The organism is Parapedobacter defluvii, from assembly GCF_014642075.1.
In the GTDB taxonomy this organism is placed as follows: domain Bacteria; phylum Bacteroidota; class Bacteroidia; order Sphingobacteriales; family Sphingobacteriaceae; genus Parapedobacter; species Parapedobacter defluvii.
This window is the reverse complement of record NZ_BMIK01000013.1, coordinates 1-56,820: the sequence shown is the minus strand read 5'-3', so window position 1 is coordinate 56,820 and position 56,820 is coordinate 1. Positions and strand designations below refer to the sequence as shown.

The following is a 56,820-nucleotide window of genomic DNA, read 5'->3' as shown; positions in this document are numbered from 1 at the left end:
GAGCAAGTATAGAAAAAGAGGAGAAAGACAGGTTCAACCGGGTGGCTTATCAGATCTTGATGGAGTCGCTTCCTGATTTCGATGTCCCATTTTCGGACGATTGGCATCAATCACCTTATTTTATGGATTACCTGCTCTTTAAGGAATTGTTTCTGATAAAGCAAATGGCATTCGGCACTAAAGATTCGAAAGAAATAGCGGTCACCGAAGATGAGCTTTACCGGATACTGACCGAAAAATATGCCGGAAGGATTAAGGAGCGATTATTGCTGATGGGAGCCTCGTACCTCATCAGAAATGAACTCCCATCCGAAAATTATCTTCATGACATCAGTAGAGACATTACGACATGGCCTTATCGGGATCTGGCATTGAGCCTGTATGCCAACCGTGGGGTCGGCAAGCTCGCTTATGAATTTTCGCTGCCTGACTCTTCCGGAAATTTGGTGAACCTAGCCGATTTCCATGGCAAAGCCGTTGTCGTGGATTTCTGGTTTACCGGTTGCATACCATGCCGAAATCTAAAGAAAATGATGGAACCAATCATTTCGTATTATAAGAAGAAAGAAGTCGTGTTTATTACCATAAGCGTGGATAAGTCAATCGAATTTTGGAAAGAAAAGGGCATTAAATCCGGCCTGTATACACATAAAGGCGGAATTGATCTGATTACCAATGGCCAGGGGCAGAATGCTCCTATCGTAAAGCATTATAACCTGACCGGTTATCCAAGTTTACTGATCATCGACAAGAAGGGGAAGCTGATCAGTGCTTCCCCTCCAAGACCGAGTTCAAACGACAATATAGCCAAATTGAAATCGCTGATTGATTTGGCTATTGACGGTGGCTAGCAGTAATCTAACATTGTTCAATCGAAAAGATATTGGCCTTCGGGTGAACTGCCTTGGGCTGGGGTCAGGCCAAAATTATCGGCATCCTCGGCTGAAATGGTTTCGCCATGGTCGTCTTGGGATTCTAATACACAATCATTTGTACCAGCATCACATTTTTCATTGATTTCCAACGGCCCGTCAATCCTTCGATAGACTGGATTAGACGGGTTCGACATGTCCCAGCCGTAATACACGGGGGCGGAGCGCTTTTTTATAGCTTTAATTGTTTTTAATGTGGAAAGCTCTGTTTTCCCAACCTTGGTAAGCGATACCAACGTTGCAGCCTGTACCGTTTCCACTTGCTGATCAGGACTGACTTTTTCTTTTTGTTCCGTCTTTTCCTTGTCGGTGTTCGGAACATTCACCGTAATTGCGCTTGAAGTGGCGGTAACAAATAACGCTGCCACCATAACCGAAAGTAAATTTTTCATGGTTGAAAATTTATTGATGTTTAAAAAAATCATTCATCTAATTTGTGTGATCTCCTATATGCGTGCCGATACCGATGTTCCATCGGTTGTGTGGCTCCTTACTTTAAGCGAACCGACACACGCATCGCGTGAACAACGCATACCTGCGATTATGCGTAGCGATATGGAAATCCAGCCAACTAACCGGATTGCTGTTTTTTCTTGCATGTGTGTCTGTGCTACTCATGGTATTCTCCCAGACCTTTCGCTCTGCTTCTCCCATCGGATGTTTGGTCGCAAACCCGCATTGATTGACCCTTCGTGGTATATGCGTACCGTCGTCTTTGGTAGCAATGATAATCGGCCCTGGAGCCCGAAGGCATACACACATTGCGAACGCTGGTAAATCAGGTATGTCTCAGCGTGGCATTCAGCCGAAAGCGCGATAGTCACATAACCACTTGCCAGTAACGTAAGGAGGGTACGTAGTAGATAGGAGATGATGATATTGTCTTCTGCTGCCTTCATAAAAACAAAGATACCCTTCACAACAAGCCAAAATGGGCGCACAGCTCGCGACTATTTTTACTCTTCTTCTACATACCGCTTCTTCAACTTCTTCAAATGCCCAAGGCTCATGTGCAGGAGTTCGGCTTGGGTGCCGTTGGTTAGGGTAGTTGCGACATCTGGTAGCAATTCACGGAAAAGCGCATAGCGGTCGTAGTACCTATCCTCTTGATAAAGCGCCACAAGCTTGCGCAACCGGAGAATTTTGCGCTGTTTTAATACATGGAATAGCTCGCTGACTTCGAAAAATAGTGACTGCGCCTTCCGGGCATCTGCAATTGTAATCTGCAATGAGGTAGTGGCGCGCAACGCCACAAACTCTACACTGGCTTTCCGGTCGCTGAACGTGTGCTCCGTACCGGTAAAAAAGTCCATCGGCAATAGCAGTTCACGCAGGCTCCGCTTACCCGATCGGTTATACTGATAGCCGCCCACCGTGCCGTCAAGTACGATGCACAGGTAGGGAAAATAATCGTCGGGAACTTTAATTACCTCGCCGCGTCGGTACATCACCATCCGGTGATGGGTAGCTAGGTAAGCACGGGCGATATCACGGATGTCTGGGCAATAGTGCTTCCAAAAGTGGTAAAAATGATCAAACATGTCAATAAGAATAGACGATGGCGGCGGGCGGGCGGAACCGGCTGACAGGACTTGCGGTCGCATCACATTACAGGGCGGTATCCGGTAGACGTAGACTTGGCCGCCTCCGGTGTGCCATCCTGCCTATTCCCGTACTGGGCTGGCGGATCCGTCCAGAACGCACAGTAGTTGAAAACAATCATCAAAAGTGAGAAATGGTACAATCCGAGCAGCAATGCGATAGCCGCATGAAGCGAAATCGCACCGTAAAGAAATAGTGAATATGTGCGCCGCCACCAGATGCCAGCCGCGTACCCCAATTCAAGGATAATTACTGCCCAACCCCCTATGGCAAATGCGAAGGGATATTCGCCGAGGGTGGGTAAGGCCGTATCAAGGGGTAGCAGCGGAGGCATTGCGGGAACTCCCAGCGCTTTGTAGAGCGCAGCTCCGTTTCGCCAGGTGTGGCCAAGAGCTTTGCCGGCGCCACTGAAAAAGTAAATCAAACAAAGATGCAACTGCAATACACGCAGCCAGGGTCTTGCCCAGCTACTTGAAGGCCGCCGGGGTGCCAATAAGCAATAGAACAGGGCTACACTCCCCAGAAAATCGAACCCATAACTGTACAGGGGTTGCACGGTAAACAGGCTGCTATGTAGCAACAGTAACGCGGCCGCCACAATCCGGTGTAGCCGGCGTGCAAAAGCCAGTAGTATACACAGAATAGCATACAGGGTTACCGTGCCGTGCGTTAACACGGCATAAGGCCATGCCGTGACGGAATGGATTTCCTGAAGGATAGTGGGATACGATAGGCCAACCGCAGACTGGATTTCCATCACCAGTGAATGCGGCAGCACACCATCGGGTCCATACAGCGCATCAAAGTCGGGCCAAAGCTCCAGCACGGCGAAGAGGAGTACCGACCCGGTACCGATGCGCAGCAGTTGGAGGTAGTTGCCACCGACTGGCTTTTTGAAGAAAAAGTGTGTAAGCATAGCGGTTACGGTATTGAATAACCGGATGAAGAAAAAACCTCCCTCAGCCCGATACCGTCTGAAGGCCGCTGGAAACTCGGCGGCTGGATACGGTAAATATGGCACCGTACGCTGTCCGCTCCCGAACGCCGCCGGTATTGCTTGGCGAGTTCATCAACCAGTTGTTTCGCCATGCCGTGAGCAGCCGTGTCAGGTGCCACCGTGAGCCACTGAAAGAGGTCCAATGCCGACGAAAACCGCAGGATACCGGTACTTGTACGCAGCCCCGGATGGAACAGTGTATCGCAATGACCGCCTGATTTACGTTCCAGCATGGCAACATAGGGGCTGCCCACCTGCGGGGCGTAGAAGCCGTAGCCCATCCCGATGCCACTAAAGATACCGTAATGTGCGGCAACAGGATGGCTAAGCAACGCACGGAGCCTATGTTCTGTGGGTACCGGCAGCAGCCGCCAGCCGTATATCGTCCTTACGCCATCGGCAGTGGCCAGTATGTTGTGCCCTGCGATGACCAGCAGGTGAAAGGCCACGCCGATTAAGAAAAGCATGCGGCTGTTGGTTGTCATGACACTACGGTTTGATGATTGGCGGGCAGTGGCTTAGTTTGGAAAAAACAGCTTGAACCGGATGCCGTTGAAATCATCGTCGTCCTCTTTGGGTTGATCCTTACTGGCAACTGCAGCGGCATAGTCCGCCTTTGCGGGGTCATTGGCAATAGACTGCAGAAAGGGAGCGGAAGCGAGGATGGCCATACCTAGTACAGCCAATGCATGTGTTTGTGTTTTTCTTTTCATTTTCTGTGTTTTTTGCTAATATGAAGGCTTTTAAGACCGATTCCTACTGAATTTCGACGCCGCCAAGGGGGTGTTTCGACAACAAAGGCATTTCATTCGATAAAACGTTTTTGCTACTTTTACGTTTGTAAACCGATCTTCAAACCGATCGATCATCAATTAAGCTTATCAGGCCATGGCTTTTCAGATTATAATCATTGACGACGAACCGCTTTCTTTGGCCGATTCCAAGCGGGTTGTGGAAGGTTTGGGGCGAGCGGACATTACCGTACAAGTCTTTACGGGTGTGGCAAGAGCACTGGAATATGTAGACAAACAGCAAATGGTAGCACTGATCCTTTGCGATGTGGAAATGCCCGGCACGGATGGTTTTTCGGCCGTGACCCTATTGGGCGATAAGTGTCAGCGCTTCGTTTACCTGACGGGTCATGCCGAACATCTGGATGAGGCCAATGATACGGATGCCGATGCCTTTCTGCTTAAACCCCTTCGCGAACGTCAGCTCTTACGGCAAATTACGAAACTCAGCAAATCGTTAAGGGCTGAGTCAGACGGAGACATGTTGCGTTTCGTCAATGATGGCTCCAAACGGAGGCAATATGCCGTATCCATTCCGGATATCACACACGTGGAAGGGGCCAAAGACTACATCATCGTTCACACACCCGCCCGCTCATATGTGGTGCACCACACACTCAAAGGTTTTCTGAAGGAACCGGGGATAACCGGGCGCTTTATCCGCATTCACAAATCGATTATTGTCCGGGTTGAAAGCATCCGTGAACTAGGTGAGGGGATGGTCACACTGCATAACGGCGATTCGTTTGTCATTGGTCCGGCCTATGCCGAGCAGTTCAATGCATTTTGGAAGGCCCGAATGCTTGGAAAACATAAGCCGGATGAAGAATTTTAGCCGACATCTTCCTGGTTTTGTACTGCTGGTTATCGCCTACTGTACGTATACACGCTCGTCGCTCGTGGCGGGTTTGTTAAACAATCCAGACCTGCTTCTGCAAGTCGCCTTGGGTACGCTGCTTTTTTATGGAAATGTGTATGGATTGTTTCCGTGGGTCGGAAAGGTAGTTGGCTGGCGGCCTAAAACAATATGGATCGCCTTGGGCGCCGAGTGGCTGGTGATGTTAGTGCTCATCGCACTGGTCAGTCACTATTCCGGCGCACTGGAAATCCGCATCCGCTCGTTGCGGGGGCTGGTCTTTCAGGTGACCAATGTGTTTGCCGTCTTATTTCCGTTGGTACTCTGCCTGCTTTACAGTGTGCGCCACTATACCATGCACAAGATGGAGGTTGATCGGCAACGGGTGCTGAGCAATGTAGCCGAACTGGAAAAGCGATTGGCTGTACTCCAGCATAAGTGGGCACATATGCATTTGCCGGAACATTTTCTGCTCAATGCCCTTGCGTTGCTGCGCGAACTAAGCCTCACCGGCTCTTCCCGTTTGGGCGAAGCTTATGACCTCTTGCTGGATGTGCTGTACTATTGCCTGGCCACCCGGAACAAAAAGACGGTATCTGTGAAAAAGGAACTGAAAATGACGAAAAAGATCATTCGTATCACAGATTTGCGTTTTAATGGTTTAGTGCGGTTAGACATCCTTATGCACGGACCGCTCAGACGATCGCGCATCGTGCCGATGGGAATACTGACGCTGGTGGAAAATATTTTTGCGCATGGCGATTTCCTGAAGGAAAAGGCTGAGCTGCATGTCGATTACCGATATCCCTACCTGTTTATTACCACGCGCAACCGTCCCAACAACTCGCTCCGGCGAAAGCATACGGGATTTGGGCTGTCGAACCTCCGTCAGCGTCTTGAATATACGTTTTCGGAATCATTTCTGCTGGAATACGCAAGGGTAGACGGTTGGTGCGTTGTGTCACTTCTTATTTCAATGGATGGCCAACGGCCGGACCTGCCGCCGTTATCGACTTTTGATCCAGCGGAAACGTTTACGTAACTTCGTGTTGCGAAGGATCTAATCAGTTAATTTACCTTAGCCAAGCATCTCCCACGGGGCGCCCTGCGCCAGACTTGCTATGGAAGATGGGCTATTAAGCCTGTTTTACCCATGAAAAGCTACCTGAAAGTACTGATCAGCCAGCAACAGCAGTTGATCAGCCAACAAGACCACTTAATCGAAATCAATAGACAACTCCTTGCCGGCGTGATGGCGTTTAACCTGCCGGGCAGTAATGAAGCGGCTGAACCAGCCGAACCGGAACCCGACACCCTGTACAACCGCAAGGAAGCGGCAGATTTCTTATTGGTGGACCCGCGCACGGTAACACGCTACCGCAACAGCGGCAAACTCCGGTTTGTGTACAACGCCGATAACCGGATCCGATACCGCGAGGAGGACCTCAGCGACTGCTATTTCTGGAAATGGGGCAAAAGGCCATAGGCTGCATGCGCCCGCTGCCGGACGGCTCCCTAACCGCCGCGCATGGGGTAGCCATATGCCTGCGGTGAGCTGGCGTTCCGCTGGCGGTTCGCCGCACTGATATCGCAAGGAGACCGCACTGAAACAGCCAGCAGACTACTCCCTGATACGGCGCCTTTCGGCCAGGGGTGGCCGGCCCACGCTACGCACGTTTATGCCCGTATTCCGGTGTTTACCCCGGTGACATTCCTGTCACTCCAGCCATAGGTTGGTGACAACATCGTCCGAAAGCGGTGACAACGGGGTGACACACCTATGAGGCTGTAAAACAGTGAACTATGTTTGCCTCCGTCAGTCATCGTACCGGTACATCGAAACACTGGCAGGAGTATAAATTGAAGTAATAATTTAAAAAATTAAAAACAATGGCAAAATTCATTAACGGTGCCAACGGCACCTTTTCCGGAAAAGTGGGCAGCGTGATCGGCGCAAGCTGGCGCGGCATCCACTACCTGCGTGGCCTGGCGAAAAAGAGTACGGTGCCACCCACCGAAGCACAGGTGGCCCAGCGGCTCCGCTTTGCGCTGGTCACCAAATTTCTGTCGCCCCTGCAGGGCATCCTCTCGGTGGGCTTCCGCCACATCCGGCGGCTCACGGCAGCGCAGTTCAGCATGGCGGTGAAGCGCAACATCGAGCAGGCGGTTATCGGTGCAGCGCCGGATTTTGAGCTGGACTATCCGGCCGTCACGCTCAGTGACGGCGGCCTGTTCATCCCGCTCACCAGTTCGCTGGAAGTGGCAGAGGGATCGGTCACCCTTACCTGGGACCCTACGCCCAACCAGTTCGGGGGTGCCAGCAACGATGTGGCCTACATCGTGGTGCACAACGTGGAGCGGCAGCTGTTCATCACCACCGACACGCCCGCCACGCGGGAAGATGGCGAGGCGGTGGTGGACGTGCCGGCGCCCTTTGTGGGGCAAACCGGCCACGCGTGGATGTTCTTCGCCAGCCACGATGGCAGGAAGGTTTCAAAAACGGTCTACTTAGGGGAAGTTACCTTCCAATAGGCAGATCAATGGTATCACCGGTAAGGGGGCATGGCCCCCCTTACTTCTCTTATTCATGAGCAATATGGCTATTCTAACAGGAGGTACCCCGCACGGCAAGGTGGGAGGCCTCGTCTACTACACACGCAACGGCGTATCCTATGTGCGCTCGGCACCCAAGCCGCGCACCACCCCACCCAGTCCCGCGCAGCAGGCACAGCGGCTGCGGATGAAACTGGCCACGCAGTTCCTTGCACCGCTCGTGCCCGTGCTGGCCGATACGTTCAAGCCGGGCAACCGGAAGAAACTGTCAGGCCCCAACTGGGCAACCCGGCAGGTGCTCCAGGATGCGATTGCCGGCGATTACCCCGACCTGTATGTCAGTGCCGAACGGGTATTGGTTAGCTGCGGGCCATTGCCGCCGATGCGTTATCCGGAGCTTGCCTTCGGCGAAGGGGTATTCACGCTTAGCTGGATGACCGTCGACAGCATGCTTATCGATAATAATGTGCCTGCTTATCTGCTGGTGTACAACCAGACCCATCAGCGCCTGGTGTTGAGCGAGGGCACGGCCTGCAGGGGAGATGGGCAACTGGATATGCAGGTGGCAGCGGAGATGCTGAACGGTACGGTGCACTGCTACGGTTTCCTAATGGATCGCATACGCCGATCGGCCTCCGATAGCGTGTTCCTCGGAACGTTGGTGGATGCTGAGCTTGTGATGACTTCCGGTTTTGAAACCGACAACTGAGAATTAAAAATGGATAGAATAACAATCACCCGCGTGGCGCAGGGAAAGAACAGTACCCTCAGCCACCTCTATATCAACAGGCTCTTCGCCTGCTACCTGCTGGAAGACAGCATCCGTGTAGAGAAGGTTCAGGGCCTCACCTGCATTCCCGAAGGGGAGTATGGGCTCTCGCTCAATCACGGTGCGGGCATGAACGCCCGCTATGGGGTTAAGTATCCGCATATGCACCGGGGAATGATTGAAATAACCGAAATACCCAATTACCGGCTGGTATTCATCCACATTGGCAATTACCATACGCAGACCGCGGGCTGCCCGCTCACCGGTTCGTATTGGCAGCGGCTGGATGGTGATTATCAGGTGATGCACTCGGCGGCGGCATACCGCTATGTGTACCCACTCCTGGTGGAACAGATTGAAAAAGGGAATGATAGGGTGGTGGTGGAGAATGGGTTTCAGCCCTTTGCTCCACGACGGGATCCGGGGCGCTTCGCTTCCACATCCTAGGCCGTGTTTGCAAAGGGCATAAAAACCCGAGGGGGAAGGTGCAGTTTTAAATTCAGTGATCCACCCTGGAACTGGGATTTATTGCTCCCCCAGGCAACTTAGTAAGCCCATAAGAAACCTAGTGGCGTGAGCGTAGCGAGCGTTACAGTTTCGTTGGGCTTACTAAGTTCTATAAATATCTTTAAATAAATCTATTACGAAAATCGAACAAATGAAACAGCAAGAAAATACGGTCGGACTACCCGTAGCGGGAAAACCGGCCTTATACGATCGGATCAAAGAAGGGCTTGCCGTGGCCAGCCAATTAATCATCGCTTCGCCCCTCAAATTACCACCCCGGGTAGTGGCTGTGGCCAAATACGTAGCGCTTGCGCTAACCCTGGCCGAAGCGCTGGAAGGTACTTCAAAAAAGGAGGAGGGCAAATCCGATGAAAAATAGCCAACAAATCGGCATCGGTACGGGCAGTGGTACACTGCTCAGTGCCTTGGCCTTCCTTGGTGTGTATGACATTGCCAAGACCGTAGTGTTGGCTGCCATCGGCGCGGTGGTGAGCTTTGTGGTAAGCTGGTTGCTGCAGCGGTGGCTGCAAAAGCGGGGATGAAGGTGGCCCGGCAAAATCAGGGGGATGTCTAAAAGGTCAGGCATCCTCTTTTTAAGTTGGCCTTTAGTACTTCGAAGTTTCTAATTACAGCATCCTGAAGGAGGAAATCTTTTAAAAATGCTTGTTCATCGATGTCTTTGGTATACGCTCGGATTCGTGAAATACACTCCAAAATATGATGAAGATAAATGGAGGATAATTTTTCCATTAGGTAATACGGATCAAGTCTCGCTCAATAATAGGTCGTAAACGTTGATGCAACGAACTAGCAGTTACCAAATCCACTCTAATGCCTAGTTTCTTGGATAATTCGTTTTCAAGACCAATAAGATCTAATAGGTTGACTCGGTGATTGAAATCAATCAATATATCAAGATCGCTCCGAATCCCTTGCTGCCCTCGGGCATAAGAACCGAACACACCAACCAGCGATGGATTGAATTTCGCGGTGATTTCTTTGATGATCTGTTGTTTTCTTGAATCAATCATTGGTTCAAAAATATGAATTTCATCGGATCATTCAAAGTTTTTACCAGCATACACGGCAAATTAGTAGCCAACGGCGGACACGACCTTGTCCGGTGGTAAACCTTGCGGTAAGCTGACCGCCAACCACAGAAAACTTTACGAACTTCCGTTAATCTGTAACAACACAACGAGCCCACCAAAGAATGGTTTTTTTGATTTGTTTTGTTATAATTGTGAGAAATTGAAATCCGTATTATTTGACTTAATCCGATCGGGTTATGTGCCTTGCTAATATTGTATTTCATATTTCTTGCATCGCATGAAAAAATTGACCTTTAATTGGTTCAAATGGTACGACAGAAAAGTCCGGATCATCTGTCATATCGTATTTTGGTTTTTTTTCTCGCTGTTCTACTACCTGAACTACAATCGGCTAGCCGGACCAGACACATGGCTTTTTACGGTCAAGGACTGGGTCATTGTCTTTCCCTTATTCTACTTTACCGTACCTTTTCTTGTCAACAAAGGGATTCTCGGAGGAAAATACTACATCATTCCGATTTGGACCGTCTTCGCCTATGCCTGGTGGGCCACTGTAAATTATTTTACCTGTAAATTGAGTCTGCAACTGTACCCCAACCCGGACGAGCGGTGGCGGTATTACCTGGAGTTCGTGACAGAAAATGGCATCGCGGGAATGTTCAGGTTGCCTAATTTGGATGTTTTTGTTTTCGATTTCATCTTTATGGTTTACCTGCCAATCGGGCCCAAACTGATGAAGTCACTGATGGAAAGCGGATACAAAAATGCGCTATTGGAAAATGCGAACCTCTCACTGGAAGTGAAATTCCTCAAGTCTCAGATCACGCCGCATTTCCTGTTCAACACGCTGAATAATATCTACATCATGGCCAAGCGGTTCGACCAGGAAACACCCGAAATGATTTTAAAGCTCTCCGGTTTGATGCGGTACATTTTATACGAATCCGACAGTAATCGGATCGCCCTTTCCCGGGAAACGGCTTTCCTGTCAGACTATGTGCAATTGAACCGGCTCAAATACGGTGATGCCATCAAAATAGACTACGATGTCGAAAACGTGGACAAGCCCTATAAAATCGCCCCGCTTATCCTAGTCCCATTTGTGGAAAACGCATTCAAGCACGGGCCGGAAGTGCACCCGGATAATAACTGGATTCAAATCAAGGCCTGGATGGAAAACAATGTCTTTCATATGGAAATCTTGAACGCTGCAATTATACCGGAACCCGACGAAAACGGAGGGCGAATTTTCGGTGGTGTGGGGCTTGAAAACGCTACTAAGCGTCTCAAATACTATTATCCAGAAAAACATGAAATAACCACGTGGAGGGAAAACGGGAGTTACCACGTCAAACTCAAAATCGATCTGAAATGAACCAAAGCACAATTAGTTGCATCGTTGTCGAAGATGACCCATTGCCGAGAGCCGACATCGTAGGGCATATCCATAGAACACCGATTCTCAGGCTTGAGGGAGTTTTCAAGGATGCCATGTCCGCTTTTAACCACATCGGGCAGGGAAAGGGAATACAGCTCGTTTTTTCCGATATCCTGATGCCTGGGATTTCGGGGATGGAATTACTGAAGAGTCTGGCCAGTCCGCCGTTATTTATCTTTGTGACCGCATCCCATGAATATGCCGTGGAAAGCTTCGAATACAATGTAGCAGATTATTTGGTTAAACCCTACGATTACCCAAGGTTCCTGAAAGCTGTCGACAAAGCACGGTTGCAGCTTGGAAAAGCCGGTATTCAAGAGACGAAAAGCTTTATCACAGTGAAATCGGGATATAGCAACCTGATCGTAAAACATGACGACATATTTTTTATCAAAGCAGACCGGGTATATGTCGAGATAGAAACCCTGAATAAAACACACATCGTGCAGGAATCTCTGACCAATATGCTGGAAAAGCTGCCTCCGGATAGATTCATGCGCGTACATAGGTCGTACATTGTCAACCTGGATTATGTTGAGAAGTTGACACCCCGGGAGATCATCATGCAGGGAAGCATAGGTAATATTCCTTTGGGATCATCGTTTAAAGAAGCTGTCTTCCAAAAGCTGGGTATCGGGTAACCGGACGCTTATCGGAAAGCTGCTACCCTCGGTTCTGGAAGAACGGAGGGTGTTTTCTGATCCAAAAAGCGCTCGTATTTCTTGGAAACCGTCAGGTAATATTTGGCAAGCAAATGATAGACAACGAGCTCATTCTCCCGTTGGTTGCTGTAGAACATTCTGTTTAGGTTCATATGGGACAAACTGAACAACAGATTGGTCGTTTCATTGCGGCCCGATATTGACCAGTCTTTGCCAAAGGCAAGTTTTATACCATTGGCAAAGGATACGATCGAGCTCCGCAGGTCTCCATGAACCGGTGGATAGATCCCTCCCCTTTCCATATAGTCCGTAAGATTACTTTTCACCTCACGGTAACGGACGTCAAGTTTCCGTTTGAGTTCGTCCGGTTTGGCGTATTCCGTAAGCATGGCCGAACGCCAGGCGGATACCAAATCGAGTTTTCCCGGGTTGGAAATTGCGAATGCGTCCAGCAGCTGATCCACCCCTTTCATCGCAAGCATCCATCTTCCTTGTCCCATTTCCGGTTTAAGGAACATCGGAGCAATCCGCAGCACAAATTCGCTGTGTTGATGGAAAATCGCTTCGCAGAGTTCGATACTTTTACCTCCGTACCGTTCTACCTCCCGGATATAGGTGTCATACTGGATGCTATGGACGGTTCTGCTTTCGATCAATTTTCCGAACTTGTTGTTTAATAAGGTCATCAGTTTCGGAGCATTGCCGGCATCTTCAAGATGAAACCGCACCCGCAGGTGATGGTCCGTATCCCGGTAACGGATGAAATACCATTTTTTCAGCGGGATTTCTTTGGCAATACCGGCCAGAAAGGGGGAAAGGTGATTGGCAATAATCCGGTCAGTTTCCTTTTGACCGCAATACAGTTTCAGGTAAACCCACTCACTGCCTGGTGGGAAAACACGTTGTACGGAAGAATTGCAATGTATCTTCCGCTTTCGGGCCAGGGAAGAATTCCCGCGCAGAAAGAAAGGAATGATGATTTCGTTGTGGTAAGATCTTCCCCGTTCATCAACCACCGGTGAAAAAAATTCGGGATACAATGGCTCATAAAGCCGCACATTCCCTGCCTTCAATGCGTGGAGAAAGATACGTTCCGATAGCCCGTTGGTAAGCTTCAGCGGAATTTCATTGTCACCATCGGCAAGAACAACGTCCTCGGGTATCCCGTAACGATGCCGGACAGTGTCTATAGCCCGATTTTTGGCAAGATTCTTTATCTCCCTGTAAACATGTGACGGAATGTTCCATTGTGCCCTGTGCAGGATCAGGTGTTTGTAGCACACCCTGGGGAGGAATGTGTGGTATCTGGGCGAATCGCCCCAATCCCAGAACAGCCGGTATGCATGCTGTTCCTGAACGTCGCAAAGGAAACGGTACACGTTCATGCCAGACTGGTAATTGTGTGCGGAGCTCAGCCTTGGCCTGATGATTTTGTCAAGCCGTTTCGAACGCAATACCACTTCACCGGCTGTGACCGACACCAGGATGTCCGATAGGCCGATCTGGTATTCCATGGGTAAGGTGCTCCGTCCCAGCACGGGTATTTCATAGGGATGCAATGACGGGCGTAGCAGAATGTTGCCGATCCGTTTACCCGGCATATGCACGATTTCGGCGATAACTTCATCGGGATAGAGTTGTTGTTCGGCTGCGGCACTATCTTTCAGGCTTTCCAGCAAACGGCTATCGAGGTGTGCAAACCGGGTCATCAACGGAATAGACGACGGTCCCCCACAGGCCAGCAGGTGAAAGCGGAAGTTTTGGGGATCGGGTTGTTTGCCGGGATTTGTAGTCAGTAGGTTTCCTAGGGCATAGCATCCCTGATCGGGAAGAATCGGGATGCCCCCGCCTTGCTGCAGACCGGCTAAATCCTCCGGTTCCAATTTCAGAATGCGCTGTCCACGTTCCGGAACGGTAGACAGGTATTTACGAAAGATTTTTTCGGAAGCATCTCCGGTTCGGGCATTTGCTGCGTGAGCGAAGCTGAGTCCGTCAAGCAAGGGGTTTTCGTGAAAATATTGGGCCGTAGGGTTGCCGTAACCGACTCCCCGGTCCAGATCAAGGGCCTCAAGCAGCGGTACTTCCTGCTCTCCATACCGCTCAGAAAAGCGGTCGCGGAATTCACATAGGTGTTTGGGAATCGGATTTTGGTAAAGCGGATGCAGCTCGGCAATTTCACGTGTAATCGTGTCCGTAAGGCTTTTGCCGAGTTTACAGGTATGCGTGTGTGTAAGTGAATCGGTCTGGAAGATGGTAACGGGCATCGGGGCAGCTAGTCTTGCCAATCTGCCATTCTGCTTGTTTACCCGGCTCAAAAGCTTCCAGAGCTTCAAATACCCGGAGTACTTTGACGGCACATTACCGGTCCCTGTTACTTTTCCAAGCAGGGACTGAATGGCCGATAATTGGGTATCTCCGGATATTGTAGGCTCCAGGTCTGTGTGCAGCAATTGCTCATAGGTTAACCGGATGATGAAATCCTTTCCCCGCTCTTGGGGGATGTGAAAAGCGGCGGCAGTTTCGAGCAGGGCGGCGAAGGTGGCGCCGGTCCGTGCCCGTTGCAGGATAGCCTCGATCAGTGGGTTTTTTGCCACGCGGATCCAATGACATTCCTGCCTGCCGTCGCGATTGCGGTAGATGAAAAAGCGGTAGTGGTCTTCGTGTATATGTATTGAGCTGTTGGGAAAGAATGTAAGAAAAGGATAACATGCTTGGTCCAACAGGAGGGTGTCGCGCATGGATTCGAACAACTCCATGTCGATGCGGGTATGCGGGGCGATGTTACCGGTCAACCGGATATCGGTTTGGGCCGGCTCGACCGTGCCATGGGCTATGGAAGAGAACAAGCCAAAAGGGGTCGCCCGGCTTGACATCCGCAGCAGGTATTTATAGGCGGTAACAGCGAGTTTTTCAGGAAATTGCAGGTTATTGTCAAGATGGTGTTTGATTTCATCGTGAAGTATCCTACTGGCAAGGAACAGCGCATCCTCGACCTGCGGGTCGAGGGTTCTTAGTGCCCCGATAAAAGTTGAAACCGTTGAGGGGTCAGTCCGGTGAATTCCGTTCAATGCCTTTAACGGCAGTCTCGGTGTACGGACAACAAAATAATCGCCTGATTCCCCTTTTATCGGCATGCTTCCCTCTTCCTTTCTTTTATGACCCGTTCCACGCATTTGTTGAAACTTTCGTGGGATACGGGTTTGGGCAATTCGATCGGATTTTTAAGCAGGTGCTTTTTGTCATACAAGGCCAGCGGAATACCCGAAACGACGACAACGGTTGCATGGTCCGGTAACATGCCATAATCGAAATCCCTGTATCCGCCGGAGGGGATAATCAGGTCCAAAAAAATGATCTCCGGCTTGAGTTTAATGGTCAGGTGCCTCAATTCAGCAAGCGTTTGAGCTGTCCCCAGCAACAGGAGATTTTCATGGGTATGGATGTATTCCTGCATCATCTCGATGGCTAAATATTCATTTTCCACCAAAATGCAACCAAACACGTTTGCTCCGCTACGCCCTTGCGTCAAGCCCGCCGTGTCAAGTGGCCTTTGAAAACGTTTCGCTTTTTTAGTAAGCACCGGTGGTTGTCTTGTTCGAGGTGGTGGTACCGGTGACCGTCATACTGCTCACGGTATCTATCAAATCCCAGAATGAGGCGGAGTTGCTTGGGAAGTAATCCGCGGAACCTATGAATTCCTTTTCGATTCGGAGGTAATTCTCAACGTTGTTTTCAAGTGGCTTTTCCATAATTAGTTTGTTTTAATTAGTATGGAAAATTGCATTGTCGGGAGTGTATTTAAAAATTTAATTTGCGAACGCGGGATTTAATATAACGAAACGCCGTTTCGTACGTACGAACTGTTTTTACCATCGGCTGTTTTCCTATATTTATAATTTGCTAACTTAACTTTGGTTGTTTAATTTTGAAGGTGATTAACTCATTTAAAAATGCTTGATATGAAAATATCGGAACTTGACGTGATAGAATTCCTGACCGAACGGAGGGAAAAACTGGCAGCCGAATTAAGGAGTATCGATACCACAATTGCCGGATTGAAGTCAGAAACCGATATGACGGTCGGTCCGGGTTTTGATGCGGACAAATCAAAGCGGTTACAAAGCCGGACTGACAGCGGGAAAGCCGAACGTGAGATGAACAGGCAGCTGAAAATTAACGTCCCGTCGGAATACAATGTCTCCGACAGTGTGGATAAGCGGATCCTGTTTGTGATTAAAACCCTGGGAAAAGGGAACCGGGATGAGATCCTGGATGAGATCAAGACCAAGTATGAACCGAACGGTAATTTTGAACGGTTAGAAGCTAACGTGAAAGTGCGGCTGTCCTTTTTACTCAAACAAGGAGCGATCAAAGGCGAGAAGAAGGGGAGATTCTATCAATATTCCTTAAATTAAGTTATTGCATATCATCAAGTATTCACCACAGGCTTTGGCCAATGCTTGGTTAGCAATGGGACTAATATGCTTAATCAGCTGAGCGAAAGACGAGGCTCGAACTCGCGACCCTCAGCTTGGGAAGCTGATGCTCTACCAACTGAGCTACTTTCGCTGATCGTTGTTACCGTTAGCAAATGTAAGGCAACAGCAGGTTATTTTCCAATTATTTTTTCAATCGGTTATCGCATCCGCACAGTTCATGCCGTCAATGGCGGCAGACACGATTCCTCCGGCATAGCCGGCACCCTCACCACAGGGATACAATCCCTTGATCTGTGGATGCTGCAGGGTGTCCTTGTCACGCGGGATACGGATGGGCGATGAGGTGCGTGATTCCACCCCGACCAAGATGGCTTCGTTGGTGTAGTAACCTTTCATTTTCTTGCCAAACAAGGGCAGGGCTTTTCGCAGGGCATCGTGAACGAACGGAGGGAGCACTTCGGAAAGCAGGGCACTTTTGGTTCCGGGCTTGTACGAATTGGCGGGCAAGCTGTCAGAAAGTTTTCCCTGTACAAAATCCACCATCCGCTGTGCCGGAGCTACCAGGTTGCCGCCACCCACTACGTATGCCCTTTCCTCCACCTCATGCTGAAAATCCAGGAGGGCAAACGGATACCGTGCCGCGTGGGGTACATCTTCCAGATTGACCTGTACCACCGTGCCGGAGTTGGCATAGGGGTTGTTGCGCTTAGAGGGCGACCAACCGTTGACCACCACTTCTCCTTTGTCTGTCGCACAGGGGGCTATCACACCACCGGGGCACATGCAAAAGGAAAAGACACCCCGGCCATCCACTTGCTCTACCAGGCTGTAATAGGCCGGAGGCAGGTGTTCGCTCCGCACGGCGCAATGGTACTGTGCCTGGTCGATGATTTCCTGGGGGTGCTCAATGCGGACACCGAGTGCAAAAGGTTTGGGTTCGGCAAGCCAGCGCTTGCGGTGGAAGAGCTCAAAAAGATCGCGCGCCGAATGCCCGGTGGCGAGTATAATATGATTCGCTTCGATGTGTTCACCCGAAGCCAACGTTACCCCCGTTGCCCGGCCAAAGGCTTCGGTGATAGTTACCACCCGGCTGTTGAAATGGATTTCACCGCCGTATTCCAGGATGGTGTGGCGTATTGCTTGGATGATATGCGGCAACTTGTTGGTGCCGATGTGGGGCCGTGCATCTACCAGGATATCTTCCGTGGCACCGTGTGCAACGAGGATCTGCAGAACCCGTTGTACATCTCCCCGTTTGTTGGATCGCGTATACAGCTTGCCGTCTGAATAGGTGCCGGCCCCTCCTTCGCCGAAACAGTAGTTGGAATCCGGGTTTACAATACCTGCTTTGTTTAATGCCGCCAGGTCCCGCCGCCGTTCCTGCACATTCTTTCCCCGCTCTACGAGGACGGGCCGCAACCCCCTTTCCAGGCACCGAAGGGCGGCAAACAATCCGGCTGGCCCTGCCCCGATAATAACTACGTGTGGTGCGTCTGCAACATTGGCATATTGCACATTCAGGATTTCGGGCGTCGGAGTTTCGTCGATATAAAAGATAACGCGGATACGGAAAACCACCTGTCTCCCCCGTGCATCGATGGAACGCTTGCGTATTTTTACGCCCTTGATGCGTGCTGGAGCAATATTTAACTGCGCTGCACCTTGTTGGACGATATGGGTTTCGTCAGCGATTTTCTCCGGGAGAATGCCTAATTCGATTTCGCGCTGCATGCTAGGATGTCGGGTTTTTATCCCGAAGTGTAACAAAGGTATGAATTTTGCCATCAAAGTAGTAAATTAGTGGCAATAATGAATTTAAATTCAGTCAACATGAAGAAACGATTATTGGTTGCAATGGTAGGCTTATTCGCCGCCTTGTCATTCAGCTCCTGCGGTTACAACACCCTCGTTAACCTGGAGGAAAACGTGAAGGGTAAATGGGCACAGGTAGAAAATGCGTACCAACGCCGTGCCGATCTGATTCCCAATCTGGTCAATACAGTGAAGGGCGCAGCCAACTTTGAGCAGGAAACCCTTACCCAGGTGATCGAAGCACGGGCCAAGGCTTCGTCGGTTACGGTCGACCCTGACAACCTGACACCCGAAGCGATTCAGCAATTCCAGCAGTCGCAGGATGCCCTGTCGCAATCACTGGGCCGCCTGTTGGTCACCGTAGAGCGCTATCCCGAATTGAAGGCCAACCAGAATTTCCTGGAACTGCAGGCGCAGCTGGAAGGTACGGAAAACCGGATCAGCACCGAACGCCGGGCATTCAATGAAGCCACACAGGAATACAACTCATCGGTACGGCGATTCCCGAATAACCTGACTGCGGGTATTTTTGGGTTTAAGCAAAAGGGCTATTTCACCGCAGAAGCAGGCGCTAATCAGGCTCCTGAAGTGCAGTTTTAAGGGGATATGCAAGCATTCACCGACGAACAGCAGGAAAAAATCGTTTTCGCCATTCAACAGGCCGAAGCACGTACATCGGGCGAAATCCGACTGGCCGTGGAACCCCATTGTAAGGGGGAGCCATTGGACCGGGCGATGGTGTATTTTGAACGGCTGGGTATGGACAAAACGGCTCTTCACAATGGTGTGTTGATTTATTTGGCCACGGAAGATCACCAGTTTGCCATCCTGGGCGATAAAGGGATTCACACACGGGTGCCTGCTGATTTCTGGGAGGAAACAAAGGAGTTGATGCTGAAGCACTTTAAGGCAGGCGATTTGGTGCAGGGGCTTATTGCGGGGATCGCACATGCGGGAGAACAACTGAAACGCTTCTTTCCCCGCGAAGCGGATGATGTCAATGAATTGCCTAACGATATAGCCTTTGGTGATGGGAAAGAATAAGTTCTTCGTGGCGATTGTCTGTGCGGTGCTGACCGTGGGTACCGTATGGGCTCAGGACTTTCCCGCTACCCCCAATAAACTGGTAAATGACTACACGCAGACGCTGTCGGCAGCTCAGGTACAGCAGCTGGAACGTAAGCTGGTTGCTTTTGATGACAGCACATCCACGCAGATTGCGGTTGTCATCATGCAGTCAACGGGTCAATACGATATTGCAGACTATGGTGTACGGTTGGCCCAGCGTTGGGGCATAGGCGGAAAAGAACATAATAACGGGATTTTGTTGCTGGTTGCTTTGGGAGACCGGGCCGTGACCATCCAGACAGGGTATGGCGTGGAAGGTGCTGTGCCCGATGCGATTGCCTACCGCATCATCGAAAATGAGATAAAACCTGCTTTCCGTCAGGGTGATTATTTTACAGGCATTGACCGGGCAACCGACGCGCTTATTGCGTATACCAAGGGTGAGTACCAGGCTCCTCCCAAGAAAGAGGATGGCGGCGGCGCTGTGGGCGGACTTTTCCTGCTTGTGATTATTATCGTGGTCATCATCGCGATAGTTGGACGTGGCGGTGGTCGCGGTGGCGGTCGTGTAATGGGTAGCCGTGGGGCCTCTGACCTGCTGTGGTGGACACTGTTGAGCGGTATGGGCCGTGGTGGCCACGGTGGTGGTGGCGGCTTCGGCGGCGGTGGCTTTGGTGGTGGAGGCGGCTTTGGTGGCTTCGGTGGGGGTGGTTTCGGCGGCGGCGGTGCCAGCGGTAGGTGGTAGACGGAAAAACCGAAAAGTCTTCGTGATCTTTTGTGAAAATGTAGCTAGCCAGTGAAACGGTTTTTCCAAAATTTTTATGTGAATCTGTTCCTCACGGGGCGCCTGTTTGCCGCGTTGGGCACGGTGTCGGTGTTATACCTGCTGGCGTTCTTTTTTCCAGCCATCGATTTCCTCCCTACCATCGGTTTGTATGCGTTGCTACTGCTGCTGGCCATTGATGTTTTCCTTCTTTATCGCCAGCGTGAAGGGATATACGCCCATCGGCGTACCCCTGAGCGGCTGAGCAACGGCGACGACAACGAAATCAGCATTTATATAGAAAGCCGCTACCGCTTCCCGGTTCAGGTAGGGATCATCGATGAGGTACCCGTCCAGTTCCAGCGGAGGGATATCGGGTTTCAGACCCGGTTGCCGATTGGCGGGAGCAAGATCCTTGCCTATCAGCTCCGGCCGGTTAAACGGGGCGAATATGCGTTCGGCAGGATCCGGTTATATGTAAAGTCGCCCCTTACCCTCATCGAGCGGCGGTTTACCGCAGGTAACCCCGAAATAGTACCGGTTTACCCGTCATTCACCCAGCTCCGCAAATACGAGCTGATGGCTGTATCGCAGCGGGTCAGCGATTACGGCAGCAAGCGGATACGCCGTGTCGGACACAGCATGGAGTTTGATCAGATTAAACAGTATGTTCCGGGGGATGATTACCGTACGCTCAACTGGAAGGCGACGGCCCGGCAGGGTCAGTTGATGGTGAATGCCTATACCGACGAACGTTCGCAGTCCATCTATTGCGTGCTGGATAAATCCCGCGCCATGCGCATGCCCTTTCACGCGCTCAGCCTCCTCGATTATGCCATCAACGCCAGTCTGGCGCTTTCCAAGGTGGTGATGCTGAAAGAAGATAAGGCAGGGTTAATTACGATTTCCGACCGGAAAGGAGCGGTGATACCGGCAGACCGGAAGGCGGGGCAGCTTGGCCGGATCATGGAAGTCCTTTATAAGGAAAAAACACGTTATTTGGAAACGAATATGGAACTGCTGTATACAACCATCCGGCAGACCGCCAAGCAACGGAGTTTACTGGTCTTCTTTACCAATTTCGAAAGTATGTCGGGTATGAAACGGCAGCTTCCGATCCTGAAGCGAATTGCCAAATTCCATGCATTGGTTGTGGTTTTCTTCGAAAATACCGAACTGACAAGGCTGACGAATAAACCCGCTGCGGATGTCGAAGAAATCTATTTACATACCATTGCTTCCAAATTTGCCTATGAGAAAAAGCAGATTGTCCGTGAGTTGAATCTCCATGGCATACAAGCTGTTCTGACACCTCCGGAAGACCTGACGGTTCATACAATTAACAAGTACTTAGCCATCAAAGCCCGGCAGTATTTGTGATCGTTTGCATAAAAATTCGCATCTTTGCAGGATGCACTACCGCATACAGCAAAAAATATAGCATGAATAAAATCATTTTGACGGCAATGGCAGCATTGCCCCTGATGGCAATCGCACAAGATGACTTCACGATAACCGCAAAAGTGGGTAATTTAAATGCGCCTGCGAAGGCGTATTTAAGCTATCGTACGGAAGCAGGACCTACCTTAGACTCAGCCGATGTGACGGACGGGGCATTCAAGTTTCACGGTAGTATCACGGAACCTTCGCAGGCGCTGGTGCTGCTTGCCCATGAGGGAGGTGACATCCGGCAGATGCAGGATCCGGACCGTGTGGCTATTTATTTGGAAAAAGGCGCCATTAAGATCACTGCAGCCGACTCCCTGTCAAAAGCATCGATAGATGGCGGTGCGGTCAACAAAGATTTTGCCGTGTACCACGAACGCCTGGCTCCCGTGCAGGACAAGATGCGTGTGCTGATGGGCCGTTATGTTGCGGCCCCGGATGAGCAGAAGCAGGACCCTGCTTTTATGCAGGAACTCCAGTCCGAAGCCATGTCGCTTCAGGAAGAACAAAAAGCCATCGATTTCCAGTATATCAAGGATCATCCCGCCAGTGTGGTCAGTCTGGATCTGTTGCACCCATACGTGGGTTCAGAGCCCGCGCAGGAGGTAATCGAGCCCGCCTTCAACGGGCTGTCCGCTACGCTGAAAAGCTCTGAAAAGGGGAAAGCGATTAACGAACAGCTTGAAAGTATCAAGCGGGTGGATATCGGTGCAGTAGCTCCGGAATTCAGTCAACCCGATACATCGGGCAATCCCATCGCCTTGTCATCCCTGAGGGGAAAGTATGTGCTGATCGATTTTTGGGCAAGCTGGTGCGGGCCCTGCCGTCAGGAAAATCCCAATGTCGTGGCGGCGTATCAGGCATTTAAGGATAAGAATTTTACCGTCTTTGGCGTATCGCTTGACCGGCCGGGGGCAAAAGATGCATGGATAAAAGCCATCCACGACGATGGCTTGCAGGATTGGCCACATGTGTCGGAACTGAAATGGTGGCAATCGGGTGTGGTAGATCAATACGCTATTCAGGGTATTCCGGCCAATTTCCTCCTTGACCCCGAAGGGCGCATCATTGCCAAAAACCTGCGTGGACAGGAATTGCACGATACCTTAGCGGAGTTGCTGGATTAATCATCCAGCAACTCGTATGCGAGACCCGCATGTTTTTACGACGAAAGGATATCCACGATGCGAAGCAAATTGTCATTGACGGCTCCAATGTGCTTGATGGCCTTTTCAAACGGTGTGAAAGCAACCTGTCCGTGAATCAATCCGGCCATTTCGCCTTTGCGGCCTTCCATTAGCGCTTCTACCGCTGCTACACCCAACCGGCTGGCCAATACGCGGTCCATACAGGTGGGGCTGCCTCCCCGCTGGATGTGGCCTAAGATAGACACCCGCAGGTCATAGTGTGGAAACCGCTCTTTGATGCGTTCGGCCACTACAAAGGCGCCACCGGCATCGTCGCCTTCCGCTACGATGATCACCCGCGATGCCTTGTTCTTGCGGGTACGGTCCAAGCGGTCCATCATGGCTTGATAATCCACTTTGATTTCAGGGATGAGCACGCATTCGGCTCCCACACTGATGCCCGATCGCAGGGCGATAAGCCCCGAATCACGTCCCATCACTTCTACTACAAATACGCGGTCGTGTGATTCGGCGGTATCGCGGATTTTGTCGACCGCTTCGATCACGGTGTTAATGGCCGTATCGTAGCCGATTGTGAAATCGGTGCCGGCAAGGTCGTTGTCAATGGTACCCGGAAGGCCGATAATGGGAATGTTGTATTCTTCGATGAATTTTGATGCTCCGGTAAAGGTGCCATCCCCGCCAATGGCAACCAGTCCGTCTATACCTCTTTTTTGCAGGTTTTCAAATGCCCGGCGGCGGCCTTCTACCGTGCGGAATTCTTCACTGCGGGCGGTCTTGAGGATGGTTCCGCCACGTTGGATGATGTTGGCGACAGACTTGGCATCCATGGCGAATAGGTCGTCATGCACCAGGCCGTCATAACCCCGGCCGATCCCGAATACGTTCAGGTTGTAATACAATCCCGTGCGGACTACGGCGCGTATGGCCGCATTCATGCCGGGTGCGTCTCCACCGGATGTAAATACAGCGATGTTTTTGATAGTACTCATTGTAGATTATTGTGCTTGCTTTTCGTTAAATGTCTTTAATCCTTGTTCCAAATAGGCAAGAAATTTCTGTTTGTTGAATTCGGCACCGATTGGTGGCGATACCAACAGCTCTTCATCCGGTGAATACAGTACGTAATAGGGCTGTGAAATGGAATTGAAGCGCGATGCTTGCAGGTGCATGAATTTTTTGCCAACGGTATTGACCTGCCGTTCGAGTACGGGCGAATAAAACTGCTCTGCCTCGGGCAGTTTGTGCCGCTCGTCGGTGTACAGCGATACGACAATGTATTCATTGCGAAGCAGGTTATCTATCGGCGGGTCTACCCATACATTGTTTTCCATCTCCCGGCAATTGACGCAGCCGTGTCCGGTGAAGTCCAGAAAAAGCGGTTTGTTTACTTGCTTGGCATATTTCAGGGCTTCGTCGTAATCGAGAAAGCCGTCGATGTCGTTGGGAACATGGAGAGGGATATCGGCATATTTCTTTACAGCCGGCATCCCCGTCGCTGTACCTGCACCCGCCGCCACAGGACGTTGGTCAAACGTAGCCACACGGAAATCCTGGGTATGCATGGGAGGAATCAAGCCGCTGATGACTTTAAGGGGTGCCCCCCACAAACCGGGCACCATGTACAACGCAAAGGCAAAAAACCCTCCTGCCAGGAAAAGCCGTGTAAGCGATATATAGGGCAAGTCCGAATCGTGCGACAGCTTAATTTTGCCCAGCAGGTAAAATCCGACCAAGGCGGAAATGACAATCCACAGCACGAGGAATACCTCGCGGTCCAGGATCCGCCAATGGTACACGAGGTCTGCGGTAGACAGGAATTTGAGCGCCAGCGCAATTTCCAGAAAACCCAGTACAACCTTCACCGAATTAAGCCAGCCACCGGATTTGGGGAGTGAGGTGAGCCAATTGGGAAATACCGCAAATACGGTAAACACCAGTGCCAACGCAAGTGAAAAGCCAAACATGCCGATGACAGGGCCGAGGTAGTTGCCTGTTTGGTTCACCAACACGATGACGCTACCGATGATCGGGCCCGTGCAGGAAAAGGATACAACGGCCAGGGTTGCCGCCATGAAAAAGATGCCGATCAGTCCGTTGGTGTCTGACTTCGAATCGACGGTATTGACAAACGAACTGGGCAGCGTGATTTCAAAGGCACCCAAAAAGGAAATGCCGAAGACCAGCAATACCGCAAAGATGAACAGGTTGAATATACCATTGGTGGCCAGCTCATTCAGGGCGCTGGCACCGAAGATGACGGTAACCAGCAACCCGAGTGCCACGTAAATCACAATGATGGAAAGTCCATATAACAGCGCCCCCTGTATGCCTTTGCCCCGGGTTTCGGCCCGCTTGGTGAAGAAGCTGACGGTGAGGGGAATCATCGGATAAATACACGGCATCAGAATGGCGAGAAAACCACCCAGAAAACCGGCCACAAAGATGCCCCACAAGGATTGGGGCGTATCGGTTGTGGTTGCCGGAATGTCAACGGCGGCGACCGCAGCGGTGTCTTGTCCATCGGTAAATTCGAGATCTTCGGGAACTTCCAGCAGTGTGTCTTCACCGACTTCGGTCGAGGTGTCCTGTCCATCGGTAAACACCACATCGTCGAAATTGAGCAACGTATCCTGTCCAGTGTCTTGAGATAGGGCCGTGAAGACCATACCCAATAGGAACGACAAAGCAAGAACCAGATGCCTCATGAATTCGTATGCGTTAAAACGGGATGCAAACATAGTAATAAAAAAAGGCAGTATCCTGCCTTTCATGGATTCTTTTTGCGGACGGAACTATTTTATGGCTACGGCAAACGGAATTTCATCGGGAGGCAAACATTGGCTGGCATCGCAAGCCATGTATTCGACTGCACCTTTGACGGTGGTTTCCCCTTTTTTCAGCTTCACCTTTTGTTGAAATACCACTTCCTTGTCGAAGTAACCTACGTCCATGTTAAAGACTTCTTCGTGTTTGACCTTGGGTTTCGGTTCAGCGGTTTTGCCCACCAGGGTAAAATCACCAGAGGGCGTAAACGTGAAGCTGGTTTTGATGGGGCCTCCCTCGTCCACATGTTGTGAATAAATATGCCATCCATTTTCTAGGGTGGCCTTCATGAAAATGACCGCTTCGTCTTTGTTGATTTTCTTCGCACCGAACTGCCATTTGACAGGCTTAACAATCTGCGCCGAAACACCGGTGGCCGCAATTAACGAAATAAAGGCTGCCAGCAAAAAATTTTTCATCATAATCGACAATGTTACGTGTTAATGATAGGAATAAGACCTTACTTGCTTACCGAGGTTTAATCCTATGAGTTTATCAGGTGTCTGGGCTGCAAAGATAAGCAATTCCGCTCAAATGACGAAGGCGATTTCTTTGATATCGAAATCGACCGTATGGCCGTTGAAATCAACCTGTAGCCTTCCCGTCTCCGTCACGCCGCTCAGTATACCCTCTACGCGCACGCCATCCACAAGGAATGGATGCAACTCACCGAGTCGGTACAGGTGTTGCTTATAAAGGGTTAATAGCGTGTTGTTTTCCCCTCTTTTCAGCGCCGTGTATACCCGCTCGATGTACTGGCAAAGATCGGTCAATAATTTGGTGAGATCGCAATCGGTGTGTAAAATTTGCTTGACGGAAGTGGTGTGCGCTTGGATCTCCGGAGGAAACTCGGTTTGATTCACGTTGATGCCGATTCCGATGACGGCCGATTTCCAGACTTTCCCTTTGAGGATGTTTTCGATGAGGATGCCGCCGATTTTCCGGTCGCCGACATACATGTCATTCGGCCATTTGATCTTTACAGATAGTTGAAGCAGTGACTCCAGCCATTGGGCGATGGCGAGGCTAATGGCCGCCGTAAGGTCAAATTGACGTTTGGGGTCGAGAAAGGAAGGCATAAGCAGCAGACTGCAGGTTACGTTTTTACCCGGTTCACTTTGCCACGTCGTTCCCTTTTGACCCCTGCCAGCATACTGGTCAACTGCCATTATTACAGTGCCTTCCCGAAGTGGCGTGGATTTTGACAGTTCATTCTTTAGGTATTCGTTTGTGGAAGGTGTCCGCTGTAATGTAATAACATTTTGTCCTTCAAATAATCCCGGAAATGTGTTACTTTGCAATACGAATAAAGTTAAAGGGGTAATAGTGCCCAAAACTATAATTATTTTTAATGATAAAAAACAAAAAATCAGCCACATCAGCTCGCTTATCGGAGGTTGTCATTCACGGTATGCAGGAGAAGAAAGGGAATGAGATTGTGCGGCTTGATTTGAGACACATCCGGAGCTCAGTTTCGGATTATTTTGTAATTTGCCATGCAGACTCGACTACGCAGGTCAATGCATTGGCAAAGAGTGTAGAAGAAGAAGTGTTTAAAGCACTGAACCAGGAGCCCTGGCGTAAAGAAGGGCTTGAACATGGAGAATGGATATTACTCGATTTCGTTGATGTCGTGGTACACATTTTCAAAACGGACAAACGTAAATTTTACGGCATAGAAGACCTTTGGGGCGATGCGGAATTGGAGTATTATCAAAGTGCATAATTAACAGAGACTAAACAAAAGAGAAGAAGAGGTATGCCGAACGGACCCGATAAAATAAAAAGAGTGCCCAGTAAAAAAGTGACGCCAAAACCGCCGCGGTTCAATATCATGTGGTTATGGGTAGCGATGATTTTTGGCTTTTTTGCGCTGCAGTACGTTTTCAGCGACGACAAAGCGAAGCAGATTACGTATCAGGAGTTTGAAGAAAAGATGTTGAAGCCGGGCGATGTAGACCGCCTGATTGCCTATAAACGGAATGAGCTGTTCTTTGTTGAGGTATTTATCAAAAAAGACCGGCTCACCGATCCGAAATATAAAGATGTACAGCCCAATGCCAACGGCCTGATGCTCACACCATCTGCCGGCCCTCAGTATTTCTTTACAGATGGATCGTATGACGCATTGGAACGGAAGCTGAGCGAAGCCCAGCAGGACATTGATCCGAATGACCGGGTATCCCTGCGGTTGGAAGACCGTACCAATGCCTGGACGGGCTGGATTTTTTCCATCATGTTGCCGCTGTTGCTGATCATCGTATTCTGGATTTTTATCATGCGGCGCATGGGCGGCGGAGGTGCAGGCCCCGGCGGACAGATTTTCAATATCGGAAAGTCCAAAGCCACGCTTTTCGATAAGGAATCGCAGGTAGCCATTACGTTCAGTGATGTGGCGGGCCTGGAGGAAGCGAAACAGGAGGTAATGGAGATCGTGGATTTCCTTAAAAATCCGAAAAAATACACGAACCTGGGAGGTAAAATTCCGAAGGGCGCTCTGTTGGTGGGATCGCCCGGTACCGGGAAAACCCTGTTGGCAAAGGCGGTTGCGGGAGAAGCGCAGGTGCCATTTTTCTCCCTGTCGGGTTCTGATTTCGTGGAGATGTTTGTCGGCGTGGGAGCTTCCCGCGTGCGTGACTTATTCCGCCAGGCGAAAGACAAGGCCCCCTGTATCATTTTTATCGACGAAATAGATGCCATCGGGCGGGCTCGGGGGAAAAACAGTGTGATGGGCGGCAACGATGAGCGGGAGAATACGCTGAACCAGCTGCTGGTGGAAATGGACGGCTTTGGCACCGATTCAGGCATCATCATCATGGCGGCTACCAACCGCCCGGATGTACTGGATTCGGCACTTCTACGGCCGGGGCGGTTCGACCGACAGATTTCCATCGACAAACCGGACCTGGTAGGCCGCGAACAGATCTTCAAAGTACACCTGAAGCCGCTGAAGCTGGCGGCTGAGGTAGACGCCAAAAAGCTATCGGCACAAACACCGGGTTTTGCGGGGGCCGAAATTGCCAATGTGTGCAACGAAGCGGCCCTGATTGCTGCACGGCGTAACAAGGCTTCGATCGATATGCAGGACTTCCAGGATGCGATTGACCGCGTAATCGGTGGGTTGGAGAAGAAAAATAAAATCATATCGCCCGAGGAGAAACGCATTGTGGCATTCCACGAAGCGGGTCACGCGATTGCAGGTTGGTTCCTCGAACATGCCGATCCGCTGGTGAAAGTATCCATCGTACCCCGTGGGGTGGCAGCATTGGGCTATGCCCAGTACCTGCCCAAAGAGCAATTCTTATACACCACCGAGCAGTTGATCGACGGAATGTGCATGACCATGGGCGGACGGGTGGCCGAAGATATTACCTTCGGTAAGATTTCTACGGGTGCTCAGAATGACCTGGAGCGCATCACCAAATTGGCTTACGCGATGGTGGCGGTATACGGCATGAACTCCAAAGTGGGTAATATCTCGTTCAACGATAGCCAGGAGAACCAGTTCCAGCGTCCGTATTCGGAAAAAACAGCCGAATTGATCGATGAGGAGGTACGTGGATTGATTGCGGACATTTACGAGAAAACCAGGAAATTGCTGCTTGAAAAACAGGATGGCCTCATTGCCTTGGCGGAAAAGCTGCTTGAAAAAGAAATCCTCTTCCAGACAGACCTGGAGCAAATTCTTGGTAAACGTCCGTTTGATCACCGTACCACGTATGATGAGTTTGTGAACGGTGAGTCGGAAGGTGACCAACGCAAGGCTGCGGAAGGTTTGGTACACGATGGCGTAGGTGATAATTCCGGAACGTTCGAAAATAAACCTTCTGAAGAGGATACGCAGACCTCTGCATAGATGCAAAAGAATATAAAGAACACGACGGCTAAGGAGCAGATGCTGAAAAAAATACGGCATGCACTGCTCCAAAAGCGGGAACATCCTTATCCGAATTTTGAGGAAACGGCCTTACACGTCCGTGAGACAGAGCCTATGGACATTCTTTTTGCGGAACGTTTTACGGCAGTGGCCGGTAAGTTCGTGTACTGTGAAGACGAGGTAAGTTTTATCGAGAACCTTTTGTCACTCGCCGAGAAAGAAAAGCTACGGAAAATGTATGCATGGGAGTCCCCGGTACAGCAACTGCTGGACCGGTATGAGTTTCCCTTTTTCCGTACGGAGAAAGATTTTATGGAGGCCGAAGCGGGAATCACTACGTGTGAAGCGCTGATAGCGCGTTCGGGCAGCGTATTGGTAAGCAATGGCAATGCCGGGGGAAGGCGGTTGAATATTTATCCCCATATCCACATCGTGGTAGCCTATACCGCTCAGCTGGTGATGGACATCAAAGATGGCCTCGCTCTCATGCAGCAGAAATACGGTGCGGCACTGCCCTCCCTGATCAGCGTCGTTACAGGCCCAAGCCGTACGGCAGATATCGAAAAGACGCTTGTATTGGGTGCCCATGGCCCTAAGGAGCTTTATGTGTTTTTATTAGATTGAATTTTCTGCTCAAGCCGCAAGGCTTTTATTTGTCTGCGCGCAGGGCTTTTTGGCTTTGGCGCGCAAGGCTTTTCGTCGCTCGCCGCGACAGGGCGTTACTTTCTTCCGCAGAAAGTAACCAAAGACTCGCCGCTGTATCCTGCCGCTACCACGGTAGTGCATCCCACTGCAAGCCGCGGCAGGATAAGGCGGCATTGGCGGGATACGATGAGGAGGTGCTGACAGGCGCAGGGAACGGACGTTCGGAGCGGAATGGCTGTTCGTATTGCAATACATCTCCGTTCGGAGGGGGATCGGCCTTGAAGAATCGGGAAGCAGGGAGCCGCAAAGCATGTGCAGGAACCTGCGTACTGGCAACATACAAGCGGATTGGGGAAGCACAGCGGCTGCAATACGCACCGTAAATGCTTTGCAATCAGCCTGCGACCGAGGCTTCACAGCCTTGACCTTTGGTTCTTTGGGTCAAGCCAAAGAACGAGCCCTTGCGGCGACTGAGCAAAAGAAGTCGCCTCCGCGGCGATAGAGCGCTCCCATGCCCGGCGAGGGAAAATAAAATAACAAAATACTAATTTATTTAGTATTTTTGTCTCATGGACATCATACAAAATCCCGACTATTTCAAGGGTCGCGGCGCTCAGGTTAATACACATAATAAGTTTGCGGCTCAGCGGTATGTAGCCGAGCACATCGAAGGGCTCGACGAAGAATTTCTGGAAAATTCGGATACGCAGCTTATCGAGGAGCACCCGAAAAAGATAATCAGTACGAACGACAGTCCCGATCTGCCCATGGGGTACTCGCTCAATCCCTATCAGGGGTGTGAACACGGGTGTATTTATTGTTACGCACGGAATGCCCATGAATACTGGGGATACAGTGCGGGGCTGGACTTTGAGCGTAAGATTATCGTGAAGCGGAACGCTGCGGAGGTGCTGGAGCGCCAGTTTAACACAAAAGGTTATCAGCCGCAGGTCATTATGCTATCCGGAAATACCGATTGCTATCAACCTATTGAACGGAAGCTCCGGATTACGCGATCAATTCTGGAAGTAATGCGGGCATACCGGCATCCGGTATCCATCATCAGCAAGAATGGCCTGATTCTGCGGGACCTAGACATTTTGACCGAAATGGCCGGATTGGGGCTCGTTCAGGTGGCGATCTCGTTAAACTCACTGAATGAGGAACTGCGCCAGAAAATGGAACCACGGACGATTACGGCCAAGGGGAGGCTTAAGGTGATTCAGGCCCTTAGTGAAGCAGGCATACCCACGATGATCATGTGTGCACCCATTGTGCCGGGGCTCAACAGTGACGAGATGCCGGAGGTCATCAAAGCCGCAGCCGAACATGGGGCCAAAGGAGCGGGCTATACCATCGTCCGATTAAACGGCGCGATTGGGGAGCTGTTCACAGACTGGGTACATAAGGCATACCCAGACAGGGCCGAAAAGGTGTTGCATAACATTGCAGCGTGCCACGGCGGCAAGCTGAACGATAGCCGTTGGGGCGTACGCATGCGTGGCGAAGGGGAGCTGGCATCCAGTATCAGGCAGTTATTCAAACTCAGTGTAAAGCGCCACATGCCAACCGCCGGGATACCGGAACTGAGACTGGATTTGTTTGCGCCAAAGGGCGGGAGGCAGTTGAATTTGTTTTCCGCTGTCTTTGATGGCCAATAATTTTTCTTACTTTCGGGACCAGAAGTCCTTTACATGAAAGAATACCTGATTAACACTCCTGTAGCGAGCATTATTTTTGCCTTTACGATCGTCACCAGCTTGTACACCTTTTCAAATCAGCATCTTTTCGGCAGATTCATGCTGCATCCTTACAGCGTAAGCCGGGGGCAGCGGGTGTATACACTGCTCACAAGTGGGTTAATCCATCGTGATTGGGGGCATCTGTTATTCAATATGCTCACCTTTTATTTTTTCGGGTTTGCACTTGAGTCCATCTTAGCAGGGCTAAGCACCTGGGGGCATGTACAGTTTGCGTTGCTCTATGTGCTGGGTCTGGTGCTGAGCGATGTCCGCACGGTATTTAAAGAACGCAGTAATCCGCATTACTATAGTTTGGGAGCTTCGGGGGCGATAAGCGCGGTGTTGTTCAGTTTTATTCTTTTTCAGCCGACAACTATGCTGGGCATTTTCTTTATTATCCCCATGCCCGCGTGGCTGTTTGCCATCCTCTATCTGGGGTATTGCGTATGGGCGTCGAAAAACGCACGGGATAGCATCAACCACGACGCGCATTTTTACGGGGCCGTTTTCGGTTTGCTGTTTACCGTTTTGCTGTACCCCGGTATCATCCAGCATTTTATCGATCAGTTTATGTAAACGGTGCTTAGTGTGTTCGAAACACTATTTTAATGCATTCATTATAAGTGTTTTGTATTTATTTTTGCAAAATATCTCCTGAAATGTAAGCTTACTGCATTGCGATTGTTCCGATTAATATTTACATTAGCCGACTTTATAAACTTATCTCAACAAAAGGCAAATGAAAACCTTGGCACCATCGGATTATATCGTCTTCCTGTGTTATTTTATCATTATCTCAGGCTATGGTCTTTGGATTTACTATCGCAAGAAAACCAAGGAATTAAATACCAAGGATTATTTTTTGGCAGAGGGTTCGCTGACGTGGTGGGCCATCGGTGCATCGTTGATTGCTTCCAACATTTCGGCGGAACAGTTTATCGGCATGAGCGGAGACGGCTTCAAACTGGGCCTCGCCATTGCGGCCTATGAGTGGCTGGCGGCGGCTACGCTGATTATTGTGGCGGTGTTTTTTATTCCGGTGTACCTGAAGAATAAGATTTACACCATGCCCCAGTTTCTTAACCAGCGCTATAATGGCACCGTAAGTACCATTATGGCCGTGTTCTGGTTGTTGCTGTATGTCGTGGTCAACCTGACCTCCATTCTTTACCTGGGAGCATTGGCGGTATCGGCCATTTCGGATATTAACTTCACGGTGTGCATGTATGGGCTTGCGATCTTTGCCATTTTCATCGCGCTGGGCGGCATGAAGGTGATCGGGTACACGGATGTGATCCAGGTATTGGTACTGATTCTCGGCGGATTGGCCACAACATACCTGGCACTTAACATGGTGTCTGATCATTTCGGAACCACAGGGGTGTTTAACGGATTGGGCCTGTTGCATGAAAAGGCACCCTCGCACTTCGATATGATTTTTGATAAGACACAGGAACATTACATCAGCTTGCCGGGGCTTTCCATCCTCATTGGTGGGATGTGGATCGTCAACCTCAACTACTGGGGGTGTAATCAGTACATCACGCAGCGGGCACTGGGAGCCGATCTCAAAACCGCCCGCAACGGAATTCTGTTTGCGTCGTTCCTGAAAATGCTGATGCCGGTTATCGTGGTACTGCCGGGCATCGCCGCTTATGTATTGTATCAGGAAGGATTCTTTCAGACGGAGATGCTGGAAGGCGATGCGGTACGTCCGGATAAAGCCTACCCGGTGCTGCTCAACCTGCTTCCCGTAGGATTGAAAGGATTGGCCTTTGCCGCATTGACGGCAGCGGTCGTCGCTTCGCTGGCCGGGAAGTCCAACAGTATCGCAACCATTTTTACGCTCGATATCTTCAAGAAAATATTCAACAAAGATGCCAGTGAACGCCAACTGGTCAATATCGGCAAAATCACCATCGTGGTTACGATGATCCTGGCGGTTGTTATCGCGCCGCACCTGGGTATTGAAAAAGGAGGGTTCCAGTATATTCAGGAGTATACGGGATTTGTATCCCCCGGTATTTTCGCCATGTTCATCCTTGGATTCTTCTGGAAGAAATCCACATCCAATGCGGCATTGTTTGCAACGGTGGGCGGGTTTGCACTGTCCGTTATCCTGAAATTCCTGCCGGAGTGGACGGATCTATCGGGGTTATATTCCATCGGATTTGCCGTACCCAATGCGGCGGGGGTATACGAAATTCCATTCATCGATCGGATGGGGATCGTATTTCTCTTCTGTATTTTAGGGATGTATATCATCAGTGTCATCGAAAATAAGCGGGGTGTGGTGCCCAATGGGCTGGAAGTGGACCGCGGCATGTTTAAGGTTCACCCCGGATTCCTGGCGGGTACGATCATTATCGTGGGATTGCTCGTAGCTGTCTATGCAATTTTCTGGTAGGAAGTAAAACCCCTATCTTTGTTCATGCGATTTGATATCATCACGGTGCTGCCGGGTTTGCTGGAAAGTCCTTTTGCGCACTCAATCTTACAACGTGCTCAGAAAAAAGGACTGTGTGAAATCGTCGTGCATAACCTGCGCGACTACGCGAATAACAAACATAAAAGTGTAGACGATTATCCCTATGGCGGTGGAAGCGGCATGGTAATGCAGATTGAACCTTTTGCAAGCTGTATTGAGCAGTTGCAGAAAGCGCGGGAATATGACGAGGTCATTTTTATGACACCCGATGGTGAGACACTCAACCAATCCATCGCCAATCACCTCTCAACCAAGGGAAATATCATCCTTCTTTGCGGGCACTACAAAGGGATTGACCAGCGCATCCGGGATATCTTCGTGACGCGGGAGCTTTCCATAGGTGACTACGTACTGTCGGGCGGCGAATTGCCGGCCGCGGTATTGGTGGATGCGGTGGTCCGCCTGATTCCTGGTGTCTTGTCTGACGAGACTTCGGCGCTGTCCGATTCGTTTCAGGGAGGATTGCTGGATGCACCGGTATATACGCGGCCGGCCGATTGGCGTGGGCATAAAGTGCCCGATGTGCTGCTGAGCGGTAACGAGGCCGCTATCCATGCCTGGCGGGATGAACAGGCCCTTACCCGTACCAAAGAACGGCGTCCCGATCTTTTTGAAGAGTAAACAGGTACCCTTCACATTTTTTAACACCGATGAATGGGTAACCTTTTGTAAGTTTGAGGATGCTCAAATCCGTTTTTACGCTTATTCTTTTCATCGCTGCGCTGTCGGCCCATACACAGTCTTACCTGTTAACAGGGCAGGTAACCGATGAGCATGGAAATCCGGTGCCGTTTGCCAGCATCTATAAACAAGAAGGTGGCGTGGGCACGGCTGCCAACAGCGAGGGGCTATTCCGGCTCCGGCTGCCGGCAGGCGAACATCAACTGCTTGCCAGAGCGGTCGGATACCGGCAAACTGCGGAACGTTTAACACTCGACCGGGACACCCAGCTGTCCATCGTGCTGCATACAGAGGCTTACCTGCTGGATGAAGTGGTCATCGGCAACGGAGAAGACCCGGCCTACGCGATTATTCGTAAGGCGATCCGCAGCAGGAAGCAGCATTTGAATGAAGCAGCTCCTTACACCGCCCGCGTCTACATCAAGGGGGTGCAGCGGCTGCTGCAGGCACCCAAGAAGTTTTTGGGGATAGACCTCGACGAAATCGGCCGGGAAATCGGCCTGGATTCTAACCGGACGGGTATTGTCTACCTCTCGGAATCCGAATCCCGCATCCGCGTACATCCTCCCGATGATTTTCACGAGGAGATGATCAGCTCCAAGTTTTCAGGCAACAACCAGGCATTCAGTTTTAACCGGGCGGCCGATCTGAAACTTAATTTTTACGAAAACCATCAGCCCATCTTTGACGGGCTTAGCGCCCGACCGTTTGTGTCCCCCATAGCGGATAATGCATTAAGCTACTACCGGTACAGGCTATTGGGCACCACGGAAGAAAATGGGCAGGTAGTCCACAAAATTGAAGTAACCCCGCGCCGCAAGGCGGAACCTCTTTATCAGGGTGATATCTACATCCTAGAAGATTCGTGGCGGATTTATGGGATAAACCTGCTGCTTACCAAGGAAGCAAGTATCAACATACTGGATACGCTGCATATCCGGCAGGAATTTATTCCGTTGCAAAGCGGGCAATGGCAGCCGTCCAGCATCCGGTTTGATTTTGTGGGCGGACTATTCAGTTTCCGGGTGGGCGGATATTTTGCTGCTGTATACAGTGAATATGCGATGAATCCCGAAATGCAACGGGGCAAACTGAATGAGGTATTGCGGATTGTGGAAGGTGTCAATAAACGGGACTCCGTCTATTGGGCTGAACACCGGCCGCTACCGCTTACCGAAGAAGAGCGGGTAGACTACCTCCGGAAAGACAGCTTGCAGCGTCGACGCGAGTCGAAGGAATACCTGGATTCCGTAGACCGCAAAGCGAACCGCTTCAAACCACAGAGCTTTCTGTTGGGTGGATATACGTACCGCAACCGCGCGCAGCGTTGGCGGATTTCGATGGACGGGCTGGCGACTTCCGTGGGCTATAATACCGTGGAAGGACTGGCGCTTAACTACGGTGCACGGTATGTCAAGCGTGTGGATACCATCCTCGATCGGGACCTCACCGTGTACGGCAATGCGCGGTATGGGTTTATCAACAAGCGATTCAACGGTTACGTGGGTACTTCGTTCCCCTTGGCGAAAAGTTTTGTCAACCTGTCCGCCGGCAGTGATATGCAGGACCTAAATAATCGGGGGGCATTGCCGCCGCTTTTCAATACGATCAGTACGGCGTTTTTCGGCCGTAACTACCTGAAATTATACGAACGGACGTTTGCTAGGACGGCGTGGCGATATACGCTGCCGGCTAACGTAACCCTGACCGCATCAGCAGCGTGGGAGAACCGCCTATGGTTACCGAACCGTTCGGGCTATACATTTTGGGAGCAAAATGAGCCATACCTTACTTCAAACAACCCGTTCACGCCGCATGCCGATATTCCCCTGTTTGATGAAAACCAGTCGTTCAAAATCAGCTTGGGAGCAATGTATGACTTTGGTACTCAGTATGAAACCTATCCCCACCGGCGGGTATACCTTCCATCGAAATGGCCTACCTTGTCGGTCAATTATACAAAGGGTATTCCCGGTGTCTTCGGTGGGGATACAGACTATGACTTGGTAACCGCCCGGCTGCACAAAACAGAAATCGGATTGGGACTGTATGGCCGTGTGTCATTCGATATCCAGGGAGGGGCATTTCTGAACAACAAGCGACTATACTACACCGATTACGGGCATTTTAACGGTACAAAGACGTTGGTGAGCGACCAGCATCTCACAACATTCCTGCTGTTGGATTATTACCTGCACAGCACGGCGGGGAACTTTGTAGAGGGGCATGGTGAATATAATTTATCTACGCTACTGACCAGCAAGGTGCCGTTGCTCCGTAAACTCAAGTTGCAGGAAATTATTGGAGTCCACTACCTGCATACGTCTGAAATGGAGCATTATGCAGAGGCGCATGTCGGACTGGAATGGCAGCGGCTGCGTGTGATGTATGCGCGTTCATTCAGTTCCGAGTCCGGGCTACGCGGAAAAGACGCCATCCGGATCGGGTTGAGGCTGTTCTGATGGGTTAATCCAGGGAAGCCGTGATAAGCCGCAGGAATTCGTTGCGGGTGCGCTCATGTGCAAACTCGCCGGTAAACGCCGAAGTGGTGGTAACGGAGTTTTGTTTCTGCACCCCCCGCATACACATGCAAAGGTGTTTGCATTCGATAACCACCGCTACGCCAACCGGGTTCAGCGTGTCCTGAATGCAATCACGGATTTCATTGGTAAGCCGCTCCTGCACCTGCAACCTGCGGGCAAAAATATCCACGACGCGCGGTATTTTGCTAAGTCCAACGATGTGGCCGTTTGGAATATAAGCCACGTGGGCTTTGCCGAAAAAGGGCAGCATGTGGTGCTCACACATGGAGTATACCTCGATGTCTTTGACCACGACCATTTGGCTGTATTCCTCTTCAAACATGGCCCCGCGCAGTATTTCCGCTGCGTCCAAATCGTACCCATGGGTAAGGTATTGTAAGGCTTTGGCCACCCGTTCCGGCGTCTTCAGCAGCCCTTGGCGGGAAGGGTCCTCTCCCAGTAACTCAAGAATCTCCGTATAGTGCCCTGCAATACGGGCAATCTTTTCGGGATTGTAGCGGTCAATCTTGACGTATCCGTCAATTTCTTCCTCGTTGAGTGGAAAGTTAGTTTCCATAATTGTATCCATTAATAGCCGGCGTCAGTCGCCGAAATATTCCACAGAATTGTTTTCAGTTTCGACCAGCCTGACCGAATGCAAGATTGCCCCGTGGGCTTCGATATGGGCTTTGAGCTGATGAAAGATTTCGATCGCGAGCACTTCGGTAGAAGCCATTTTTCCCTGCATGAAATCTACATCTAAATTGACATTCCGGTGATCCAGTTTGTCAATCACATAGGTGGTAATGATACTTTTCAGTTCTTTTAAATCGATGACAAACCCGGTCTCGGGGTTGACTTCCCCTTTTACGGTGACAAAAAGTTCGTAGTTATGCCCGTGCCAATTCGGATTTGAACATTTACCGAAAACGGCCTCGTTCTGTTCCAGTGTCCACCCCTCGCGGTATAATTTATGTGCCGCATTAAACCGTTCACGCCGTGTAAGATATATCATAGCGTGCAAAGATACGTTAATTTGATGATTTGCTAATTGTAAAATCGCCGATTCGCAAATTTGCATTTGCCTCTTATGCCCTTCCTGCGTTGCAAATGCACGAAAGGAACCCCAACTCCCTCTCCGTGTTGCAAATGCACGAAAGGAACCTAGTGGCGTGAACGGAGTGAGCGTTACAGTTCCGTCCCCACCCCGCCTTTCCGTGTTGCAAATGCACGAAAGGAACCTAGTGGCGTGAACGGAGTGAGCGTTACAGTTCCGTATCTACCCCGCCTTCCAGTGTTGCAAATGCACGAAAGGAACCTAGTGGCGTGAACGGAGTGAGCGTTACAGTTCCGTATCTACCCCGCCTTTCCAGTGTTGCAAATGCACGAAAGGAACCTAGTGGCGTGAACGGAGTGAGCGTTACAGTTCCGTCTCCACCCCGCCTTCCAGTGTTGCAAATGCACGAAAGGAACCTAGTGGCGTGAACGGAGTGAGCGTTACAGTTCCGTCCCCACCCCGCCTTCCAGTGTTGCAAATGCACGAAAGGAACCTAGTGGCGTGAACGGAGTGAGCGTTACAGTTCCGTCGTGCATTGCAACACGCCTCTCTAAACCCTATCTTTGCCTCCGTGAAAAGCACCAACAGCAGGTATTTCATTGAACTCGCATTCGACGGTGGAGCTTACCACGGTTGGCAGATCCAGCCGAATGCGTTAACCGTGCAGCAGGTCCTTGACCGGGCATTGAGTACACTGTTGCGCCAATCCATCCATACCGTGGGATGTGGCCGTACCGATACCGGTGTCCATGCGAAACAACTGTATGCACATTTTGACGTGAGTCATTCAGCGGCACTTGACGACACTGACAGATTCCTCTACCAGGTTAACTCCCTGCTGCCGCATGATATCGCTGCAAAAAGACTCATTGCCGTAGCTGATGATGCCCATGCGCGCTTTGACGCGGTGAGGCGCTCGTATGAATACCATGCGCACACCCGGAAAGATCCCTTTTTACACGGTCGCTCCTGGTTACTGCGCGAAGTGCCCGATGTGAGTGCCATGAATGCTGCAGCTGAAATTTTACAGCAATACGAAGATTTTTCCTGTTTCAGCAAGTCCCATACGCAGGTGCATACGAATCTTTGCCGTATTACGGACGCGGAATGGCGTTGGGTGGGTGACGGGCAGCTGGTATTTTACATTTCAGCCAATCGGTTTCTCCGCAACATGGTCAGGGCGATTGTCGGCACGCTCATGGAGATCGGACGGGGTGAGCATGCACCGGAATATATGCACGAGGTCATCCGCAGTAAGGACCGGTCGGTAGCCGGCACCTCGGTTCCGGCCTGTGGGTTGTTTTTATCGGAAGTGACCTATCCATATCTATAATCCGATCGGAGATATCCAACAAAATCGTACTTTTGCATGACCCATGAGCGAACCCCAAGTTACCGGCAAGACGTATGATGCGCACCTGCTGCGCAGGATGATGCGGTATGTGAAGCCCTATCGCAGAATTTTTGTCGTCTCTGTCATCCTTACGATTATCATGGCCGGTGTGGCTCCGGCGCTCCCCATGGTCATTGAGTATACCCTGGATCGATTTATCCTTCAGAATGACGTCAACGGGCTTCAGCTGATGCTGATGCTAATGTTGGGGCTGTTGGTGGTTCAAACCGTGATCCGCTATTTTCATACGTTGATGACCAGCACGTTGGGGCAGTCCGTCATCCGCGACCTGCGCATCGACGTATTCAACCACATTACGGGGCTGCGGCTGAAATATTTTGACCATACGCCAATCGGCCGGCTGATCACCCGTACGATCTCCGATCTGGAAACCATTGCAAATATCTTTTCCGAGGGGCTCATCCAGATCATCGGAGACATCCTTCAGCTGGTGGTTATCCTCGGTGTAATGTTTTATACCGATTGGAAGCTGACACTGATCGTGTTGATTCCCATGCCCCTGATGATCGGGGCAACCTACGTTTTTAAAGAGGCCATGAAATCGGCCTTTCAAGATGTGCGCAAGTGGGTATCCAACCTCAATACGTTCCTGCAGGAACACATATCGGGCATCCCTATCATCCAGTACTTCGCGCGTGAAGAGCAGGAAATGCGTAAGTTTAAGGCGGCGAACGCCGAGCATCGCAATGCACACATCCGGGCCAATTGGTATTTTTCTATTTTTTTTCCGGTGATAGAAGTGATCATGGCCATTGCGTTGGGCCTGTTGGTATGGTACGGTTCTAAACAGGTATTGGCCGGCCAGCTGTCGCCGGGTGTGATTGTGGCATTCATTATGTACATCAACATGATCTTCCGTCCCATCCGGGAATTGGTAGATAAATTCAATACCCTGCAGATGGGGATGGTAAGTGCCGAGCGGATATTTGCGGTGCTGGATACCGATGAACAAACCCCGAACACCGGCACCCGGCAACCTGGCACGATCCGCGGAGACATTGTATTTGACAAGGTATGGTTTGCTTACGATGCCGACAACTGGGTGCTGAAAGACATCAACTTCCACGTGAAGCCGGGTGAAACCCTTGCTTTGGTGGGGGCTACGGGTGCCGGCAAGTCCTCTACCATCAACATTCTCAGCCGCTTTTACGAAGTAAACAGCGGTGCTATCCTGTTGGACGGCACGGATATCCGTGATTATGAACTTAATTACCTGCGCCGTACCATTGCTACGGTGTTGCAGGATGTTTTTCTGTTTTCGGATTCGGTGGCCAACAACATCAGCCTGAATGATCCGGCTATTACACGGGAGCAGATTGTCGACGCGGCCAAACAGGTGGGAGCCCATGAGTTTATCATGCGGTTGCCGGGTGGGTATGACTATAAAGTGCAGGAACGGGGTGCAACCCTTTCTTCCGGGCAGGCCCAACTGATTTCATTTATCCGGGCGCTGGTTCACGACCCCAGAATACTGGTATTGGATGAAGCTACTTCATCGGTAGACACCGAGACCGAGGAACTTATTCAGCAAGCCATTGACACGCTGATGAAAGGCCGCACGTCCATCGTCATTGCCCACCGGCTGTCTACCATCCAGAAGGCCGATAAGATCATTGTGCTTGATAAAGGCGAAATGAAGGAAATGGGTTCCCACCAGGAATTGCTCCGGATAGACGGGTATTACCGCCGGTTATACGAGCTGCAATTCCATTCGGCAGGAATCTAATCCGGGTTCACGTTATTCGGCTATTGAATCCAATCCGCGTTTCCGCATCAGGTATACCGGATTCGGATCGGCACCCCGGAAGTTACGGTACAACACGGCTGGGCGCTCGGTTCCGCCCCGTTCCAGGATGTTCCCGCGGAAGGAGTCGGCCGTAGCCTTGTCGAACAATCCCTTCTCTTTAAACGCGGCAAAGGCATCCGAATCCAATACTTCTGCCCAGATGTAGCTGTAATAGCCTGCAGAATATCCACCACTGAAAATATGCTGGAAATACGTGCTGCGGTAGCGTGGAATGATTTCATCGATCAGTCCGATTTTGCGCATGGAAGCCTGCTCGAAAGCAACTGCCCCATCGGTAATCTCGGCTGTTTGTGTGTGGTAATCCATGTCGAGAAAAGAAGCCGCCAGGTATTCAACGGTTGCAAACCCCTGGTCGAACGTACGGGCTCGTTCCAGCTTGGCGATCAATTCATCCGGAATGACCGCTCCGGTCTCATAATGGCGGGCATATAAGCGGAGTACCGCAGGGTCTGCTGCCCAGTTTTCCAGGATCTGCGAGGGAAGCTCCACAAAATCCCGTGAAACGGAAGTGCCCGATAAGCTTTCATAGGTGACGTTTGAAAGCAATCCGTGCAGGGCATGGCCGAATTCGTGGAACAAGGTGCTGGCTTCATCAAAGGTGAGCAGCGCAGGCTTGTCGCCGATGGGCTTGGTGAAGTTGCAAACGATGGAAATGATCGGTGCGATGCGCTTACCGTCTTCGGTTTTCTGCCGGCGGTAAGAGGTCATCCATGCACCCACACGTTTGGATGCACGCGGGAAAAAATCGGCATAGAGAATACCCAGTTGGCTGCCATCGGCATCGGATACTTCGTATACTTCGACATCGGGATGGTATACAGGTATGCTATCCAGCGCCGTGAAGGTAAGTCCATACAGGCGGTTGGCAACGTCAAAAGCACCTTCGCGTACGTTGCGCAGGCTGAAATAAGGCTTGATTTCGTCTTCATTGAGCGCGTACCGTTTTTGGCGGATCTTTTCGCTGTAGTAACACCAGTCGTACGGAGCAGGATCAAACGATTGGCCCGACGCTTCGATTTCCTTCTTGATATCAGCAGCTTCTACCTTAGCCTTGGCCAATGCGGGCTTCCAAAGGTCATGTAGCAATTGGTATACATGGTCCGGCTTTTCAGCCATTGCTTCTTCCAATACGTAGTGTGCATGTGTGGGATAGCCCAACAGATTGGCCCGTTGCAGCCGGAGGTTGGCTATCTTTACGGCGATTTCTTTATTGTCGCTGGCATTCCCGTTATCTCCCCGGTTTTTATAGGCCTCCCAGATCTGTTTGCGTAGGACGCGGTTGTCGGCATATTGCAAAAAGGGCATAACGCTGGGATTGGAAAGTGTAAATACCCACTTGCCTGGTTTTCCGGTTTCGCCGGCCGTTTCCGCAGCGGCGGCGATCAGACTTTCCGGCAGCCCTGCCAGATCTTTCTCGTGGTCAATAACCAGTTCGTAAGCATTGGTTTCCGCCAGCAGGTTTTGGTTGAACTGTACCGTCAGGACCGACAGCTCTTCGTTGATCTTGCGTAGCTTGTTCTTGTCTTCTTCCTGTAGGTTGGCACCACCCCGGACAAACATTTTATAGGTGTTTTCCAGCAACTTGGCCTGCTCTGGGTTAAGCGAGAGGGAGTCCCTTTGGTTCCAGACGGATTGGATGCGGGTAAACAGCTGTTCATTCAGACGGATGTTGTCATGGTGGGCGGAAAGTACCGGTGCCATTGTTTTTACAACGGCTTGGATCGAATCATTGGTGTTGGCCGAGTTAAGGTTGCTGAGCACTGTATTAACCCGGCTAAGCAGCCGGCCGGCATGTTCCAACGAGACGATGGTGTTCTCAAAAGTGGGCGCTTCGGCGTTGCCGACGATGGCCGCAATTTCTTCGTTGTGCTCCTCCATCCCTGCTTCGAGGGCGGGTTTGAAATGTCCGTCTTTGATCTGGTCAAAAGGTGGCACACCGAAGGGCGTGTTATATGCAATTAAAAATGGGTTTTCGGCGATCTTTTTGGGGTCTTCACAAGACGTGATATACGCGGTAGAAATCATCAATAAGGGTAAAATTTGTTTACGATTCATCTGTGTGCGGATGGGTTTCCGGAGCCAAAGGTAGGAATAAGTTGTCAAGTTAAAAAAGCGAGGGATGCTACGGATACACGAATCAATCATCATTGATCATTCGTGTATCCGTGGGCCGGCAGTATTTTGCGGGCCGGAGGTGGCAATTTTTTTGCCCCGGGGACGCTCGTGATACCAAGATTTTAGCTAAGTTTGCAGGCGATGGATATGTTCGATGACTTATTGACGAGCTATCTGGAAAAGACCTGTGATGTGGAGCCTGCATGGTTGCAGCATATCCATAGGGAAACCTATATAAAAGAGACAAGACCTCATATGCTCTCAGGTCATTATCAGGGCAGGTTGCTGGCTTTCTTGAGCAAGCTGGTGTCTCCGCACCGGATTCTGGAAGTTGGCACATTTACCGGATATGCTACGTTGTGCCTGGCGGAAGGACTTGCTGAGGGCGGCGAAATCCATACCATTGACAACAACGTCGAACTGGAGGAACGGGTGCGGGGCTATTTTGAGTCATCCGAATGGAGTCATTCGATTCACTATCATATCGGCGATGCAGTAACCCTCGTTCCGCAATTGGAGGGGCCTTTTGATCTGGTTTTCATCGATGCCGATAAGAAGAACAACGGTCTTTATTACGAACTAGCTTTGGAAAAAAGCCGCCGGGGCGGTCTGATCTTGATAGACAATGTCTTGTGGAAGGGGAAAGTGGTAGGAGATGCCCATGACGCTCAGACCCAGCAGATTGCTGCCCTGAATAAGCAACTGGGGGCTGATGATCGTGTGGATAAATTAATTCTCCCCATTCGCGACGGTGTATATTTGTTGCGAAAGCGCTGAACGAGTTAACCTATTGACGCATGGAAGGAACAAGTAAATCAATACGAATCGCCTTATGCCTTACAATCGGGTGGATCGTGGGTTTTGCTAGCCATTCGATGGCTCAGGAATACACGGCTCAACGTTATATTGAACAATATAAAGATGCTGCGGTACACTATATGGAGGAATATGGTTGCCCCGCTAGCATCATACTGGCGATTGCCATGCACGAGAGTGCACATGGCAGCAGTCGGGTGGCACGGTATTTAAACAATCATTTCGGCATCAAAGGCCCGAATACCAGCAAAGAAATCCGGTCGGCTTACAAGGGGTACGCCTCCGTGGAAGAATCCTATGCAGACTTTATTGAATTTCTAAAGCGGCGTAAAGGTAGCCGGGAACTGTTTGAACGGTATCAACCTCACGAATACCAGAAATGGGTACAGGGAATCGCGCGTTCGGGATATGCGCATAGTCCATCCTGGTCAGCGAAAGTAATCGGGATCATCCGGGAATATAACCTGGATGATTTGGACAGCCAACCCGCTGCCGGAGAGGTTGCTGCTTCGTTGGATGAGCCGGTCGAGACCGAGACATACACCGTGAAACAGGGGGATACCTTGTATGACATTGCAAGGAAATACGGCACAACCGTAAAGGACCTGCAGCGTAACAATGGGCTTACCCATTCGCGGTTGCACATCGGACAACAATTGATCCTGTAGATGAAAAGGTGGTTATATGCATGGCTGATTGCCGCATTGTTTTCGTCCTGTTTATCAAAGCAGGATGTGCTTCAGAATCCGCACGTAACGAAACGTCCTGTTCCGGTTCAGAAGCCTACGGATGCGCCGAACAAACCGGTATCACGTCCACCAGTTTCTTCCTATGCGAGTACATCGGGGCAGGATTACATCGAACGTTATAAGGGCATTGCAATAGAAGAGATGGAACGGTACGGCATACCGGCCAGTATCAAATTGGCTCAGGCACTCCTTGAATCCGGAAACGGTAACAGTGCATTGGCACGGCAAGCGAACAATCACTTCGGTATTAAGTGTACGCCGGAATGGATAGGTAAAAAAACCTATCAGGACGACGACCGGCGTGATGATTGTTTCCGGGTGTATGAGCGGCCGGAAGATTCTTTTAAAGATCATTCGCAGTTTCTGTTACGGAAGCGCTATGCTGCGCTCTTCGAGCTTGATAAAGATGATTATAAGGGATGGGCGAAGGGACTTAAATCTGCCGGTTATGCAACCAATCCACGTTATGCGGACATGCTTGTTGAACTGATCGAACGCTATCAACTCCATCAATACGACCAGCCGGAAAGCCGAGCCGAAAAAGTCAGACGGGAAGAAGTAGTCCAAACCGAAATCGTAGAAAATAAACCGGAAGAGCTTCAGGTAGCTCAGGCCAAGGCTCCTGTTCGGATCGATATTCATGAAGTGAGGCAGGGAGATACATTGGCTGATATTGCCCGTAAACACGGAATGTCTACCCGTGACTTAATGGACCTGAATGGATTAAAAACCGAGTCTCTGTTTGTTGGCCAGCTTATCCTGGTGTCACAGTAGGTGCGCAATAGTGCAAATTGATGTTAAATTTTTCGTCAACTGCAAACTTAGCTGTAGTTTTACGGCAGTGAATTATGTAAGTCGTTTTCTTGTCGGATTGCTTTTTGGGGGATTGTATTTCTGTGGTGATGCATGGGCCCAGACCACCATACAGGGTATCGTGTTTGACAAACATACCAAGCAGCGAATCTCGCAGGTATATGTCTATAATACGGCGAATGACGAAGGGGGATATAATAACACGCGCGGCGAGTTCTCTATTCAGGCATCTCCGGGAGACATCCTGATTGCAGCCACGAAAGGTTACTACCCCGATACGCTCGTTGTGTCTACCAAAAACGTTGTGCTGTTTAATATGGAGCGGTCTACCATTTGGCTGGATGAAGTCTCTGTCATTGCCCGGCGTAGCCCGGAAGAGCGGCTTGAAGAAAACAAAAAGGAGTATGGCACGGCTTATAGCAAAGGAAACGCAGGATCTATCTTTTCTGTGGGCCCGACCGGAGCGGGAGTGAGCATTGATGCATTGTATAAACTGATAAGCCGTGAGGGCAAAAATTCTCGCCGGCTACAGGAAATCATCGAGCAGGATTACCGGGAATCAGTGATTGATTATCGATTTACGCCTGAGCTGGTGAGCGGGGTGACGGGTTTGACCGGTGCGACATTGGCGGATTTCATGCGCCAATACAGGCCTTCTTATTATTTTGTCCTGAGTGCCAATGACTATAATTTGGCGTTTTACATCCGCTCCTCACTGGCACAATACCGGCAAAATCCGGCTGCACGGCGGCTTCCACCGTTTCCGCAAGTGGATAAATAAACGTTTGCAGAAAAAACAGCACGATATTTGCTAATTTAGCAGCAGATATGAGACGACAGTTTTACTTTTTGCTTTCTTCGTTGCTATTCTGTGTGTCGATAGGCCGGGCACAGATCTATGATTTAGATGAATTGCGGTACCGACCGGATTCCAATAGCCTTAAGGTAGAAAAGCCCGAACTCGGGATACGCCCTGTTAAACTCCCCATGTCCAACCTGGATTTGAAGGTGATTTATTGGCGGCATTGGTCTTCGTTTGGTATCAATGCCAATCAAGCATCGTTCAGTGATAACTGGCAAACCGGGGGTGTCAATTCAATATCCGTAGGCCTATTGCTTAATCACAAGTCCGACTATACACGGAATAATACCAACTTCGTCACCGAACTAAATCTGCAATATGGTAAGCAGAAAAACAAAGAGCAGTTACCCCGTAAAAATAATGACCGTATTTTTTGGGATAATAAACTTTCATTGAAGGTGGCCAACCATTGGTCGCTATTTACGTCGCTCACTTTTGAAAGCCAGTTTGACATCGGTTGGAATTATGGGGTAAATGAAGTTACGGGCCGTGAAGAGACAACTACGGTAAAGTCCAATTTTATGGCCCCTGGCTATCTTGCTGAATCCTTGGGTATTGAATACAAACCGGACAATACTTTTTCGCTACGTATCGGTACAGGTACTGCCCGGCAGACGTTCGTATCGGATGATAATGTAGTACCTACGGCGGGCGATGGCTCACGGTATGGTGTTGAACCGGGAAAGCATTTCCGAAATGACCTTGCATTCCAGCTTACGGCCCTTCTTGATCGCAACATTGCCCAGAACATCAATCTGAAAAGCCGCTATAATATGTTTGCCAACTACGAAGAACTCACTGACCCGTCTCACCGGCTGGAAGCAACGCTTACGGCGTCAGTTACCCGGCTGATTAACGTGACGCTGGCGGGTATTCTGGTTTACGACAGCAGACAGCATGAAAATATCCAAACGAGTCAGGCACTCGCATTAGGCCTTCTCTATAAAATACCAAGATAATTCCATGGCACACGGTGGCATTTGCACGATACGTAGGGCGATGTCGATTTTGCTGGCGACATTGGTGTTATCAGCGTGCACTACAAACCGCTATGCGAAAACCAACAAGCAATATAAGCAGCAGCTGAAAGTGCTGACCAAGCAAATGCAGGCGCCTTTGCCCTACGCAACACCCCGTCTGACTGCCACTTATGATTCGATAACAGGCATGACTGCCGTGTCGGAAATCCCTCAGACCAAACGCGAAGCGCGGCAGGTTGCATCCATCCATTTTAACCTGCGTAAGCCCAACTACGTGATCATTCACCATACGGCACAAGATAGCCTGGAACAGACACTGCATACCTTTACCGTTCCGCATTCAGAGGTAAGTGCCCACTACGTGATCGGGCGTAACGGGGAGGTTTACCAGCTGCTTAACGACTATGTGCGCGGATGGCATGCAGGGGCTGGTAAATGGGGCACGGTAACCGATTTAAATTCCATATCACTGGGTGTTGAGCTGGATAACAATGGTAAAGAACCTTTCACCGAACCCCAGATCTATAGTTTGTTGACGCTTTTGGATACGTTGAAGCAGCGGTATAACATTCCGTCGGCCAACTTCATCGGCCATTCGGACATCGCACCCTCCCGCAAGGTGGATCCGAGTGCGTTCTTTCCCTGGAAGCGTTTAGCGGAACGTGGTTTTGGGATGTGGCCGGATGAAGTGTTGATGACACCTCCCGAAAATTTTAATCCGGAAGATGCGTTGCGCATCATCGGTTATGATACCCGTAATCTTGACGCGGCGATCAAGGCATTTAAACTGCATTACATCCAGGATGATATCAGTCCGGAACTAACGGATTACGATCTCAGCGTATTATATAGTTTATACCGTAAGTAATAATTTATTGGGGAGATGCATTTGTTGCAAGTGTTTGTTGATTGGAGCGGGTACCCTGAAAGATGAGGGAGAATAAGACCACGCCGGCACATCCCACCAGATTGAGCCAGAGAAACGCCATTACATCAAACCACCAAAAGGACACCACCACAACTTCGGTGAGGACTGCTGCCCAAAGCACGGCTTTCCCACCTGCCCGTTTCACGTAAAAGGCGACAACAAATATCCCCAGTATAGTACCGTAGAACAGGGATCCCAGGATGTTAACGGCTTCCAATAAATTGCCCAGTTTACTGGCATAGAGGGCAATGATAATGCAAAATATACCCCACACCAACGTAAATATCCGTGAGGCCGACAGGTACCTCCGTTCGCTGCCCTTTTTGCTGACGAAGCGCTTGTAAATATCAATGACGGTCGTGGATGCCAGGGAGTTAATGGCCCCCGAGGTGGCGCCCATGGAAGCCATGAATACAATGGCTACCAACAGTCCGATCAGGCCCTTTGGGAAGTTTTCCGTCACGAAAGAAAGAAAGATGTAATTGTTATCGTTGGTATCAGCCAGCGCATCGTTCTGCTGCATTAATTCCACCAGGTTCTGCCGTATTTCCTTGGCCCGTTCGTCTGCACTTTGCAGTTGGTTACGGACGTCAGCAATGACGGTTTCGTCATCCGCATCCAACGCTTCGGTCAACCGGTGTATCTGCTTCTGTTTGTCTTCGAAAATAGCGTGGTGTTCTGTTTTCAGCGCTTCGACCTGAGCGGCATAGGGGCTGTTTTCGATTCGGTGCAGTTCGTATTTGTTGAAGAATATGGGTGGACTGTTGTATTGGTAAAAGGCAAACACCAAAATACCGATCAGTAAAATGGCAAACTGCATGGGGACCTTCAGCAATCCATTCATAAGTAACCCGATACGGCTGTCGCGGACCGAGGAGCCGGTAAGGTATCTGCCCACTTGGCTTTGGTCGGTACCAAAGTAAGATAGCTGTAGAAAAAAACCACCGATGAGGCCACTCCACAATGTATACTGGTTGTTCCAGTCGAACGATAGGTCAATGGCATTCGCCTTGCCTGACTTGCCGGCAATATGCAATGCCTTGGAAAAGCCAATGTCTTGGGGCAACATATACACTACCAATATACCTGCAGTGAGTAGTCCGCCGAAAATAATGGTCATTTGGAGCAGTTGCGTGTACGAGACCGCTTTGGTGCCTCCATAGACGGTGTAGAGGACCACAAGTGTGCCGATGAACAGCGTGGTATAGATGACGTTGATCTGCAGAATGCTGGATAAGATAATGGCGGGGGCGTAGATCGTGATGCCCGTGGAAAGGCCCCGTTGGATTAGAAAGAGTGCTGCAGTGAAGGCACGCGTACGTACGTCAAAACGTTTCTCCAGAAATTCATAGGCAGTAAAAACCCGTAGCCGATGGAAAATGGGCACAAACGAAACGCTCAGCACAATCATCGCCAAGGGAAGGCCAAAGTAAAACTGGACGAAGCTCATGCCCGAGGAGTAGGCAAGGCCGGGAGCTGACAGGAAGGTGATCGCACTTGCCTGGGTGGCCATAACGGATAAGGCTACGTGATACCAGGGCAATGACTTATTGCCCAAAAGATATCCGTCGATGTTGCGGATTCCCCGGCTCTTATACACACCATAGGCTACGATCAGTAGCAGTGTGCAAAACAATACCACCCAATCCGTCGTACTCATCCGAAATGTTTGGTAAATAAATAAAATAACAGGATAAGCACCAGTAACCAGCCGATCACAATCCAGTAGAAGCGCTTCCAGTTACGGATGAAGGGAGGAAGTCCCTTATCGGTCATGCTCGCGCCCTTTGAGCAGGCTGCCTACAAAAAAGCCGGCAAACGCCACTCCCACTACAACGCCGATGATGGCAGCGAGAAAACTTTCTTGAATGTAGCCTCCTGTCAGACCACCAAATACGGCACCCAACAAGTAGAAATAGCCGTTGATATTTTTTCCGTTAGCTTGTTCTTCGATGTGTTGTTCCATAACGATACGTTGTTTAATCAATTGGGTTTTGCCAGCAAATTTACAAATAATCTGTATGCTCCGGGTACGCCGGCAGGCAATTGCCTGAAAAAAGCAAGCGATGTATAAACAAAGTTACCTTCTCCGTACCGGGCTACCAGCAACGACCCGCTGTTGGGGGCCTCTCCCGGATCAGCCATCTGCAGCGGTTGGTCGTATTGGCTGTCTGCCTGACCTGCAAAATACAGGCCGCGTTCCTGTATCCAACCGTCGAAGTCGGCAGCGGTAATCTGGTTTGGATAGTTGAGTGCCCGACTATCGGGACTGAGTATGGTTACGGGAGCGGTTTCGTCGGTCACCCGGCTTCGGCTTAATGCCAATGGATAGGGGCCGAGGTCAGACGCCAGAGACCCTCCGCTGACGTTATATTGAACCAGTAACGTACCACCGTTTTTCACGTAAGCCATCAGGTGAGGCTGCATATAACGCATCCGTTCATTTACATTGTACAAACGTACACCCGTAACAATGGCATCGTATTGCGAGAGATTATCCGAGAGGATATCCTGTTCGCTCAGTATGTCCACCCGCAATCCGATTTCCCGCAAAGCCTGCGGAATTAAATCACCCGCACCCGGCAGATAGCCGATGTGCATTGCGGATACACCGGTTTCTATTTTGCTTAAGCGGGCGGTGGTGGGCGGGAACCACGTGATATGGGGAATATGTTCGTAGGCGATGGAACGGATGGCATGGGCCGTTTCTGTGGAATCGGCATATTGCAATGCAATGCTTAACGAATCCGAAAGCGACGCATTGGCCGCAGGATAAATGGTGAATTTGGACGTGATTTCATCCGACTTGGCAGCGAAATCCAAGGGTATCTGCTGGGGTTCGGCCCGCCAGCCCTGGGGCAGGCGGAGAAAGGCCGTAGCAGCTACGCGATCTTGAGTGTGTGCCGTAAAGACAACTTCCAGCGTTTTGGGCTCGTTACCATTGAATACGAGAGCCTTTTGGCCGAGATTGGCAGTTATCCGTGGTGCTATGGCCAGTGGCTCGTACACTTCGCCCCGAACCGGATGGGTATATTTATAGACAATCGGGCGTTCAAACGTGAGTTCCTTACCGTTGACACGCAAGCTGACCGAAGTCTTGGGACCATCGGAATTGATGGGCTGCCCGATGTCTTCTTGATGTTCCACTGTAAAACTACCCAAGCTATGTGGGGTACGGAGCCAATAGGGTTGTGTGATGCGGTTTGCTTCAAGGGTGGAAGACTGCTCGTAGGGCTCGTTAAAAGTCAGCTTTGTATTTCCAACAAACACTTCGATGCCCGGGCGGCGCACGATGAAAGTTGTATTAACGGGAATTTGCTCGCCGACGGCATATTTAGCCATGGGGGCGTAGCTTTCAAACCAAATCCCTCCGCATGCAATAATTAGGTCTTTTATTTCTGCCGTTTTTTGTTCCTTCCAATAGGTGTCTTTTACGTTCTCTACCTCGGCGAGAAGGGAGATCAATCCATCGATCGAATTTTCCGGATGTTCGTCTTCAAAGGCGTTGTAAATGGCCGTGATCAATTGCGGAATGTTTCCGCTCCCTTCCACCCGCTCCCAGGAAGTTCCGATTCCATCAAACAGGTCTTTTTCAGGGGTATCTCCCGCCAATACCTCAAAGCGTTCAATGCTGTTGCCCCGCTGCCGGGCGGCTCCGAAGCCCTGGCTTTTGTGGTTAGACCGGCTTTCTGCGGCGATTTCACCATAGGACTCCCCCAGAAAAGGATTGTAATCGCCGATGTTTATCAGCAAATGAGCCGAAGAGGGGGGCGATCCCTGGAAGAAACTCGACGTGTTCCAAAGTAAGCGTTTGGCCTGCCATACCGAAACATGGGTAAGCTGTTCCGGAAACCGGCTGGGGTCTGCAGCGGCTTTAAAGGCCTCAATGGCCAATAAAGCGGAAGCTTGGTGGTGTCCGTGCCCGGCCCGTTCATCGGGAGGGAAGCGGGTGATGATGACATCCGGGCGGAATTTCCGGATAGTCCAGACGGCATCTGCAAGGATGTTTTCTCGACCCCAGAACCGGAAAGTCTCATCCCATGTTTTCGAAAACCCGAAATCGAGTGCCCGTGAAAAGAACTGTTCTCCTCCGTCTACGCTGCGTGCCGCAAGGAGTTCCTGGGTACGGATAAGTCCGAGCTCTTCCGCTTGTTCGGTTCCGATGAGATTTTGGCCGCCATCGCCACGGGTCAGTGAAAGGTAGCCGGTCCGATATAATTTCTCTTTCGCCAGCCACGCAATTAACCGGGTGTTTTCGTCGTCCGGATGGGCAGCAAAATATAATACCGAACCTAGGGTATTCAGTTTCTTGATGGCTTGCTTAATTTCGCCGGCATGCTTCGGTTTTTGTGTTTGGGCGACGGTGGAGAATGTAACAAGGAAGAGTGAAAAGAAAAAGGCGATACGTCTTATATTCATGGGTTTAAAGATAAAGTTTGCGGGGGATAAAACAAAAGCCGTCCCGATTGTACATCGGGACGGCTCCTGCAAATTAACAATTAAAAAATCATTTAAATCTTAAAACCGTGCTTTTAGCAAATACCCAAAAGGACATCGCATTCATCTAAACTATAAAATCAGCCTTAAGAAGTTAACCTTTAACAACGGTAAAGTTACAAAAATGGAAGCGATATCAGCTAACTGGGGCCTTACAAGTTTTCCACAAACAAATGGTTTTGAACATTGTTACGCTTTGTCGATCGATCCCAGCACCCGCTTCATAAAAGTATTCAATGCTTCTTTCCGCTCCATCCCGCTTTTTACCAACTTATCAACTTCAATGGCACCGTACATATTTGAAATCAACTCCCCGATGACATCCAACTCCTCGTCTTTCAAAGAGGGTACCTCGATAAGCGATTCCAATGTTTCGATGGTTTCAAGTACGTAATCGGAATCATTCTGCTCGATGAACTCAGCTAGGTGTTTAATTATGGGTAACTTCATTCAGTAGTTCGATTAACGGATCAAATTTGTTTGTTTGTACCTGATTTACCAACTGCCCGTTTTTGAAGGCGGCAAAGGTGGGTAAATTGCTGACATTGGCCAATTGTCTGGATTGCGGAAACCGCTCGGCATCTGCAATAACGAAGGGAATCTGCTCATTTTCCGAAGCTAATTTTTTGAACTTTGGTTTCATAATTTTGCAGTTTCCGCACCAGGTAGCTGAGTATTGCACCAGTACTACGTCGTTGCTTTTTACAATATCGGAAAGGTTGTCGTTTTCTAATTCTTGTAGCATACTAATTTTAATTCTTCATTTATTAGGGTAACCAACCCCTCTTAAAGGGGTGGTTACCTGTTAAATCTTTGTGCACCGCTTAGCTAAGCGAAACTTGGCTTGCCAAATAACTGGCTACGCCGTCACGGGTGGCATGCATGGCATCTTTTCCTTCTTCCCAGTTGGCAGGACATACTTCGCCGAACTTCTGTACGTGCGCATAAGCGTCGATCAGCCGGAGGTATTCTTTTACATTGCGGCCTACAGGCATGTCATTTACGCTTTCGTGAAACACTTTGCCATCTTCGTCAATCAGGTAAGTGGCGCGGAATGTTACGTTTGAACCTTCAAATAGGTATCCAAACTCTTCGCTTTCTTTCTCTTCACCTTCCAGTATGCCCAGCACGCGGGACAGATTACGGTTCGTATCGGCCAGAATGGGATAGGTTACCCCTTCGATGCCTCCGTTATCTTTGGCTGTGTTTAACCAAGCAAAGTGTACTTCGTTGGTATCGCAAGATGCACCAACGACCAGTGTATTGCGTTTTTCAAATTCGGGCAGTGCCTCTTGGAATGCATGAAGCTCAGTAGGACATACAAATGTAAAATCTTTGGGATACCAGAAAAGCAATACTTTTTTGCCTTTTTGGGTTGCTTCTTCAAAAATGTTAATAGACAAGTAATCACCGAGGTAATCAATTGCATCAACTGTAATGTTTGGGAATTTTTTTCCTGTTAAACTCATGACTATCTGTTTATTGTTTTCGGGTGCAAAGATACGGTTTATCCCCATCGTAATTTATCGTTTTTGTCAATGGGATATATATATTGTCTATTAACCGATAATTTTAAATTAAGATTACTTTTCGAGCGATTTTTTGGGTTAATTAGTGATTTTGGATACATTTTTGGCTGCAGAAGAAATCCTTTTTCATTATCTGTATAAAATCGTATTTTTGCCGCAAGAACGGTATGGCCCTGTAGTTCAACGGATAGAATAGAAGTTTCCTAAACTTTAGATATGGGTTCGATTCCCGTCGGGGCTACCAAAGTGGAAAAAGAGGCAAAATCCAGTCCAAGTTCTGGTATGCCTCTTTTCTTTTTTGTTATAATTTGCTGAAAATAAGCAACATACAAAAACAATAAATTTATTCTCGGGGTTCGACTTTCATCAGTTTTCTTGCAGTAACTAATACCTTGAGGGAAGAGTAAAAACTGGATACGCTGCCTAGTGTTATAGTCGGCAGAAACCCACTTTAAAGGCAATTCAAGGGCGAATTTGATAACAAATCCGATGCTGTCATCGAGGTTCGACACCTGCCGGGATAGCTTCATCAGTTTTTCCTCTATTTCTTATCCTCTCATCATCATATCGCTGACGGTATTTGTGGTATAGGTCACCCCCTATCTCCTCTTCAACATATCTTTCCTCAAGCCTGTTGATCTTTGTTACGATTTCCCTGTGCTGTCGCTGTAGATGTTGATAATCGTCCTGCTTTCCGGCAGTCAACTGGTTAAACACGGCAACGGTCTGTTGTTTTATCAAATCGATGACATCCTTTGCCCTGTCGATTTTAAACCTATCCAAAACTTTCTCAAAAAGGCTGTTGAGCGTCGTTGCGCTTTTGTTGTTATTGCAGGCCTTTGTGCAGCACTTGTAATAGTGGAGATTCTTTTTCTTGACGATATAACCGCGGAGAGGTTTTCCACAGTGACCGCAAGTTAAAAACCGCTTAAGTGGGATATACGGGAACATGGGCCTATCATTGAACAATTGGCAGATAAAGTAGCGCTACGCCACGGTTTCGAACATCACGAACTGATGGAGTTGGCCGAAGGCATGCACGCATTCATGGCCGATCTTTATAGTCATCTTCAAAAAGAAGAGCAAATACTTTTTCCCTTGGTCAAAAAATTGGAACACGGAGCCAACGATTTGCCTTAGCAAATCCACGAAGCGGTGCAAGACTTGGAACGGGAACATCAGGATGCCGGAAATGAATTGCGCAACTTCCGTAAATTGACCGCTGATTATCAGCTGCCCGCCAATGCTTGCAATTCCTACACCTACCTGTATGAAAAGATCAAAGCGTTTGAAAATGATCTATTCCAACATATCCACCTTGAAAACAACATCCTGTTTCCAAAGGTCATCAAAATCGAAAACGAACGCTTGGCACATCGATAGAATTTTATTTTGATAAAATATAAATTACGCTCAGGCATAAAATTACCAGGTACGATTGCCTAAAGATTAACTAAATTTGTATAGATGAAATTGCTCACGGCGCTGATAGTAACCACTTACCTTTTTTCGACAACGGAGCTTTACCAGTTGTTGAAATTGCCGGCATTGGTTGCTCATTATTTCGAGCACAAAGAAAAAACTCCGTCAATGTCTGTGGTAGACTTTCTGATATTTCATTACAAAGGCAACCACTT

60 protein-coding genes, 2 tRNA genes and 1 pseudogene (1 of these 63 only partly in view) are annotated in these 56,820 nt (G+C 49.9%); 36 read left to right on the top strand and 27 right to left on the bottom strand.

All coding sequences use genetic code 11. The annotated features are described in order from the left end of the window. On the top strand, positions 1-851 hold the 3' portion of the coding sequence (locus IEX60_RS16920) for a TlpA family protein disulfide reductase (protein ID WP_188752588.1). 700 nt of this gene lie to the left of the window's left edge; only the last 851 of its 1,551 coding nucleotides appear in the window; its start codon lies beyond the left edge, outside the window; it ends in the stop codon at positions 849-851. A 17-nt stretch (positions 852-868) separates the two neighbouring features. Here the strand turns inward: IEX60_RS16920 and IEX60_RS16915 are convergent, their stop codons facing one another. From IEX60_RS16915 to IEX60_RS16890, 6 genes are all read right to left on the bottom strand, one after another. Then, positions 869-1,324: a hypothetical protein gene (locus IEX60_RS16915; protein ID WP_188752587.1), complete on the bottom strand. Its 456-nt coding sequence runs from the start codon at positions 1,322-1,324 to the stop codon at positions 869-871. Positions 1,325-1,546: 222 nt separating this feature from the next. After that, complete coding sequence (locus IEX60_RS16910) at positions 1,547-1,831, bottom strand: hypothetical protein (RefSeq protein ID WP_188752586.1); 285 nt, start codon at positions 1,829-1,831, stop codon at positions 1,547-1,549. A 57-nt stretch (positions 1,832-1,888) separates the two neighbouring features. Then, a complete protein-coding gene (locus IEX60_RS16905) occupies positions 1,889-2,536 on the bottom strand; it encodes a cyclic nucleotide-binding domain-containing protein (RefSeq protein WP_188752585.1) in 648 nt (215 codons plus the stop codon). Further along, the gene (locus tag IEX60_RS16900) at positions 2,536-3,450 is read right to left on the bottom strand and encodes an HTTM domain-containing protein (RefSeq protein WP_188752584.1); all 915 of its coding nucleotides are present in this window, start codon (positions 3,448-3,450) and stop codon (positions 2,536-2,538) included. The genes IEX60_RS16905 and IEX60_RS16900 overlap by 1 nt, the downstream gene beginning before the upstream one ends. A 5-nt stretch (positions 3,451-3,455) precedes the next feature. Then, positions 3,456-4,016, bottom strand: coding sequence for a hypothetical protein (locus IEX60_RS16895; protein WP_188752583.1), 561 nt, complete (start codon positions 4,014-4,016; stop codon positions 3,456-3,458). Positions 4,017-4,049: 33 nt separating this feature from the next. Next, the gene (locus IEX60_RS16890) at positions 4,050-4,244 is read right to left on the bottom strand and encodes a hypothetical protein (RefSeq protein ID WP_188752582.1); all 195 of its coding nucleotides are present in this window, start codon (positions 4,242-4,244) and stop codon (positions 4,050-4,052) included. A 175-nt stretch (positions 4,245-4,419) separates the two neighbouring features. On the opposite strand from IEX60_RS16890, the gene IEX60_RS16885 reads away from it, so the two are divergent. The 8 genes from IEX60_RS16885 (at position 4,420) to IEX60_RS16850 (ending at position 9,549) form a co-directional block, all read left to right on the top strand. Further along, entirely contained in the window at positions 4,420-5,157 is a 738-nt protein-coding gene (locus IEX60_RS16885) for a LytR/AlgR family response regulator transcription factor (RefSeq protein ID WP_188752581.1), read from the top strand. After that, entirely contained in the window at positions 5,144-6,220 is a 1,077-nt protein-coding gene (locus IEX60_RS16880) for a histidine kinase (protein ID WP_188752580.1), read from the top strand. Before IEX60_RS16885 ends, IEX60_RS16880 begins: the two co-directional genes overlap by 14 nt. 111 nt (positions 6,221-6,331) lie before the next feature. Beyond that, on the top strand, positions 6,332-6,664 hold the full coding sequence (locus tag IEX60_RS16875; protein WP_188752579.1) for a helix-turn-helix domain-containing protein: 333 nt from the start codon (positions 6,332-6,334) through the stop codon (positions 6,662-6,664). A gap of 404 nt (positions 6,665-7,068) precedes the next feature. Next, positions 7,069-7,710, top strand: a complete 642-nt coding sequence (locus IEX60_RS16870) for a DUF6266 family protein (protein ID WP_188752578.1) — start codon at positions 7,069-7,071, stop codon at positions 7,708-7,710. Positions 7,711-7,774: 64 nt separating this feature from the next. Beyond that, complete coding sequence (locus IEX60_RS16865; RefSeq protein ID WP_188752577.1) at positions 7,775-8,440, top strand: DUF6266 family protein; 666 nt, start codon at positions 7,775-7,777, stop codon at positions 8,438-8,440. Positions 8,441-8,449: 9 nt separating this feature from the next. Next, positions 8,450-8,947 (top strand): DUF5675 family protein, encoded by a 498-nt coding sequence (locus IEX60_RS16860; RefSeq protein ID WP_188752576.1) that lies wholly within the window; start codon positions 8,450-8,452, stop codon positions 8,945-8,947. A 211-nt stretch (positions 8,948-9,158) separates the two neighbouring features. Continuing rightward, positions 9,159-9,386, top strand: a complete 228-nt coding sequence (locus tag IEX60_RS16855; RefSeq protein WP_188752575.1) for a hypothetical protein — start codon at positions 9,159-9,161, stop codon at positions 9,384-9,386. Further along, positions 9,376-9,549: a hypothetical protein gene (locus IEX60_RS16850; protein ID WP_188752668.1), complete on the top strand. Its 174-nt coding sequence runs from the start codon at positions 9,376-9,378 to the stop codon at positions 9,547-9,549. The genes IEX60_RS16855 and IEX60_RS16850 overlap by 11 nt, the downstream gene beginning before the upstream one ends. Before the next feature lie 28 nt (positions 9,550-9,577). On the opposite strand, the gene IEX60_RS25160 is transcribed toward IEX60_RS16850, so the two are convergent. Further along, positions 9,578-9,757 carry a HepT-like ribonuclease domain-containing protein gene (locus IEX60_RS25160; protein ID WP_188752574.1) on the bottom strand — a complete coding sequence of 60 codons (180 nt, stop codon included), beginning with the start codon at positions 9,755-9,757 and terminating at the stop codon, positions 9,578-9,580. Next, positions 9,757-10,038, bottom strand: coding sequence for a nucleotidyltransferase family protein (locus IEX60_RS16840; RefSeq protein WP_188752573.1), 282 nt, complete (start codon positions 10,036-10,038; stop codon positions 9,757-9,759). Before IEX60_RS16840 ends, IEX60_RS25160 begins: the two co-directional genes overlap by 1 nt. 298 nt (positions 10,039-10,336) lie before the next feature. On the opposite strand from IEX60_RS16840, the gene IEX60_RS16835 reads away from it, so the two are divergent. After that, entirely contained in the window at positions 10,337-11,434 is a 1,098-nt protein-coding gene (locus tag IEX60_RS16835; protein WP_188752572.1) for a sensor histidine kinase, read from the top strand. Beyond that, positions 11,431-12,138: a LytR/AlgR family response regulator transcription factor gene (locus IEX60_RS16830; RefSeq protein WP_188752571.1), complete on the top strand. Its 708-nt coding sequence runs from the start codon at positions 11,431-11,433 to the stop codon at positions 12,136-12,138. The genes IEX60_RS16835 and IEX60_RS16830 overlap by 4 nt, the downstream gene beginning before the upstream one ends. 8 nt (positions 12,139-12,146) lie before the next feature. Here the strand turns inward: IEX60_RS16830 and IEX60_RS16825 are convergent, their stop codons facing one another. The 3 genes from IEX60_RS16825 to IEX60_RS16815 are packed head-to-tail and all read right to left on the bottom strand — an operon-like array spanning position 12,147 to position 15,908. After that, on the bottom strand, positions 12,147-15,332 hold the full coding sequence (locus IEX60_RS16825) for a lantibiotic dehydratase (protein WP_188752570.1): 3,186 nt from the start codon (positions 15,330-15,332) through the stop codon (positions 12,147-12,149). Next, positions 15,284-15,739, bottom strand: coding sequence for a response regulator (locus IEX60_RS16820; RefSeq protein ID WP_188752569.1), 456 nt, complete (start codon positions 15,737-15,739; stop codon positions 15,284-15,286). Before IEX60_RS16820 ends, IEX60_RS16825 begins: the two co-directional genes overlap by 49 nt. Next, positions 15,729-15,908: a hypothetical protein gene (locus IEX60_RS16815; RefSeq protein ID WP_188752568.1), complete on the bottom strand. Its 180-nt coding sequence runs from the start codon at positions 15,906-15,908 to the stop codon at positions 15,729-15,731. The genes IEX60_RS16820 and IEX60_RS16815 overlap by 11 nt, the downstream gene beginning before the upstream one ends. Before the next feature lie 210 nt (positions 15,909-16,118). Between IEX60_RS16815 and IEX60_RS16810 the strand changes: the two genes are divergently transcribed. Beyond that, entirely contained in the window at positions 16,119-16,574 is a 456-nt protein-coding gene (locus tag IEX60_RS16810) for a hypothetical protein (protein WP_188752567.1), read from the top strand. A gap of 81 nt (positions 16,575-16,655) precedes the next feature. Here the strand turns inward: IEX60_RS16810 and IEX60_RS16805 are convergent. Together IEX60_RS16805 and IEX60_RS16800 are read right to left on the bottom strand one after the other, a co-directional pair. Then, positions 16,656-16,728: transfer RNA gene (locus IEX60_RS16805), tRNA-Gly, on the bottom strand. 59 nt (positions 16,729-16,787) lie between these two features. After that, the gene (locus tag IEX60_RS16800; protein ID WP_188752566.1) at positions 16,788-18,329 is read right to left on the bottom strand and encodes an NAD(P)/FAD-dependent oxidoreductase; all 1,542 of its coding nucleotides are present in this window, start codon (positions 18,327-18,329) and stop codon (positions 16,788-16,790) included. 99 nt (positions 18,330-18,428) lie between these two features. Between IEX60_RS16800 and IEX60_RS16795 the strand changes: the two genes are divergently transcribed. The 5 genes from IEX60_RS16795 to IEX60_RS16775 all read left to right on the top strand — a co-directional run bounded on the left by IEX60_RS16795 (position 18,429) and on the right by IEX60_RS16775 (position 22,814). After that, a complete protein-coding gene (locus IEX60_RS16795) occupies positions 18,429-19,010 on the top strand; it encodes a LemA family protein (RefSeq protein ID WP_188752565.1) in 582 nt (193 codons plus the stop codon). Between the two features lie 6 nt (positions 19,011-19,016). Next, a complete protein-coding gene (locus IEX60_RS16790; protein ID WP_188752564.1) occupies positions 19,017-19,454 on the top strand; it encodes a TPM domain-containing protein in 438 nt (145 codons plus the stop codon). Then, on the top strand, positions 19,441-20,223 hold the full coding sequence (locus tag IEX60_RS16785; RefSeq protein ID WP_188752563.1) for a TPM domain-containing protein: 783 nt from the start codon (positions 19,441-19,443) through the stop codon (positions 20,221-20,223). The genes IEX60_RS16790 and IEX60_RS16785 overlap by 14 nt, the downstream gene beginning before the upstream one ends. A 51-nt stretch (positions 20,224-20,274) precedes the next feature. Then, complete coding sequence (locus IEX60_RS16780; protein WP_188752562.1) at positions 20,275-21,621, top strand: DUF58 domain-containing protein; 1,347 nt, start codon at positions 20,275-20,277, stop codon at positions 21,619-21,621. A 62-nt stretch (positions 21,622-21,683) separates the two neighbouring features. Continuing rightward, positions 21,684-22,814 (top strand): TlpA disulfide reductase family protein, encoded by a 1,131-nt coding sequence (locus IEX60_RS16775; RefSeq protein WP_188752561.1) that lies wholly within the window; start codon positions 21,684-21,686, stop codon positions 22,812-22,814. Positions 22,815-22,849: 35 nt separating this feature from the next. Here the strand turns inward: IEX60_RS16775 and pfkA are convergent, their stop codons facing one another. From pfkA to IEX60_RS16755, 4 genes are all read right to left on the bottom strand, one after another. Then, positions 22,850-23,827: a 6-phosphofructokinase gene (gene pfkA / locus IEX60_RS16770; RefSeq protein ID WP_188752560.1), complete on the bottom strand. Its 978-nt coding sequence runs from the start codon at positions 23,825-23,827 to the stop codon at positions 22,850-22,852. 6 nt (positions 23,828-23,833) lie between these two features. After that, positions 23,834-25,543: a protein-disulfide reductase DsbD family protein gene (locus IEX60_RS16765; RefSeq protein WP_188752559.1), complete on the bottom strand. Its 1,710-nt coding sequence runs from the start codon at positions 25,541-25,543 to the stop codon at positions 23,834-23,836. 87 nt (positions 25,544-25,630) lie between these two features. Continuing rightward, entirely contained in the window at positions 25,631-26,083 is a 453-nt protein-coding gene (locus IEX60_RS16760; protein WP_373285057.1) for a protein-disulfide reductase DsbD N-terminal domain-containing protein, read from the bottom strand. A 108-nt stretch (positions 26,084-26,191) separates the two neighbouring features. After that, a complete protein-coding gene (locus IEX60_RS16755; protein WP_229717612.1) occupies positions 26,192-27,040 on the bottom strand; it encodes a biotin--[acetyl-CoA-carboxylase] ligase in 849 nt (282 codons plus the stop codon). Here IEX60_RS16755 and rsfS point away from each other — a divergent pair. From rsfS to IEX60_RS16710, 9 genes are all read left to right on the top strand, one after another. Then, positions 27,013-27,387 carry a ribosome silencing factor gene (gene rsfS / locus IEX60_RS16750; protein WP_188752557.1) on the top strand — a complete coding sequence of 125 codons (375 nt, stop codon included), beginning with the start codon at positions 27,013-27,015 and terminating at the stop codon, positions 27,385-27,387. The genes IEX60_RS16755 and rsfS overlap by 28 nt on opposite strands. Before the next feature lie 54 nt (positions 27,388-27,441). After that, positions 27,442-29,517: an ATP-dependent zinc metalloprotease FtsH gene (gene ftsH, locus IEX60_RS16745; protein WP_373285058.1), complete on the top strand. Its 2,076-nt coding sequence runs from the start codon at positions 27,442-27,444 to the stop codon at positions 29,515-29,517. Next, positions 29,518-30,162, top strand: a complete 645-nt coding sequence (locus IEX60_RS16740) for a LutC/YkgG family protein (RefSeq protein WP_188752555.1) — start codon at positions 29,518-29,520, stop codon at positions 30,160-30,162. Positions 30,163-30,191: 29 nt separating this feature from the next. Further along, positions 30,192-30,566, top strand: coding sequence for a hypothetical protein (locus IEX60_RS16735; RefSeq protein ID WP_188752554.1), 375 nt, complete (start codon positions 30,192-30,194; stop codon positions 30,564-30,566). A gap of 186 nt (positions 30,567-30,752) precedes the next feature. Beyond that, entirely contained in the window at positions 30,753-31,844 is a 1,092-nt protein-coding gene (locus IEX60_RS16730) for a PA0069 family radical SAM protein (RefSeq protein ID WP_188752553.1), read from the top strand. Positions 31,845-31,877: 33 nt separating this feature from the next. Beyond that, on the top strand, positions 31,878-32,501 hold the full coding sequence (locus IEX60_RS16725; RefSeq protein ID WP_188752552.1) for a rhomboid family intramembrane serine protease: 624 nt from the start codon (positions 31,878-31,880) through the stop codon (positions 32,499-32,501). A gap of 163 nt (positions 32,502-32,664) precedes the next feature. Continuing rightward, positions 32,665-34,332: a sodium/sugar symporter gene (locus tag IEX60_RS16720; RefSeq protein ID WP_188752551.1), complete on the top strand. Its 1,668-nt coding sequence runs from the start codon at positions 32,665-32,667 to the stop codon at positions 34,330-34,332. 24 nt (positions 34,333-34,356) lie between these two features. After that, complete coding sequence (gene trmD, locus IEX60_RS16715) at positions 34,357-35,034, top strand: tRNA (guanosine(37)-N1)-methyltransferase TrmD (protein WP_188752550.1); 678 nt, start codon at positions 34,357-34,359, stop codon at positions 35,032-35,034. A gap of 59 nt (positions 35,035-35,093) precedes the next feature. Beyond that, positions 35,094-37,556, top strand: a complete 2,463-nt coding sequence (locus IEX60_RS16710; protein WP_188752549.1) for a DUF5686 and carboxypeptidase regulatory-like domain-containing protein — start codon at positions 35,094-35,096, stop codon at positions 37,554-37,556. Positions 37,557-37,560: 4 nt separating this feature from the next. On the opposite strand, the gene folE is transcribed toward IEX60_RS16710, so the two are convergent. Both folE and IEX60_RS16700 read right to left on the bottom strand, forming a co-directional pair. Then, the gene (gene folE, locus IEX60_RS16705; RefSeq protein ID WP_229717611.1) at positions 37,561-38,193 is read right to left on the bottom strand and encodes a GTP cyclohydrolase I FolE; all 633 of its coding nucleotides are present in this window, start codon (positions 38,191-38,193) and stop codon (positions 37,561-37,563) included. A gap of 24 nt (positions 38,194-38,217) precedes the next feature. After that, the gene (locus IEX60_RS16700) at positions 38,218-38,631 is read right to left on the bottom strand and encodes a 6-pyruvoyl trahydropterin synthase family protein (RefSeq protein ID WP_188752547.1); all 414 of its coding nucleotides are present in this window, start codon (positions 38,629-38,631) and stop codon (positions 38,218-38,220) included. Between the two features lie 613 nt (positions 38,632-39,244). On the opposite strand from IEX60_RS16700, the gene truA reads away from it, so the two are divergent. Together truA and IEX60_RS16690 are read left to right on the top strand one after the other, a co-directional pair. Further along, positions 39,245-40,006: a tRNA pseudouridine(38-40) synthase TruA gene (truA, locus tag IEX60_RS16695; protein ID WP_188752546.1), complete on the top strand. Its 762-nt coding sequence runs from the start codon at positions 39,245-39,247 to the stop codon at positions 40,004-40,006. A 43-nt stretch (positions 40,007-40,049) separates the two neighbouring features. Beyond that, positions 40,050-41,813, top strand: a complete 1,764-nt coding sequence (locus tag IEX60_RS16690) for an ABC transporter ATP-binding protein (protein WP_188752545.1) — start codon at positions 40,050-40,052, stop codon at positions 41,811-41,813. 12 nt (positions 41,814-41,825) lie between these two features. Here IEX60_RS16690 and IEX60_RS16685 read toward each other — a convergent pair whose 3' ends face one another. Then, positions 41,826-43,949 (bottom strand): M3 family metallopeptidase, encoded by a 2,124-nt coding sequence (locus IEX60_RS16685; protein ID WP_188752544.1) that lies wholly within the window; start codon positions 43,947-43,949, stop codon positions 41,826-41,828. 201 nt (positions 43,950-44,150) lie between these two features. On the opposite strand from IEX60_RS16685, the gene IEX60_RS16680 reads away from it, so the two are divergent. The 6 genes from IEX60_RS16680 to IEX60_RS16655 all read left to right on the top strand — a co-directional run bounded on the left by IEX60_RS16680 (position 44,151) and on the right by IEX60_RS16655 (position 49,097). Further along, a complete protein-coding gene (locus IEX60_RS16680; protein ID WP_188752543.1) occupies positions 44,151-44,786 on the top strand; it encodes an O-methyltransferase in 636 nt (211 codons plus the stop codon). Positions 44,787-44,806: 20 nt separating this feature from the next. Then, complete coding sequence (locus IEX60_RS16675) at positions 44,807-45,493, top strand: glucosaminidase domain and LysM peptidoglycan-binding domain-containing protein (RefSeq protein ID WP_188752542.1); 687 nt, start codon at positions 44,807-44,809, stop codon at positions 45,491-45,493. Then, positions 45,494-46,348: a glucosaminidase domain-containing protein gene (locus tag IEX60_RS16670; RefSeq protein WP_188752541.1), complete on the top strand. Its 855-nt coding sequence runs from the start codon at positions 45,494-45,496 to the stop codon at positions 46,346-46,348. Between the two features lie 67 nt (positions 46,349-46,415). Further along, the gene (locus IEX60_RS16665) at positions 46,416-47,168 is read left to right on the top strand and encodes a peptidase associated/transthyretin-like domain-containing protein (protein WP_229717610.1); all 753 of its coding nucleotides are present in this window, start codon (positions 46,416-46,418) and stop codon (positions 47,166-47,168) included. A gap of 47 nt (positions 47,169-47,215) precedes the next feature. After that, on the top strand, positions 47,216-48,208 hold the full coding sequence (locus tag IEX60_RS16660; RefSeq protein WP_188752540.1) for a DUF3078 domain-containing protein: 993 nt from the start codon (positions 47,216-47,218) through the stop codon (positions 48,206-48,208). A 40-nt stretch (positions 48,209-48,248) separates the two neighbouring features. Then, complete coding sequence (locus tag IEX60_RS16655) at positions 48,249-49,097, top strand: N-acetylmuramoyl-L-alanine amidase (RefSeq protein WP_188752539.1); 849 nt, start codon at positions 48,249-48,251, stop codon at positions 49,095-49,097. A gap of 4 nt (positions 49,098-49,101) precedes the next feature. Here the strand turns inward: IEX60_RS16655 and IEX60_RS16650 are convergent, their stop codons facing one another. From IEX60_RS16650 to IEX60_RS16625, 6 genes are all read right to left on the bottom strand, one after another. Then, on the bottom strand, positions 49,102-50,817 hold the full coding sequence (locus tag IEX60_RS16650) for a sodium:solute symporter family transporter (protein ID WP_188752538.1): 1,716 nt from the start codon (positions 50,815-50,817) through the stop codon (positions 49,102-49,104). Between the two features lie 105 nt (positions 50,818-50,922). Further along, positions 50,923-51,123 (bottom strand): hypothetical protein, encoded by a 201-nt coding sequence (locus IEX60_RS16645; RefSeq protein ID WP_188752537.1) that lies wholly within the window; start codon positions 51,121-51,123, stop codon positions 50,923-50,925. Between the two features lie 17 nt (positions 51,124-51,140). Then, positions 51,141-53,576 carry a PIG-L family deacetylase gene (locus tag IEX60_RS16640; protein WP_188752536.1) on the bottom strand — a complete coding sequence of 812 codons (2,436 nt, stop codon included), beginning with the start codon at positions 53,574-53,576 and terminating at the stop codon, positions 51,141-51,143. Between the two features lie 267 nt (positions 53,577-53,843). Further along, positions 53,844-54,104, bottom strand: coding sequence for a DUF6952 family protein (locus IEX60_RS16635; protein WP_188752535.1), 261 nt, complete (start codon positions 54,102-54,104; stop codon positions 53,844-53,846). Next, a complete protein-coding gene (locus IEX60_RS16630; RefSeq protein WP_188752534.1) occupies positions 54,085-54,399 on the bottom strand; it encodes a thioredoxin family protein in 315 nt (104 codons plus the stop codon). Before IEX60_RS16630 ends, IEX60_RS16635 begins: the two co-directional genes overlap by 20 nt. Before the next feature lie 79 nt (positions 54,400-54,478). Beyond that, the gene (locus IEX60_RS16625; RefSeq protein WP_188752533.1) at positions 54,479-55,123 is read right to left on the bottom strand and encodes a peroxiredoxin; all 645 of its coding nucleotides are present in this window, start codon (positions 55,121-55,123) and stop codon (positions 54,479-54,481) included. Positions 55,124-55,352: 229 nt separating this feature from the next. Here IEX60_RS16625 and IEX60_RS16620 point away from each other — a divergent pair. Then, positions 55,353-55,427 (top strand) — tRNA-Arg (locus IEX60_RS16620). A 251-nt stretch (positions 55,428-55,678) separates the two neighbouring features. Here IEX60_RS16620 and IEX60_RS16615 read toward each other — a convergent pair. Further along, entirely contained in the window at positions 55,679-56,134 is a 456-nt protein-coding gene (locus tag IEX60_RS16615; RefSeq protein ID WP_188752532.1) for a recombinase zinc ribbon domain-containing protein, read from the bottom strand. An 18-nt stretch (positions 56,135-56,152) separates the two neighbouring features. On the opposite strand from IEX60_RS16615, the pseudogene IEX60_RS24850 reads away from it, so the two are divergent. Next, a pseudogene (locus tag IEX60_RS24850) lies at positions 56,153-56,566 on the top strand (hemerythrin domain-containing protein). Positions 56,567-56,820 lie beyond the last annotated feature (254 nt).

Bases quoted from the DNA above. Each gene is read 5' to 3' on its own strand.
- IEX60_RS16685 (WP_188752544.1), bottom strand. From the start codon at position 43,949: ATGAATCGTAAACAAATTTTACCCTTATTGATGATTTCTACCGCGTAT.
- IEX60_RS16870 (WP_188752578.1), top strand. From the start codon at position 7,069: ATGGCAAAATTCATTAACGGTGCCAACGGCACCTTTTCCGGAAAAGTG.
- IEX60_RS16740 (WP_188752555.1), top strand. From the start codon at position 29,518: ATGCAAAAGAATATAAAGAACACGACGGCTAAGGAGCAGATGCTGAAA.
- IEX60_RS25160 (WP_188752574.1), bottom strand. From the start codon at position 9,757: ATGGAAAAATTATCCTCCATTTATCTTCATCATATTTTGGAGTGTATT.
- IEX60_RS16860 (WP_188752576.1), top strand. From the start codon at position 8,450: ATGGATAGAATAACAATCACCCGCGTGGCGCAGGGAAAGAACAGTACC.
- IEX60_RS16895 (WP_188752583.1), bottom strand. From the start codon at position 4,016: ATGACAACCAACAGCCGCATGCTTTTCTTAATCGGCGTGGCCTTTCAC.
- IEX60_RS16835 (WP_188752572.1), top strand. From the start codon at position 10,337: ATGAAAAAATTGACCTTTAATTGGTTCAAATGGTACGACAGAAAAGTC.
- pfkA (WP_188752560.1), bottom strand. From the start codon at position 23,827: ATGAGTACTATCAAAAACATCGCTGTATTTACATCCGGTGGAGACGCA.
- IEX60_RS16785 (WP_188752563.1), top strand. From the start codon at position 19,441: ATGGGAAAGAATAAGTTCTTCGTGGCGATTGTCTGTGCGGTGCTGACC.
- rsfS (WP_188752557.1), top strand. From the start codon at position 27,013: ATGATAAAAAACAAAAAATCAGCCACATCAGCTCGCTTATCGGAGGTT.
- IEX60_RS16630 (WP_188752534.1), bottom strand. From the start codon at position 54,399: ATGCTACAAGAATTAGAAAACGACAACCTTTCCGATATTGTAAAAAGC.
- IEX60_RS16760 (WP_373285057.1), bottom strand. From the start codon at position 26,083: ATGATGAAAAATTTTTTGCTGGCAGCCTTTATTTCGTTAATTGCGGCC.
- IEX60_RS16885 (WP_188752581.1), top strand. From the start codon at position 4,420: ATGGCTTTTCAGATTATAATCATTGACGACGAACCGCTTTCTTTGGCC.
- IEX60_RS16815 (WP_188752568.1), bottom strand. From the start codon at position 15,908: ATGGAAAAGCCACTTGAAAACAACGTTGAGAATTACCTCCGAATCGAA.
- IEX60_RS16670 (WP_188752541.1), top strand. From the start codon at position 45,494: ATGAAAAGGTGGTTATATGCATGGCTGATTGCCGCATTGTTTTCGTCC.
- IEX60_RS16765 (WP_188752559.1), bottom strand. From the start codon at position 25,543: ATGAGGCATCTGGTTCTTGCTTTGTCGTTCCTATTGGGTATGGTCTTC.
- IEX60_RS16655 (WP_188752539.1), top strand. From the start codon at position 48,249: ATGTCGATTTTGCTGGCGACATTGGTGTTATCAGCGTGCACTACAAAC.
- IEX60_RS16730 (WP_188752553.1), top strand. From the start codon at position 30,753: ATGGACATCATACAAAATCCCGACTATTTCAAGGGTCGCGGCGCTCAG.
- IEX60_RS16800 (WP_188752566.1), bottom strand. From the start codon at position 18,329: ATGCAGCGCGAAATCGAATTAGGCATTCTCCCGGAGAAAATCGCTGAC.
- IEX60_RS16690 (WP_188752545.1), top strand. From the start codon at position 40,050: ATGAGCGAACCCCAAGTTACCGGCAAGACGTATGATGCGCACCTGCTG.
- IEX60_RS16645 (WP_188752537.1), bottom strand. From the start codon at position 51,123: ATGGAACAACACATCGAAGAACAAGCTAACGGAAAAAATATCAACGGC.
- IEX60_RS16640 (WP_188752536.1), bottom strand. From the start codon at position 53,576: ATGAATATAAGACGTATCGCCTTTTTCTTTTCACTCTTCCTTGTTACA.
- folE (WP_229717611.1), bottom strand. From the start codon at position 38,193: ATGGAAACTAACTTTCCACTCAACGAGGAAGAAATTGACGGATACGTC.
- IEX60_RS16720 (WP_188752551.1), top strand. From the start codon at position 32,665: ATGAAAACCTTGGCACCATCGGATTATATCGTCTTCCTGTGTTATTTT.
- IEX60_RS16680 (WP_188752543.1), top strand. From the start codon at position 44,151: ATGGATATGTTCGATGACTTATTGACGAGCTATCTGGAAAAGACCTGT.
- IEX60_RS16830 (WP_188752571.1), top strand. From the start codon at position 11,431: ATGAACCAAAGCACAATTAGTTGCATCGTTGTCGAAGATGACCCATTG.
- IEX60_RS16795 (WP_188752565.1), top strand. From the start codon at position 18,429: ATGAAGAAACGATTATTGGTTGCAATGGTAGGCTTATTCGCCGCCTTG.
- IEX60_RS16910 (WP_188752586.1), bottom strand. From the start codon at position 1,831: ATGAAGGCAGCAGAAGACAATATCATCATCTCCTATCTACTACGTACC.
- IEX60_RS16875 (WP_188752579.1), top strand. From the start codon at position 6,332: ATGAAAAGCTACCTGAAAGTACTGATCAGCCAGCAACAGCAGTTGATC.
- IEX60_RS16615 (WP_188752532.1), bottom strand. From the start codon at position 56,134: ATGTTCCCGTATATCCCACTTAAGCGGTTTTTAACTTGCGGTCACTGT.
- IEX60_RS16880 (WP_188752580.1), top strand. From the start codon at position 5,144: ATGAAGAATTTTAGCCGACATCTTCCTGGTTTTGTACTGCTGGTTATC.
- IEX60_RS16775 (WP_188752561.1), top strand. From the start codon at position 21,684: ATGAATAAAATCATTTTGACGGCAATGGCAGCATTGCCCCTGATGGCA.
- IEX60_RS16825 (WP_188752570.1), bottom strand. From the start codon at position 15,332: ATGCGTGGAACGGGTCATAAAAGAAAGGAAGAGGGAAGCATGCCGATA.
- trmD (WP_188752550.1), top strand. From the start codon at position 34,357: ATGCGATTTGATATCATCACGGTGCTGCCGGGTTTGCTGGAAAGTCCT.
- IEX60_RS16710 (WP_188752549.1), top strand. From the start codon at position 35,094: ATGCTCAAATCCGTTTTTACGCTTATTCTTTTCATCGCTGCGCTGTCG.
- IEX60_RS16625 (WP_188752533.1), bottom strand. From the start codon at position 55,123: ATGAGTTTAACAGGAAAAAAATTCCCAAACATTACAGTTGATGCAATT.
- IEX60_RS16635 (WP_188752535.1), bottom strand. From the start codon at position 54,104: ATGAAGTTACCCATAATTAAACACCTAGCTGAGTTCATCGAGCAGAAT.
- IEX60_RS16915 (WP_188752587.1), bottom strand. From the start codon at position 1,324: ATGAAAAATTTACTTTCGGTTATGGTGGCAGCGTTATTTGTTACCGCC.
- IEX60_RS16890 (WP_188752582.1), bottom strand. From the start codon at position 4,244: ATGAAAAGAAAAACACAAACACATGCATTGGCTGTACTAGGTATGGCC.
- IEX60_RS16755 (WP_229717612.1), bottom strand. From the start codon at position 27,040: ATGTGGCTGATTTTTTGTTTTTTATCATTAAAAATAATTATAGTTTTG.
- IEX60_RS16810 (WP_188752567.1), top strand. From the start codon at position 16,119: ATGAAAATATCGGAACTTGACGTGATAGAATTCCTGACCGAACGGAGG.
- IEX60_RS16900 (WP_188752584.1), bottom strand. From the start codon at position 3,450: ATGCTTACACACTTTTTCTTCAAAAAGCCAGTCGGTGGCAACTACCTC.
- IEX60_RS16675 (WP_188752542.1), top strand. From the start codon at position 44,807: ATGGAAGGAACAAGTAAATCAATACGAATCGCCTTATGCCTTACAATC.
- IEX60_RS16650 (WP_188752538.1), bottom strand. From the start codon at position 50,817: ATGAGTACGACGGATTGGGTGGTATTGTTTTGCACACTGCTACTGATC.
- IEX60_RS16725 (WP_188752552.1), top strand. From the start codon at position 31,878: ATGAAAGAATACCTGATTAACACTCCTGTAGCGAGCATTATTTTTGCC.
- IEX60_RS16865 (WP_188752577.1), top strand. From the start codon at position 7,775: ATGGCTATTCTAACAGGAGGTACCCCGCACGGCAAGGTGGGAGGCCTC.
- IEX60_RS16840 (WP_188752573.1), bottom strand. From the start codon at position 10,038: ATGATTGATTCAAGAAAACAACAGATCATCAAAGAAATCACCGCGAAA.
- IEX60_RS16850 (WP_188752668.1), top strand. From the start codon at position 9,376: ATGAAAAATAGCCAACAAATCGGCATCGGTACGGGCAGTGGTACACTG.
- IEX60_RS16700 (WP_188752547.1), bottom strand. From the start codon at position 38,631: ATGATATATCTTACACGGCGTGAACGGTTTAATGCGGCACATAAATTA.
- IEX60_RS16660 (WP_188752540.1), top strand. From the start codon at position 47,216: ATGAGACGACAGTTTTACTTTTTGCTTTCTTCGTTGCTATTCTGTGTG.
- IEX60_RS16855 (WP_188752575.1), top strand. From the start codon at position 9,159: ATGAAACAGCAAGAAAATACGGTCGGACTACCCGTAGCGGGAAAACCG.
- IEX60_RS16790 (WP_188752564.1), top strand. From the start codon at position 19,017: ATGCAAGCATTCACCGACGAACAGCAGGAAAAAATCGTTTTCGCCATT.
- IEX60_RS16905 (WP_188752585.1), bottom strand. From the start codon at position 2,536: ATGCGACCGCAAGTCCTGTCAGCCGGTTCCGCCCGCCCGCCGCCATCG.